Raw genomic sequence first — 56,174 nt, forward strand, 5'->3', positions numbered from 1 at the left:
GCCCCTCGGGGTCGTAGGCCGTGAGGTCGCGCCCCCACACCTGCTCGAGGAAGGCGATCGCCGTCTGGGGGCTGACCTGCTGATGCTGGATGAACCGGCTGCGCTCCTCCGCCTCCTCCGCCGTGTCGCCGAGGACGAAGGTGACCGCCGGCAGGATCTTGAGGTCGTCCCGGTCGCGGCCGTTCGCCTCGACCCGGCTCTTGACGTCGGCGTAGAACGCGCGGCCGTCCTCGAACTCCGAGTGCCGCGAGAAGATGACCTCGGCATCCCGCGCTGCGAAGTCGCGGCCGTCGCTCGAGTCGCCCGCCTGCACGATCACGGGGTGGCCCTGCGGCGAGCGCGGCAGCGTGCCGTAGCCCGTCACGTCGAACTGCGGCCCGTGGTGGTCGACGAGGCGCAGCGCGTCGCCGGCGAGGAAGCGGCCGCCCGCCTTGTCCGCGACGATCGCGTCGTCGGCCCACGAGTCCCACACCTCGCGCGCGGTGGCGATGAACTCGCTCGAGCGCAGGTAGCGATCGGCGTAGTCGAGGAAGCCGCCGCGGCGGAAGTTGGCGCCGGTGAAGGCATCCGACGTCGTCACGACGTTCCAGCCGGCCCGGCCGCCGGAGAGCACGTCGAGAGTCTGCAGCTGGCGCGCCAGCTCGTAGGGCTCGTTGAAGGTCGAGCTGAGCGTGCCCACGAGGCCGATGTGCTGCGTGATCGCCGCGATCGCCGCGAGGATCGCGAGCGTGTTGGGCCGGCCGACGACGTCGAGGTCGTGGATGTGCCCGCGGTGCTCGCGCAGGCGCAGCCCCTCGGCGAGGAAGAGGTAGTCGAACTTCCCTCGCTCGGCGGTCGCTGCGAAGTGCTCGAACGAGTCGAAGTCGATCTGGCTGCCTGAGGCCGGGTCGCTCCACACGGTCGTGTTGTTCACGCCAGGGAAGTGCGCGGCGAGGTGGACCTGCTTGATCGGCTTGCCGGTGGTGGGGTTCGTTGCGGTCATCAGGCGACTTCCTTCTCGTAGCGGTTCACAGCAACCGGCAGCCCGAGGCGGGCGCGCAGCGTCGCGGCGGGGTCGTCGGTGCGCGGCGTGCGCACGCCGGCCGCCTCGAGCAGCGGCACGACGTCGCGCGCGATGCGGTCCAGGTCGTAGGGCAGGCGCGCGGGGCGCAGACGGATGCCGTCCACCCCGGCCGCGTGCCAGGCGAGCAGCCGCCCGGCGACATCCTCCGCGGTGTCGGCGACGATGAGCGCGTCGCTCGTGAAGGTCTCGCCGGCGAGCTCGTCGAGGTGCGCGAGGGCTGCCTGTGCGGCATCCGTCGTCTCCTCGATCAGCACCACGACGTCGGCCCAGACGCGCAGGGGCTCGCCCACGCGCTCGACCCGCGTCTCGGCGTCGCGCACCTCGGCGCTTATCGACGCGAGCTGCGCGTCGTCGTGCGGCGTGATGAACACGACGTCGCCCTGGCGGGCGGCGAGCTCGTAGGGAATGCGCTGATGCGCGAGCAGCGCGACGACCGGCTGGCCCTGCGGCGGGCGGGGCACGATCGACGGGCCCTTGACGCTGAAGTGCGCGCCCTCGAAGTCGATGTAGTGCAGCCGCTCACGGTCGATGAAGCGGCCGGTCGCGGTGTCGCGGACGATCGCGTCGTCCTGCCACGAGTCCCACAGCCGGCGCGCGACCTCGATGACGTCGGCCGCCTCGCCGAACCACTCGCTGATGAGCGCCTGCGCCTCGGGCCCCGTGAAGTCCGCCCGGTCGATCTCGGGGAAGGTGCGGCGCCCGACGTGCGCGGCCTCGTGCGGCTTCGCCGCGGCGATCGGGCGGATGCCGGCACGCCCGCGGCTCGCGTAGTCGAGGGTCGCGATCGCGGTGGAGACGTGGAACGGCTCGGTGTGCGTCGTGCTCACGGTCGGGATGAGCCCGATGCGCGTCGTCACCGGCGCGAGCCAGTTGGCGAGCAGCACGGCGTCGAGGCGGCCGCGCACGTCGCGGGTCTCGGCGGGGTCGACGGTGTCGAAAGGGTGGCGGGTCTGCAGGCCGAAGGCGTCCTCGATGGTGAGCAGCTCGAGACCGGCGTCGTCGGCGGTGCGGGCGAGGTCGGCCCAGTAGCGGCCAGTCAGCAGCTCGGCGGGGCGGGCGGGTTCCTCGCGCCAGGCGGCCGGGTGCCAGCCGGCGTCGTTCAGCGCGACGCCGAGGTCGAGGCGAGGCGACGTCGTGGTGGGGGTGAGGCTCATGCGGCGAACGTAGAGCCGCGGGGCCGCCCGGCCCACTTTCTGTTACGACGGGCGACGCGGAACTACACGCGACGTAACACTGGAGCGCTCGGCCGCCTCGTCTCGCGCAGCAGGCCGCCCAGGTAGCGCGCGATCGCGCGTGGCCCCGAGGCCGGCGCGACCGCCTCCACGGCCGCGTTGTAGTTCGTGTTGGTGTTCACGTCGTAGGTCACCACACGACCGTCGGCCGTCTCGATGAACTCGATTCCCGCGATCTCGATGCCGTTCTGGCGCGTGAAGGCGAGGTACTGCTCGATGATCGGATGCCGGAACCCGTCGCGCAGCGAGAAGAGCTGGTCGCCCGGCGCCGGCGCGATCGTCGCCCCGGGCGGCGTGACGAGCTTCCCGGTGAGCGGGTCGACGGCGCAGGCATCCGCCGGGCAGAGCTGGAATCCGCCACGCGCCGTGTCCGCCCGGATCGCGTAGACGAACTCTCCGCCCACGATCTCAACGCGGGTGATGTACGGCTCGGCGGGCTGCACGTACTCCTGCACGAGCGTGATGCCGTCTTGCGGCTCGTCGACCTCGCCCGCGTTCAGCGCGGCCTCGAGTTCGTCAGGCGACTCGAAGCGCGCGACCGAGAGGCCCTTGCCGCCCTGGTTGTGCTTGATCACGAAGGGGGCGGCGAGCTCGTCATGCAGGCTGCGCGCGGCATTGAGAAGGTGTGAGGTCCCCACGACGGCGCGCGTGCGCGGCACGTCGATACCGGCGCGCTTCAGCGCCGAGAGCTGGGCCGCTTTGCTGACCTCGAGCTCGAGCACGGCACGCCCGTTGACCGTGCGCCGGCCGCTCGCCTCGAGCCACGAGAGCACGGCACGGGCATATTCCTTCGAGAGAATATGGCCGCGGGTGTGGCTCGACGCGCTGATGCGCGACCAGAAGACGCCCTCGGGCGGAGTGGACAGCGGGTCGAGCTCGCCCTCCACGAGCAGCCACTCGACGAGGGGAACCCCCTCGGCCGCGAACGCGTCGCGGAAGACCCCGAACCACTCGGGGTTCTCGTGGATCGCGTAGACAGCGGGGCCGTCTGCCACCGGCAGGGGTGCGCTCATGCGAAGTACTCCTCTACGTTCAGAACCCCGCCGGCCGCCTCGAAGTCTGCGCGAGCGGCGTCACGCAGAGAGGCATCGGCGAGGAAGTCGAGTGCCGTCAAAGCGAGCCCGAACGCGGCATCCGTCGCCGCTGCGTCGCCCGCCTCTGATCGTGCCCACTCGGCGAACTCAGCCGTGTGCAGTGCGACCTCGGGCGGGCTCGCCCTGATCACGGGGTGGATGCCGGGCACGCGCACGCTCACATTGCCGAAATCGGTCGACGCGGCCAGCTCGCTCGGCACCTCGGCGGTCGTGAGCGCCTTGCGGCCGCGTGCGGCCTGGTGAACCGCCCACCGCTCGGACAGCGGCCGGTTGAACCGCGTCGGCAGCGTGGCGGGCAGCGGGTCCCACACGAGTCTCACCCCGGTACCCGTCGCGAGTGCAGCGCCGTGGGCGATGTCGGCAAGTCGTCGGCTCAGCTCCTTCAGGGTGTCGGCCGCGTGCGAGCGCAGGTAGAACTCGAGCACAGCCCTGCGGGGAATGACGCTCGGCCGCTCGCCGCCCTCTTTCACGATGCCGTGCACGCGGTCGGTCGGCGGCAAATGCTGCCTCAGCAGACCGACGGCCTGATACGCGAGCGTCACGGCGTCGAGTGCGTTGCGGCCGAGGAACGGCGACGCCGACGCGTGCGCCGGGACGCCCTCGAACTCCATGCGCAGAATCCGCCGCCCGATGAAGGGGTGGTCGATCGCGTCGTAGCCGAAGGGGTGCGCCATGAGCGCCGCGTCGACGCCCTCGAAGGCGCCGTTGCGCGCCATCAGCTCTTTGCCGCTGCTGCCCTCTTCGGCGGGAGTGCCGAGCAGCACGACTCGGCCGGGAAGCCGGTCGCCGAGCCGTGCCAGCGCGGCGAAGGCTCCGACCGCGCTCGCGGCGATGAGGTTGTGACCGCAACCGTGCCCGATGCCGGGCAGAGCGTCGTACTCGGCAAGGATCGCGACGGTGGGCGCGCCCTCTTTTTCGGGGCCGACGGATGCCTCGACCGCGGTGTCGAGCCCGTAGACGCCCACCGACGGGTGCGCCGCGGTGAGCCGCTCGACGGCGGCGGCGATCGCCGCGGCACCGAGCACCTCGTGGAACGCCTCTTCCGGCGTCTCGAAGATGCGGTGCGAGAGTGCCGCGATCTCGGGCGCAAGCTCGTCGACGGCCGAGCCGACGACCGTGGTGAGCTCGGCCGGGGCGCCGGCGAACGGCGAGGTGACATAGTCCGCGGCATCCGCTCGCCGCCGGGCTCGCGCCTGCAAAGCGTCGGCATACGCGCGACCGGGCGTTTCGGGGTGCCCGAGATCGCGATCAGCCGTCATGCTCACCACGCTAGGCGGAGCGGCCGACATCGGTCACGGTGTTGCCGCGTATGAAGCTCGATCGCGACCGGCCTCGCGGTGTCGGCGGCTGCTGGAAGAATCGGTGCATGAACCGCCCCGCGCACGCTGAACAGACCGTCCGTGTCGAGAAGGTCGAGTGGGGTGACGAGCGCGCTGCCCGGTTGCGCGCCCTGATGGATGCCGAGATCACCCCGCGCTACGCCGCACTGCAGGCCGCGCTCACGGCCGACGAGCAGGAACTGCGGGCGTCCGCCTTCGTGCTCGACCCGGCGACGCTTTCGGGCGTGTACCTCGCCCTCGACTCTGACGGCACCGCGCTCGGTCACGCGGCGCTGCGTCGGCTCGAGACCGACGGCGGCATCGAGTGGGAGCTCAAGCGACTCGTCACGGTCGAGGCTGCGCGCGGGCGCGGTGTCGGCACACTGCTGATCAGGGCCGTCGAAGCGGATGCCGCGGCGAACGGCGCCTCGCGCGTCGTGCTGCAGACGGGCACCCAGCAGCCCGAGGCGATCGCGCTGTACGAGAAGCTCGGCTATCAGCGCATCGACGAGTACGGGCCGTATGTCGGAAAGGTGCCGGAGGGGCTGTATTTCGCGCGCGAGCTGAGGTGAGGCGCGAGAGCTTTCGCAGTCTATTCGTTCTTAGTTTCGACTCTCGTGTGGATATCTGTTCTGCTTATTCGAACTGATGATATACTCGTGGCATCGGGTTCATCGGCGACGGAGTTGATGCAGGGGGTGCACCATGGGGGCGTTCGGGGAAGGCATCGCGGCCGCGTCGGCGTGCCTCGACCCGGTGCTGCCCGACTCGTTCGCGATCCTGAGCGACGACCAGCTGGTCGGTGCCGCGCAGGCGGTGGAGGAGCTGTCTCGGAAGGTCGAGGCGCTGCAGCTCGCCGTCGCCCGCGAGTTCGACCACCGCACCGACGAGACCCTGGGTGAGGACTCGCTCGCCCGGCGGCTGGGGGCGCGGAAAGCCTGGGGTGCGCTGGAGACTGTGACGCGCACGTGCGCGAAGGACGCCCGAGAACGGGTGCTGGAATCGCGGCGGCTGGCGAAGCTGCCCGTCATCGAGACCGCCGTGCACGAGGGCGTCCTCGGCCGGGCGCAGGCGGTCGCGATCATCGGCCCGCTCATCCCCGCCGCCGACGGCAAAGACCCCCAGCTCGTCGAAGCGGCCTGCACGAACCTCATCGAACTCTCCAAGACCCTGCCGGCTACCGCGGTCGTCGAGGCCGCTGAAGCATGGAAGCTCGTACTCGACCCCGAGGCACCGAACCGGTGGAGAAAGCCGCCATCGAGAAGCGGTTCTTCCGCCTCGGACACGCTCGAGACGGCCTCGTGAGACTCACCGGGCTGCTACCCGTCGAGCAGGCCGCCGCCATCCGCGCCGTCCTCGACGCCTACGTCAACCCACGCGCCGGATCATCCGTCGCCTTCACCCCCGGTGCGGGCACAGCTGCCGATGCTGCCGAGAACGACGATGCTGCCGAGAACGACAGTGCCGACGGGTCGGCGAAGCCGCTCCTGGTCGCCTCCGAGACTCAGCCGCCGACCGACACCCGCACGAGGGATCAGAAGCGCGCCGACGTGCTCCACGCCGTCTTCACCGCCGCCGCCCGCGCCCCCGAAACCCCCACCATGGGCGGGGCACACCCCACCATCCTCGTCGTGGTCAACAGAGACGACTTCGAATCCGGGCACGGGACCGCCCGCATCGACGGCGAAGACCACCCCATCACCGCCCAGACCGCACGCCGCATCGCCGAAACCGGCGGATACCAAGAAGTCCTCGTCGGGCCTTCAGGGAAGATCCTGAACCTCGGCGACACCCACAGATGCGCCACACCCCAACAACGCCGAGCACTCGCCGTCAGAGACAAAGGGTGCGTCATCCCCGGCTGCACCACCCCCGCCAGATGGTGCGAAGTGCATCACATCGACCCGCACCGCGACGGCGGACCCACCGACATCCACAACCTCACCCTGCTGTGCTGGTGGCACCACACCACCATCGACACCGGGCCCTACCAGCTCCGCATGGGCGAAGACGGCACCCCCGAGATCCGGTGGGTGTTCGGATCCCACGCCACCGCCTGGACCACAGCCACCCACACCCCCAAACGCAACCTCACCCCCGCCGCCTAGCAACACAACCGGCCGCAAGGCAGAACTCTGCCCATCGCGCAGGTCAGGGCAGAAGTCCTCCCGCGGCGGGAATTCACGGGTGCCGCGGTGCGCAATCAGGCGTAGACCGGAACCCATGAACCAGATCGCACACCAGCACCACACGCTGGACCCAGCCGAAGGGCCCGATCTCGACGTCGAAGACGTTCCCAGCGTCGTCGATGACGAAGACGACGGCCCCGTGGTCGGCAGCGACGCCGTCGCCTCATCAGACGGCGAGGAGTCGTTCGACTGACCTGCCCCACTCGCCGGAATCCGCAAGAAGGCCCCACGGGGCCTTCTTCTCATCTCAGGGGGCCGGCCTCATTCCGGGGCGTCGGTCGGCGCGGCGTACTCGATCGACGGGACCGTGCTGACACCCGTGCGGAAGCCGGTCACACCGGAAAGCGCCGCGCCCTCGCCCCCGACGCGTACGGTCAGAGAGCGCACCCGCCGCATGGGGAACACGCAGAGGCGCTGTGCGCCGATGCTGCCGCCGCGGGCGACCGGCTCGCCGGCATCCGTCACCACCTCGAATCCCCTGACGCGCTGCCCATCGGCCAGCTCTTCCTGCAGCAGCAGGTGGTCGAGCTCGATCTCTGCGGCGAAGTCGGCGCGCCAGCCGTCGGCGGTCGCGCTGAGCTCGGCAGCCAACCGGTCGCCGAAGCGCCGATCGAGCTCGGCGCGCAGCTCGCGAACCCGCGCCACGTCAGAGTCGGGAATGAGCCCACGCGTATCGGGCGGCAGATTGAGCAGCAGGTTCGCGCCCAGACCCACCGAGCCGTAGTAGATCGCGAGCAGGTGATCGAGGGACTTCGGCTCGTCATGTTCGGCCCAGAACCAGCCATGCCTGATCGACACGTCGCACTCAGGCGGCAGATAGAAGGCGCCGCCGTAGTCGACCCGGTCGTCGGTGTAGTTCGAGAGCTCGCCGCGATCGACGGCGTAGCGCACCGGGTCGGCCGCCAGGCCGTCCTCGTTCCCGACCCAGCGGATCGTCGGAGCGCCCATGTTGAACACCATGGCGCGCGGCTGCAGCTCGCGGACCACCTCGAGATAGCGCCCCCAGTCGTAGACGCGACCCTCAGAGCCGGCGCCGTCGAACCAGATCTCGGCGATGTCGCCGTAATTCCCGCACAGCTCCCGCAGCTGGGCGGCGTAGAAGTCGTCGTATGCCGCGGGGTCGGCGTACTGCGGCGCGTTCCGATCCCACGGCGAGAGGTAGAGACCGAGGCTGAGCCCGTGCCGCGCACAGGCATCCGCCACCTCGCGTACGACGTCGCCTGCGCCGCCCCGCCACGGCGAGGCCGCCACCGAATACGCGGTGGTCGCAGTCGGCCACAGGCAGAAGCCGTCGTGGTGCTTCGCGGTGAGCACGACATAGCGCGCGCCGAGCTCGCGCGCGGTGCGCACCCACTGATCGGCGTCCAGCTCGCCCGGCACGAAGCCGGCCGCCGGCAGCGTGCCGTCGCTCCACTCGACCCCGTGGAAGGTGTTCAGCCCGAAATGGAAGAAGGCGCCGAGCCGCATCCGCTGCCAAGCGAGCTGCTCGGCGGTCGGGCGCGGCACGGCGCCGGGGCGTGAGCCGGGCGCGGCGCTGGGCAGCGGTGAGCTCAGGGCGTCGCGCCTCAGGCCGCGAGGTGCGACTGCAGCAGCCAGCGGTCCTTCACGAGCCCGCGCTCGATGCCGATGACGATGTCCTGGCTGTTGAGGTCGATGTCGTCGAGGCCCTCGACGGCGGCGCGCACCGTCACCAGGGCTGCGTCGATCAGCGCGACGACCTGCGAGACGGTGTCGGTCCAGTCCTGGAAGCCGTCCTTCAGGGCGGGAAGCGTGGTCTTCGCCGCGACGGTCGCAAGGCGCGAGTCCACGGGCAGCCCGAGGGCGACGATGCGCTCCGCCGAGTCGTCGGCGAACGACTGCGCGTGCTCGACGAGCTGGTCGAGCAGCTCGTGGATCGCGATGAAGTCGGCGCCGCGCACGTTCCAGTGCGCCTGCTTGCCGTTGACGACGAGAGCTTCCATGTCGACGACGACCGGCGCGAGGAACTGGGCCACGCCGGCCGCAAGCTCGGCCGATTCGGCGGCGCCGGCGGAGGTGGAAGCGGAAGTGGGGGTCTCAGTGGACATCGGTACTCCTTCGTTCAACTCAGGTGATGCGACATATCGGGCAGTGCGTTCAGCCCGGCGAGCCGGGCCTGCAGCACCTCGTACAGAGCCGTGATTCGGGCGCTGCCGGCGCAGCCGATCCACATGATCACGTTGTCCTGCGCGGCATCGGAGCCCGCAGCGGACGAGCGCGAGGCGGGGTGATCGGATGCCTCGAGCACGTCGTCTTCGGAGCGCGCGGCTGCGGGCATCCACTCGCCCACCCAGCCCGCGATGGCCGTGGCGAGCGCCTCGCCATGCGTCGCGAACGCGAGAGGGCGGACGGCGCTGGCACGCACCACGCGCGGCAACCACGTCACCGCCACGCGGCGCGGAGCGTCGAGCGCGATCACGTCGCGCTCGTCGAGCACCTCGATGTAGACCTGCCCGTAGGCGTCGTCGGGCAGCACGGAGAGGATGTGCTGGATCGCCGTCACGTCGGCAAGGTCGCCCGCGATGAAGACGCGGTCGGCGACGTGCTTGCGATGACGGGAACCCATGAACACCACACTAGGTTAGGTGTGCCTTACTTGGAAAGAGTCCCGGCCGGACTGGGAAGAAGCGGGGCATCACCTTCGTCAGTGCACGAAGATGCTCAGCACCAGCACGACGATGATGCCGACCACAGACAGCACGGTCTCGAGCACCGACCACGACTTGATGGTCTGACCGATCGAGAGGCCGAAGTACTCCTTGAAGAGCCAGAAGCCCGCGTCGTTCACGTGAGAGAAGAACAGCGAGCCGGCACCGATCGCGAGCACGAGCAGCGAGACGCCCGGCGTGCTGAGGTGGTGCGTGACGGGCTCGAGGATGCCGGCCGTGGTGATCGTCGCCACGGTGGCGGACCCCGTCGCGACGCGGATGAACACCGCGACGAGCCAGGCGAGCACGAAGACGCTGATCGAGCTGTGCGAGGCCCAGTTCGAGATCACGTCGCTGATCTTCGTGTCGACCAGAACCTGCTTGAAGCCGCCGCCCGCGCCGACGATCAGGATGATGCCGGCGATCGGCGGAAGCGCGTCGGTGACGACGCTCGAGGTGCGCTTCAGGCTGAACCCGGCGCCGCGCCCGAGAACGATCATCGCGACGATCACCGCGATGCCGAGGGCGATGAGCGGGGTGCCGACGAAGTCCACGACGGTCTTCCACGCGGCGGGGTCGTTCGCGTCGGCGATGTCGATGATCGCGGCGATGAGCATGAGGGCCGCGGGCAGCAGGATCGTGACGAGCGTCGGCCAGAAGCCCGGGCGGCGCACGGCGGCGGGGTGCGCCGCCTGGTCGGCCTGCCGCAGCTGGTCACCGCGGCCGCCGAGGTTGATCGCCGCGGTGCGCGGGGTGTCGATGGCACCCTTTCCGGTGTCGCCGCGCGAGGCATCCCCCGTGTCGAACAGGGCGGGCACCTCGGCGGGAACCCAGCGCGCCGCGAATCCCGCGAACAGCGGCCCCGCGACGATCACGCCGACGAGGGCGACGATGACACCGAGGCCGAGCGTCACGCCGAGGTTGGCGTGCACCGCCGAGATCGCGGCGAGCGGGCCGGGGTGCGGGGGAACGAAGCCGTGCATGGCCGAGAGCCCGGCGATGGTCGGCACCGCGACGCGCATCAGCGGCAGGCCGGAGCGGCGCGCGACGAGCATGATGACCGGAACCAGCAGCACGAGGCCGACCTCGAAGAACATCGGCAGGCCGATGATCGCGCCGACGAGACCCATGATCCACGGCAGCGCCTGCACGCTCGCGCGGCTCACGAGGGTGTCGACGATGCGGTCGGCGCCGCCCGAGTCGGCGAGCAGCTTCCCGAAGATCGCGCCGAGGGCGATCAGCGTGCCGACCGAGGCGCTCGTCGAGCCGAAGCCGGTCGAGAAGCTCGTGACGGCGGCGGTCGGCGCGAGTCCGGCGGTCATGCCGGCCACGAGGGCGCCGATCAGCAGCGAGATGAAGGGGTGCAGCTTGAGCCAGGTGATCAGCGCGATGATCACGGCCATGCCGAGCAGTGCGGCGAAGATCAGGCGGCCGTCGCTTGCGTGGTGCGTGGCTGCGGCTGTGGCCGCGGTCACGAGCGCGGGCGAAACAGTTGTCAGTGCCATGAGCGTCCTTGATCTGGCGGGAAGCGCCGGAGTTCGACAGGAATAACTCCGTCATATTACGCCCGGTCGGTCAAGTTGTATGTTTTTCGCATGACGGATGCCGCACGCCTCGCTCCCGTGCACGGGGGACTCTCCGAGCGCCTCGGCGCTGCGATCGTGCATGGTGAGTACCCGGCGGGCACGCGGCTGCTCAGCGGCGACATCGCCTCCGCCGAGGGCGTCTCGCGCTCCGCCGTGCGCGAGGTGGTGCGCGTGCTCGAGACGCTCGGGCTCGTGCGGTCGCGGCGCAAGGCCGGCATCGAGGTGCAGCCGGCGAGCGAGTGGGACCTCTTCTCGCCCGAGGTGATCCGCTGGCGGCTCGCCGGGCCCGACCGACTGCGGCAGCTGCACGAGCTGAGCCAGCTGCGTTCAGCGGTCGAGCCGCTGGCCGCGCGCCTGGCCGCGGGCGCGGCCGACGACGGCCAGCGCGCCGGCCTCACGCAGGCGGCGCACGACATGGCGCTGCACTCGCATGCGGCCGACGGCGCGGCGTACCTCGAGGCCGATCTGCGCTTCCATCGCGTGCTGCTTCAGGCATCCGGCAACCCCATGCTCGCCCGCCTCGCGGACGCCGTGGAGTCCGTGCTCGTCGGGCGCACGCAGCACGCGCTCATGCCGAAGGACGCGAACCCCGAGGCGCTGCGGCTGCATCGGGATGTGGCGTTCGCAGTCGCGGGGCGCGACGCGACGACGGCGGGCGAGGCTGCGGCGCGCATCGTGATCGAGGCCGACGAGGCGGTCCAGGGGCTGTAGCCACATCGAGCGACGGGCACGACGGCCCTGTCAACCCCGTGGCGCCAGCACAGCGGGAGGAAAACGATGACCGCATGAGTGACGAAGAGAACCTCGAGCACGAGAACGCCGAGCACAAGAACGTCGAGCACGAGAGCAAGCTGAGCGACCTGGCCGACGCGGGGCACATCTTCGACCAGACCAACGGGGTGGTCGAAGGCCTGGAGGGCGACGCAGACACGCCCGAGCAGGTCGAGAAGAGAACGGGCAACGGCTCGGCGACCGGCGTTGCGGCCGCACCGGTGCCCGGCACCCAGATGCCCGGCGCGGCGATCCCCGTGAGAACCGATCGCGACGCCGAGAACGGCTGACCGCTTTCAGGCTCGTTTCAGGCTCGCGCAGTCCGGCCGCCGACGGCCGAGGCGAACAGCATGCCGACCGCACAGAGCAGCAGCGGAAGGGTGAGCGCGAGGTTGATGCCGACGGCCCCCGCTATCCAGCCGATGAGCGCGGGGCCGGCGAGCATGCCCGCATAGCCGACGGTCACGACCCGCGAGAGCATGATCGCGGCGCGCGGGCCGGTGACGAGATTGCCTGCCGCCGTGAATATCTGCGGAACGATGCCCGACAGACCGATGCCGAAGAGCACCCAGCCGACGAGCGTGACGGGGTAGATCGGCGAGACGACGACGAGCAGAAGTCCGGCCGCCGCGACGCCCGCGCCCCACCGCACGACCCGCCGCGGCCCCAGCCGCTGCGAGACGCGGTCGGCCGCCAGCCGGCCGATCGTCATGGCGATCGCGAACGCCACGTAGGCGAGGGATGCCGCAGCCGGGCTCTGCCGCAGGTGCTGCACCGCATGCACCGAGCTCCAGTCATTGACCGTCCCTTCGGCGAGCATGAAGGCGAAGGCGAGGACGGCGAGTAGGGCGGCACGGCGTGCGAGCTGCCGCCGCGGCATCCCGGTGCCGTCGGGCTCGCGCGGGTTGCGATCGTCGTGCGACGGTGCGGCCAGAGGCCGGAGGAAGGGCGCGCATGCCGCCGCGCCCAGCAGCACGACCGCGGCGGCAGGAAGGAGCGCCGCAGGAACAGAACCTCCGAGGAGGTTCACGACCCCACCGAAACCGCTGCCGACAGCGCCGCCGATCGAGAAGGTCGCGTGGAAAGCGGACATGATCGGCCGGCGGTATGCCCGCTCGACCTCGACCGCCTGATCGTTCATCGCCACATCGATGCAGCCGTTTCCGAGCCCCAGCACTACTAGGCCGACGCCCAGCGCAAGGGGCGTCGCGGCGGCGCTCAGCACGACGGCCCCGGCTGCGAGCAGCAGCGCGCCCAGCACCACAGCCGCGCGGCTGCCGACGCGCGCGGCGAGGTAGCCGGTCGACTGCATTCCGGCCACCGAACCGGCGCCCATGAGCAGCAGCAGGCTGCCGAGCGCGGCGTTGCCGATGCCCGTCTCTCTCGCGACGGTCGGGATCTGCACCACCCAGACCGCGAGCACGAAGCCGTTGATGAAGAACGCCCCGAAAACGGCGGCGCGAGCGCGCCGAAGACGAGCAGTCGAGTGGGCGGGGCCAGCGGGCGCAGCGGCGCCAGTGTCAAGCGTCATGATCGTTTGATCATAGTGAATGATCATTTGAAGTTGCACTAGAGTGGATTCGTGCAGGCATCCGAGCGTCGTGCGCGCATTCTCGCGGCCCTGACAGAGCGCGGCCGCGTCGACGTCGAGCAGCTCGCGGTCGACTTCGAGACCTCCGAGATCACGGTCCGCCGCGATCTCGAGCGGCTCGCGGAGGAGGGCGCCCTGCGGCGCGTTCGCGGCGGGGCAGTCTCGTCGAACCTGCGGGGCGAGGGCATCCCGTTCTCCGCGCGGCTCGAGCAGGGCGACCGCACCCTCAAGCAGCGCTTGGCGACCGCCGTGGCAACGCTGATCAGCGATGGCGAAGCCGTCATCGTCGACAGCGGCACGACGGGGACCGCCACGGCGCACGCACTGGCATCGCGGCGCGTCACGGTGCTGCCCATGTCTGTGCAGGGCATCGCGGCCTTAGCCGGCAGCACCACGGTGTCGCTTCTCACACCCGCCGGGTCCGTGCGCCCCTCGGAAGGATCGATCGTCGGCCCGCTGATCGACCAGACGCTGCGCGAGCTGCGCTTCGACACCGCCGTGCTGACCTGCTGCGGCGCCGACCCGCGCACCGGCGTCAGCGCATACGACATCACCGACGCCGCAGCGAAGAAGGCCATCGTCGGCGCGGCCAGGCGGACGATCCTGTTCGCAGAGAGCTCCAAGTTCGCGCGATCCGCGATGGCGACCGTCTGCACGTTCGACGCCGTCGACATCGTGGTCACCGACGCTGGCCTCCCCGACGAGGTACGCGCCGCCCTGACCGAAGCCGACGTGACAGTCGTCATCGCCTGACGACTGCAGCCTGACGCCCGCCCCGTCGCCCTCGCAAAGACGCGAAAACCCCCGGAACCACGAGGTTCCGGGGGTGTTGGTAGCTGAGGCGGGACTCGAACCCGCGACCTCACGATTATGAGTCGTGCGCTCTCACCAACTGAGCTACTCAGCCAAGAAATGAGAAGAGCCTTCGGCGGGGCGCAGCCCTACAAAAAGCAGAGCCCCGAGTCAGGATTGAACTGACGACCCCTTCCTTACCATGGAAGTGCTCTACCACTGAGCTATCGGGGCGTTCGCCGGTCGCTGTCGAAGGAACAGACGCTCTGGCAACCTGCAAGAGCATAACAGAGCGACCTTGTCGCGATGAAATCGTGCTGGCCTGGGCGGGGCAGGTTTCACGAGGCCGGCGCGCCCCTTGCACGCGCGATCGAGAGCCAACGAGCGCGAGCGAGCCGGATGCCCGCGCGAGACGCGCGCGGCAACCCCTCGGCAAGCCGCACTTCGCTCGATAGCGTGGCGCTATGGCTTCAGAGTGGTGGCGCAGCGCAGTGATCTACCAGGTGTACCCGCGGTCGTTCGCGGACTCGAACGGCGACGGGATCGGAGACCTGCCCGGCATCACGAGCCGCCTCGAGAAGATCGCCGAGCTCGGTGCCGACGCCGTCTGGCTGTCGCCCTTCCAGCCCTCCCCGCAGAACGACGCCGGCTACGACGTCGCCGACTACGTCGGCGTCGCGCCGCTGTTCGGCACCCTCGAGGACTTCGACGCCCTGCTCGCGCGCGCTCACCAGCTCACCCTCAAGGTCATCATCGACCTCGTGCCGAACCACACCTCGAGCGAGCACGAGTGGTTCAAGGCCGCCCTCGCCGCCGGCCCCGGCTCACCCGAGCGCGAGCGCTACCTGTTCCGCGACGGCAGGGGGCACGGCGGCAACGAGCCGCCCAACAACTGGCAGTCGGTCTTCGGCGGCGGCGCCTGGACCCGCGTGACCGAGGCCGACGGGACCCCCGGCCAGTGGTACCTGCACCTCTTCGACGTCACTCAGCCCGACCTCAACTGGCGCTCCCCCGTCGTGCGCGAGTCCTTCCGCGACATCCTGCGATTCTGGCTCGATCGCGGCGTCGACGGCTTCCGCGTCGACGTGGCGCACGGGCTCATCAAGGCCGAGGGCCTGCCCGACTACACGCCGCCGAAGCCGCGCTCGATGGGCGGCGGCCACACGGGTGCCGAGGACGTCGAGGACAAGCCGGAGACCGCGCCCTACTGGGGCCAGGACGGCGTGCACGAGATCTTCCGCGAATGGCACCAGGTGCTCGCCGAGTACGACGGCGACCGCGCGCTCTGCGGCGAGGCATGGGTCGAGCCGCTCTCGAAGCTTGCGCAGTGGGTGCGCCCCGATGAGATGCAGCAGACCTTCAACTTCAGCTACCTGCTCACCGAGTGGCAGGCCGAGGCGCAGCGCGAGGTCATCACCGAGTCGCTCGAGGCGTTCGAGTCCGTCGGCGCGCCGGCGACCTGGGTGCTCTCCAACCACGACGTGCTGCGGCACACGACACGCCTCGCGCTCTCGTTCGAGAGCCCGCAGGGTGCCGGCGTCGGCCCGCGGGACATCCCGAATCTGCCCGAGCGCCATTTCGCCCTGCGCCGGGGCCGCGCCGCGACCGCGCTCATGCTCGCGCTGCCCGGCTCCGCCTATCTCTATCAGGGTGAGGAGCTCGGCCTGCCCGAGGTCGCCGACCTGCCCGACGACGCACGCCAGGACCCCACGTGGTTCCGCACGGGCGGCGAGCGCTATGGGCGTGACGGATGCCGCGTGCCGATCCCGTGGGAGGCCGAGGCACCCGCGTACGGGTTCTCGCCGTCGGGCGCCTCGTGGCTGCCGCAGCCGCCCGAGTGGGCCGAGCTGGCGCGCGACGAGCAGGAATCCGACCCCGGCTCGACGCTCGCGATGTATCACGAGCTGCTCAACCTGCGCCGCGAGCACGCCCTCGGCGAGGGCTCGCTCGAGTTCCTCGAGGGCTACGGCGAAGACGTCGTGGCGTTCCGGAACCAGGACGTCACGGTGATCTCGAACCTCGGCGGGTGGGACTTCTATCTGCCCGACGGCCGCGTCATCGGGGCGAGCGCCCCGGTCGGGCGGAACCTGCCGCCGGACACGACGGTGTGGATGGTCACCGAGTGACCGGGGTGCCGTCGAGCGTGTAGCGCACGCCGTACTCCGCGATCACGCGGCGCGTGCCCGACGGCACCTGCAGGCGGCGCGGGCTGAAGCTGTGGATCGGGAAGACCACCGGCGGCGCGACGCGCTCGACCATGGCGTGCAGATCGTCGGCGGTCGCGTGGCCGCTCGAGCCCGCGAACCGCAGCTCGACGCCGAGCCGGGCGAGCCACGCGGTGAACGGCCGCCACCAGGTGTCGAAGTCGCCGAGGGGCTGCCCGTTCGAGTGCAGCAGCACGTCGCCTGGGTGCAGCGGCAGATCGAGCAGGCTCGGCAGGTCGTGCGGGTCGGGCATCACGACGAATCTGCCGGGCGCGGTGCGCACCGCCTCGAGCGACACCGGCTCGAGCGGGAAGCCGTCGGCCCGCGCGGCGGCGACGGCCTCGAGGTGCCCCGCCGCCTGCGGCCGCGACGCGTCCCACGTCACGATGCCGGGCAGCCCGAGCCGCGCGAACAGCGCGGCGACCCGGCCCGGCCACACCACGATGCGGCCCGCGCCGCGCGCGGCATCCGCGATGCGCCGCGCGCGCTGCACGTTGCGCGGGTAGAGGGCGATGAGCACGAGGCCGGATGCCTCGGCGAGGGTCGCCTGGAACCGGGTGACGACGTCGGCTTCGGTCGCGGCGGAATCGGAACGCGGCTCCCACGAGAGGGCGGTGCCCTCGGTCACGAGGACGTCGACGCCCGAGATCGCGGCCGCGAAGTCGCGGCTGAGCTCGGGCTGCTCGCCGTGGAACCGCAGGTCGCCGGTGAAGGCCACCCGCCCGTCGGGAGTCGTGACCAGGAATCCGGCCGCCCCGGGAACGTCGTGGTCGACGGGCAGCGCCTCGACCGTGATCTCGCCCACCGTGACGGGCGCGCCGAACTCGATCGGGCGCCAGTCCGGCTCGGCGCCGAGCACGCCTTCGCCCGACGCGGCGAGCGCGCGCAGCAGCTCGACGGTCTGCGGGGTCGCGTAGACCGGCACGGCGGGGCGCACGAACCCCGCGAGGCCCATGTGGTCGAGGTGCGCGTGGCTGACGAACAGCGCGTGGCTGCCGGGGGCGTCGGCGAGCAGCTCGGCGCTCGAGACGTCGGCCGGCAGCCAGCGCGGGTCGTACAGGCCGGGCACGCGCGGTGCGGCGCCCAGGCGCAGCAGGTCGGCGAGCTCGCGCCCGGGCCGCGTGCCGAGACCCACCGGCGCGGCCATCAGATCCTCGCCGTTCGGAATGTCGAGGCCCATGTCGAGCTGCACGCGCGACTCGCCCGCGCCGCTGCCGTGGCGGATCACGACCTTCGACGAGCCGATGACCCCCAGGCCGCCGTAGAACTCGATCGTGGTCGCGTCGTCGCCGGGGCGGCCGGGCGCGGCATCCGTCATCTCACTGCTCCTGAAGTCGAATAGAGGCCGGTCACGAAGTACTTCTGCAAGAAGAGGAAGAGCACGACGATCGGGATCGTCGTGAAGACGACGGCGGCCGACAGCGTCGTCCAGTCGGTGCCGTTCACGCCGTAGAAGGCGTTCAGCCCGACCTCGATGGGGCGGATCGAGTCCTTGGTCGTCATGATGTACGGCCACACGAACGAGTTCCATGCCCCCATGAAGGTGTTGAGCCCGACGAGGATCAGTGACGGCCGGGCGAGCGGCCCGGCGACCTGGAACGCCATGCGCACCGGGCCCGCGCCGTCGAGCTGCGCGGCGTCGAAGATCTCGCTGGGGATCGAGAGGAAGAACTGCCGCAGCAGGAAGATGCCGAAGACGGATGCCCCGAACGGCAGGATCTGGATCCAGTAGGTGTCGAGCAGGTGCAGCCGCGACGCGATCACGTAGTTCGGGATGATGAGCACCGTCTGGGGCACCATCATCACGGCGAGCACGAGCAGGAAGAGCGGCGTGCGCCCCACGAAGCGCATGCGGGCGAAGGCGAACCCGGCGAGTACCGAGGTCACGAGCACCAGGGCCACGGTGCAGGCCCCGATGAACACGGTGTTGACGAAGTACCGCACCCACGGCGCGGCCGACCAGGCGCGGGCGTAGTTCGCCCACTGCCAGTCGGGCCACAGCGCCGGCGGGAAGCGGTAGACGTCGCCGCGGCTGGACAGGCTGGTGATCAGCACCCACAGCAGGGGCGCGAGGAACGCCAGCCCGACGATCACGGCGACCGTGGCCGCGATCCCGCGACCCCGCCGGGTTCTCCTTCGTGTCATGAGATTCCTGGTGATCGAGGATGCCCGGGCCGGACCTACTTGTCTGCCGCCATGGCCTTCTCGGCCTTGTCTTGCGCATCCTTCAGCGCGGCCGCGGGGGTCGCGTTCCCGGCGAGGGCCGACTGCAGCGCGGCACCGAGGTCGCCGAGGCCGTCCTGCACCCAGGCGTACGGCGGCAGCGCCGACGAGTCGGCGAGGTCTTCGCTGGCGAAGGTGACGTAGGGGTTCTTGGCGATGTAGCTCTTCATGTCGTCCAGCTCGAGCGTCTTCGGGTTCACGGGCAGGTAGCCGGTGGCCTGCGCCCACTCGCTCTGCGTCTCGGCCTCGGTGAGGAACTGCATGTACTTCCAGGCGGCGGCCTTCTGGTCGTCGGTCGCTGAAGAGAACATGGCGACGTTGGTGCCGTTGATCTGGTTGACGCGCGTGCCGTCGGCCGCGGCCGGAACGGGGGCGATGCCCATCTCGAACTTGTCGCCGACCGCCTGCTGGTCGTAGTAGACGCTCGTAGTCGTCGAGATGTCGAAGGTGCCCTTCTCGGCGCCGAGCGCCGTCTCGCCCGGGTAGTTCGTGCCGGTCTGCAGCGCGCCCGCCTTCTTCAGGTCGACGAGGGTCTGCAGCGCCTTCACGGCGTCGTCCGAGTCGAACTTGGGGGTGCCGTCGGCCGTGAAGACCGGAGTGCCGTTCGCCTGCGCCATCAGCTCAAAGATCGTGGTGCCGCCCGCGGGGCCCGACGATGAGCCGGGGTCCATGGGCAGGGCGACGACGCCGTCCTTCGAGACGGCCTTGGCGACGGTCACGAAGTCGTCCCACGTCTTCGGCACGTCCTGCCCGGCCGCCTTCAGCATCTCGGGGTTGTAGAACATGGCGACGGCGCTCGCGTTGAACGGCCACATGTACAGCTTCTTGTCGATGTAGAGGCTGTTCCTGATGCCCTTGTAGAGGCCGTCGGTCGCCGACGGGTCGGCCTTGGCGTAGGCGGTGAGCGGTTCGAGCACGTCGGAGCTCGCGTACTCCGCCGCCCACTCGCCGTAGACCTGGGCGATCGTCGGCGCGTTGCCGGCGGTAAGCGCTGCGTCGATCTTGGTCTTCAGCGTGTTGTAGTCCGGCTGGGCCTGCAGCGTGACGGTGATGTTCGGGTTCTTCGCCTCGAACTCCTTCGTCACCTTCTCGAGCTCGGTCTTGAGCGCGCCTGAGGCCATGGCCTCGGCGAAGGTGATGGTGACCTTCTTGCCGGGGTCGAGGGTGGGGGCGCCGCCCGAGGAGGACGGGGTGGAGGAGCTGCCCGACGAGCAGCCCGTGAGGGCGAGTGCAGCGATCGCCGCGCCCGCGACGACCGCGGTGAGGGTGGTGCGCTTCATGGCTTGGCCTTTCTCAGGGGTAGAGAGCGAGGTCTGGAGTGTGATCGGGAGGTGCCGTCGCCCTGGAGCCGCAGCTGCAGGATGCTGAGCGCGGCGGTGACGACGAAGAGCACGACCGCGAGCGCGGCCGCGTAGCCCGTGTTCGAAAACACGAACGCCTGTTGGTAGAGCTGGAAGCCCAGCGTGGCGGTGGCGTAGCCGGGGCCGCCGCGCGTCAGCACGAAGAACTGCGTGAACGCCTGCAGACTGCCGACCGACTCGATCAGCAGCACGAGGGTCACGACGGGTCGCAGCTGCGGGAACGTGACGTGCCAGAACTCCTGCCAGCCGTTCGCGCCGTCGATCTTGGCCGCTTCAGCGAGCTCGGTCGAGATCGTGGTGAGACCGCCGAGGAACACGACCGTCACGAATCCGAGCTCGTGCCACAGCGAATAGATCAGCACGGCCGGCATCGCCCAGTTCGAGTCGCCCAGCCAGTCGATGTTCTTGTGGCCGGTCGCATGCACCACGAGGTTGGCGAGGCCGAACTGCGGGTTGAAGATCCACACCCACACGAGCGAGGTCGCGACGATGGGCGTCACGTGAGGCAGGAAGACCATGGTGCGAGCGGATGCCAGCGCGCGGCCGCCCCGCGCAAGCAGAAGCGCGAGCGCCAGGCCGATCGCGGTGCCGCCGATCACCATTCCTGCGACGAAGTAGAACGAGACGCCGAGCGTCGCCCAGAAGCTCGGGTCGCCGGCGCCCGTGAACACGGTCCTGTAGTTCTCGAGCCCGATGAACCTCGACAGTGCCGGGTTGAACTTGTTCCACTTGAACAGCGAGAGCGCGAAGGTGTACGCCGTCGGGCCGATCGAGAAGACCAGGAAGATCAGCAGCGCAGGCAGCACGAACAGATAGGCGATCGGGGAACGCAGGGTTCCCCACCTGGTAGATCGCACTGTGGTTCCTCGAAGCTGCCGCGGCGGCGCTCGAAGTCGGGTTCGGCGCCCCTGGCCCGCGGCCAAGATTCGACCGTACCGCGGCACCCGTTACGGGGATAAGGCCCGCCCGTAACTCGGAGGTGAACTCTGCCGGGCCGCGCGAGCGGTTCCGCAGGCCGCGTATGGTTCCGCGCGCCGCGTATGGTTCCGCAGGACGCGTAAGCGGTAGCGCGGGCCGCGTCAGCCGGCGTGCGCGCGCAGCCAGGCGAGCGGGTCGACCGCCTCGCCGTCCTGGTGCAGCTCGAAGTGCAGGTGCGCGCCCGTGGAGATTCCCGAGACGCCGACGTTGCCGACGATGGTGCCCATCGCGATCTTCTGCCCGACCGCGACCTTGATCGAGCCCGGAGCCATCTCGCAGTACAGGCTCTCGATGTGGTGGCCGTCGATCGTGCCGTGGTCGACGACGACCTCGATGCCGAGCGCGCTGTGCGGGTTGGTGACCACCTTCGTGACGGTGCCCGCGGTGATGTTCTGGATCGCCACTCCGGCGCCCGGGTCGAAGTCGACGCCCTTGTGGAACGTCGAGGCGCCTTCCATGGGGGCCACCCGTGGGCCGTAGCCGTAGGAGATCGGCGAGTTGAACGGGAACGGCCACTCGATCTTGCCGTTGCCGGTGAGCGGGTCGCCGGGCTTCACGAGATTGGTCGAGTACTGGTCGTGCGGTGCGGCGGGGCGCGTGCTGGTCATCGCGGCCTGCCACGCCTGGAGCTGCTCGTGACCCTGCACCCCCGTAGCCGAGGCGGCGGCCGCGGTCGCGCTCTGGCCGAGCGCGAGCATCGGCACCACGCTCGTCACCGCGAGGCCGACGGCGAAGAGGAACGCGGCGACGGTCAGCGGGCGCGAGGTGCGGCGCTTCCGGCCGACGCCGCCGCGCGACGGGTTCTGCGCCACCGCCGCGGCCGGAACGGGAGCCGCGATCGGGGCCGCGCCTGCGCCGGGGAGCGACGCGACCACGGGCGCGATCGGGTCGACCGGGGCCGGGCGACGCGAGCCGGCGCTCTCGGCTGCAGCGCTCGCGTGCCCGCGCACCCGCCTGCGCCGCGGCACCTGCGCACGCTCGAGCTCACGCAGAGCTCGCCGCGTCTGCGGCTGGGCGGGGGTCTCGTGCACGGGAATTGTCGGTTTCTTGGTGCGAGGTCGTAGCGCCGGGGTGAGCGCGGGGTCTGGCGCGGCATCCGCCCACTGGGATGAACGGAGACCGACTTCGTTACCCTACCGTGACCAAGCTGGGAGCCAGGAACCCCCGCTTGGGGGGCAGGGCGCGCAAACCGGGCCGGTCAGAACGCCGCTCCGAACTCGTCGAGCAGCGGCTCGAGCTGCGCGAAGAGCCCCGGCTCGGCGGCGATCGTCATGAGCGAGCCTGCGGGCGCGCCGCCCAGGCCGGCGACCTCCGCACCCGCCTCGGCGGCGATGAGGGCACCGGCCGCGTGATCCCACGGGTGCAGGCCGCGCTCGTAGTATGCGTCGACCCGGCCCGCCGCGACCGCGCACAGGTCGAGCGCGGCCGAGCCGAAGCGACGGATGTCGCGGATCAACGGGATGAGCCGCGTGAGGGCGGATGCCTGCCGCTCCCGTCGCTCGGCGGTGTAGCTGAACCCCGTCGCGACGAGGGCACTCGCGAGCTGCGTGCCCGTGGCGACCTGCAGCCGCCGCTCGCCGCGCGCGTCGCGGAGGAACGCCCCGCCGCCGCGCGTCGCCGTGTAGACCTCGCCGAGCACGGGGTTCACGACGACGCCGGCGAGCGCCGTCCAGGCCTCCGGGTCGGCGCCGCCCTCGACGGCCGCGATGGACACGGCGTAGTCGGGGATGTCGTAGAGATAGTTGACCGTGCCGTCGATCGGGTCGACGACCCAGGTCACGCCGGAGGTGGGGGCGTCGCCCGCGCCGGACTCCTCGCCGAGGAATCCGTCGCCGGGCCGCGCGTCGGCGAGCAGCGAGCGGATCAGGTCTTCGGACTCGCGGTCGGCCTCGGTGACGACGTCGACCGGCGAGGACTTGAGCGCGGCGACCGCGACCCCGCCCGCGCGCTTGCGGTGGATCAGCTCTGCGGCGGCGAGGGCCGTGGAGCGGGCGATCTCGAGAAGCTCGTCATTCGCGTGCGTCACGGCACGAGCCTACGGGGCGAGCGCGCGGCCGGCGCGGGCATCCCCTGCCGTTCTCTTAACACCTGATTCATAGCCGCGGGCAACGTCACTGCCAGTGTGGCGCGCCAACGTAGTCATCGATGTCGGTGTGCGTGACTGACATTCCTCCATAGCGGGCGGGCCCGGTGAGATGTGCGACTCACCCGGGCCCGCCGTTCTTAATCCGGGCGCGGCTCTGTCGCCCGAGGGGGCTGTGCCCCTAATCTGGCGCCGAACACCCGTCTTATCGGGGGAAACAGTATGGAGGTTCCGCATGTCCGACGTCCCACCGCCGCCGCCCGCGCCGCCGACCCCGCCGGGGCCACCGACGCCGCCTCCGCCCCCGCCGCCCGGCTACGGGTATGGGCCCTCGGGTGCCGCAGGAGCTGCCGGCGGTGAGCCGACGCTCGATCAGCCCTACTACGGCGCGCCCCTGCCGGTCGCGATTCGCCGCTTCTTCACGAAGTACGCGACGTTCAGCGGCCGTGCGAGCCGGGCCGAGTTCTGGTGGTGGGCGCTCGTGTCGTGGGTGATCAACGCGGTGCTCAGCACCTTCCAGAACCACCGCACCGCCGACGGCAGCCTCACCGGGCTCTCGATCACCTTCTCGACGATCGCCGCGCTGTGGGGTCTCGCCATCCTGATCCCGTGGCTGGCACTCTGGTTCCGCCGGCTGCACGACGCGAACCACAGCGGGTGGAACCTGTTCTGGTGGTTCCTGCCGATCATCGGCTGGATCATCCTGCTGGTCTTCGCGATCCAGGGGCCGCGGCCCGAGGGCGCGCGCTTCGACAAGTAGCTCGCGCAACGCGTGAAGCCCCGGTCAGAAAGAGCTTCTGACCGGGGCTTCATAGCGCATTCGGCGGGTGGCGAGTGAGGGATTCGAACCCCCGAAGGCTAAGCCGGCTGATTTACAGTCAGATCCCTTTGGCCGCTTGGGTAACTCGCCGTTGACGCTTCCGACCGCGTGTATTCACCCGATCGAAGGCGCTGGTCAATCGTACCCGCGTGGCGCGCTCCCACGAAATCGGAAGCCACTCCCTCGGCATCCGCTCGGACCGCCGCACCGACCCGCCAGACCGCGGCGCGCTTAAGCTGGTGCGCATGGCAGATTCTTCTTTCGACATCGTCTCCAAGGTCGACAAGATGGAGGCCGACAACGCGGTCAACCAGGCCAAGAAGGAGCTCGACCAGCGCTACGACTTCAAGGGTGTCGGCGCCTCGGTCGAGTGGTCGGGCGACGACCTGCTGCTCAAGGCCAGCTCGGAAGAGCGCGTGACCGCCGTGCTCGACGTGCTGCAGTCCAAGCTCATCAAGCGCGGCATCTCGCTGAAGTCGCTGGATGCCGGCAAGCCGTTCCCCAGCGGCAAGGAGTTCCGCATCGAGGCGAAGCTCAAGAACGGCATCGAGCAGGACGTCGCGAAGAAGATCTCGAAGATCATCCGTGACGAGGCGCCCAAGTCGATCAAGAGCCAGATCCAGGGCGACGAGCTGCGCGTCTCGTCGAAGTCGCGCGACGACCTGCAGTCGACCATCGCGCTGCTCAAGGGCAAGGACCTCGACGTCGACCTGCAGTTCGTGAACTTCCGGTAGCTCGGCAGGGTCAGACGAGCGGATGCCCCGGGCTTCGGCCCGGGGCATCCGTGTCGGCTCGTGCTACCTCAGCGCGTCGCACGCGCTCCCGTCGTGGTCGGCGTCGAGCTTCGCAACGTCACCGAAGTACGGGTAGTACTTCTTGTACCACGCCTGCGCCTGCGCCCAGGTCGAGAAGTTCGAGCAGTTGACGCTGTCGCCCGGGCTCACTCGCCGGGTGGGCGCACTGGTCTTCGCAACGGAGACATAGCCGCTCTTGGCGCCCGTCACCCTCACTGTGATCGGGTACGGAGCATCGGCTGACACGAGCCGGTAGCTCGCGCCGGTCGCCCCACGGATCGCCGCACCGTTGCGGTACCACTGGTACGTGAAGCTCGTCCCTGCGGTCCACCCGCCGCGGTTCGCGACGAGCGTGCTTCCGACCACATCTGTGCCGCTGATGGTCGGCGTGGCGGCCGTCAGCGTGCCCGCCGCCACCTTGGCGGTGGGTGCGGAGGCCACCGTCGAACTCGTCCAGCCGGGAATCGCCCCCGTGACGCGGACGGTGATCACCTTCTGGTACAAGCCGGCGGTGAGGGCGAGGCGCGCTGACGTCGCGCCCGAGATCGCGACACCGTTCTGGTACCACCGGTAGGAAAGGGCGCTCCCCGACGTCCACGTGCCCGGTGCCGCAGTCAGCGTCGCGCCGACCTTGACGGTGCCCGAGATCTTGGGCGCCGGTCCGCTGACGAGACCGAGCGTGACCTTGCCCGATGCGGCCGAGGTCTTGGTGACGGTCGTGTAGCCGGCCTTCGTTCCCGTGACTTTGACCGTGATGGGAAGACCTTCCTGCTCTGCGCCGAGCTTCAGCGCGGCGGCGGTCGCCCCCGCGATCGGAGCACCGCCGGCGAACCACTGGTAGCTCAGAGCGGTGCCGCTCGTCCAGGCGCCTGCCTTCGCGGTGAGCGTCTGCCCCTTCGCGGCGATGCCCGCGATGGTGGGCACCGCAGACGCGAGCGAGCCGGATGCCACAGCGGCGGTCGCCGCCGACGACTTGCTGTTCGACGACCAGCCGGACTTCGTCGCTGTGACCGTCACGGTCACCTTCGCGCCCAGCTGCGCCGCAGCCGGGACGAATGTCGACTTGGTCGCGCCGCTGATCGCCGCACCGTTCGCGTACCACCGATACGAGATCGTCGAGCCCGAGGTCCACGTACCGGCCTTGGCGGTCAGAGTCACCCCCACCTTCGCCGTGCCGGAGATCGTCGGGGCGGGTCCGCTCACGACACCGGCCGTGACCGGGCCACGGGCCGGGGACGTCTTGGCAACCGAGGCATAGCCCGATTTGGAGCCGGTCACCTTGACCGTGATCTTCTTGCCCTTCTGGGCACTGCTCAGCTTGAACGTGGACGCGGTCGCCTTCGAAATGGCGGCGCCAGAGGCGTACCACTGGTAGCGGAGCGTCGTGCCCGAGGTCCACGTTCCCGGCTTCGCGGTGAGGGTCTGGTTCACGGCCGCCGTGCCGGTGATGGTGGGGGTCGGCGCCGTGAGACTTCCGGTCGCCACCGCTGCGGTCTGCGCACTGGTCGCGACATACTCCGTATATCCGTCGAGTCTCGCCGTCACGGCGACGCTGAGCTTCTTCCCCACCAGGCTCGCGGAAGTCGGCGTGTACGTCTGCGCGACGGCGCCGGAGATGGGTGCTCCGCTCGCCAGCCACTGGTAGCTGACCTTCGCAGTGCTCGGCGAGAACGTTCCCGTGGTCGCGGTGAGCGTCTTTCCGATCTGCGCGGTGCCGCTCACCTTCGGCGCGGCCGATGACGTGACGGCTGCGACGCCGCCGTCCGCGCCCGGCGCGAGCGCGACAGCGAACTCGACGGAGCCGTCGGGGCCGAGCGTGCCGCCGGCCGGTACATCGAGGGGGTACACCGCGCGGCCGCTGTCGGGGGTGAAGGCGACGGTGTGACTTCCGTCGGGGAGAGCCTGCGCCACGCCCGGCGTCGCGGCGGTGCCGTCGATCGCCCAGCTGCCGCCGTCCACGGCCGGCACCGTCACGGTGCCCTGCGCGGTCTCGTGCCAGACGAACCTGCCGGAACTCGCGACCAGCTCTCCCGCAGGCTGCGTGACGCTCGGAGCGGCGAGGCCGCCGACCGCAGCGGGGTCTTTGGCGGAGCTCGTGACCGCGTACTGGATCGGCCCGAACGCCGATGGCGCCGTCCAGGCATCCGTCTTCGTGCCGATGCCGGACTGCGGGTCGATGCCGCTCAGCTCGCCCGGTGTCACCTCGGTGCCATCCGCGGGCGCGGTGCTGCTCGCGATGGGGTTCGACGCCGTTCCGAGCGTGAAGTCGGTCGTCATGCCGTCGAACGACGTTCCGGAGACGACGGCCGCCGAGCTCGATTCCGTCGAGTCGAGGCGCAGCCCGTGGGCGACGACCTCCGCCTCGGGGTACTGGTCCTCGAACCAGCTGAGCGGCTCGGGGCTCGACTTGCCGCCGTCGGCCGACTCGGCGAGATCCGAACTCCAGAACTTCCAGCGCGTCACGTCGAAATCGCCGACCGCGTTCAGGGCCAGCCCGTTCTGGTACGGCTCCGCGCTCAGCGTCATGCGGCTCGCACTCGTGCCATCGGTGTCCACCTCGAGCACATAGGCCGGGTCCGCACCGCCATCGGCCGGGGCCACCGCCACGGTGAAGCCGAGCTCCGTCACGTCGGCGAGCGCGACGCCCTCCTCGTGGAACGCGTCAGCCGGCTGCCCGCCGGCGGCGGCGAACTGCAGCCCGCCGTCGACCAGGGTCGGGGCGACGCCCTCGACGTGGTAGTCGAACAGGCTCTCGGTGCCGGTGCTGGTGCCGGTGCTGTCCGCGGCGTTCGCCGGGACCGTGCCGACGGCGACAGCGAGAGTGGTCAGCGCAGCGAGAGCGGCGCAGGCCGAGATGGTGCGTTTCATCGAGGCACTCCGTGCGAGAGAAAAGCGGCCGGTGCGGCCGCCCGTCTCACGATAGGGATTCCTAGACGCACGAACTAGCTTCAGCGGACCCCCAGAGCAGGGGCGACCGCACCGCCGCGCCCGATCAGCAGCGCCGCCCCGTCACCCGAGCGTCGCCGGCAGCTCCCGTTCCTCACCGAGCACGTGCTTCGCGAGGAACGCGAGCACGACCTGGTACCAGACCTTCGCGTGCTGCGGCGACAGCACCCAGTGGTTCTCGTCGGGGAAGTACAGGAAGCGGTGGTCGGTCGAGCCGTCGTCGGCCGCGGGCGACCCCGACTTCGAGAGCAGCTCGTACCAGAGCCGCAGGCCCTCGCCGATCGGCACGCGGTAGTCGCGGTCGCCGTGCACGACGAGCATCGGCGTCACGATCTTCTCGACCGACAGGTGCGGGCTGTTCGCGAGCGCCGCCTCAGGCGACAGCTCACGCTGCCAGTACCAGGCGGCATCTGTCGTCGGCCCGAACTGATCGAGCGCCCACAGGCTCGCGTGCGTCACAATGGCCCGGAAGCGGTCGGTGTGGCCCGCGACCCAGTTCGCCATGTAGCCGCCGAACGAGCCGCCCATCGCCGCCGTGCGCGTCTCGTCGATGTCGCTGCGGGCGACCGCCGTGTCGGTGATCGACATCAGGTCGGTGAACGGCGCCTGGCCCCATGCGCCCCAGCCGCGCTGGATGAACTCCTGCCCGTACCCGGTCGAGAGCGCAGGGTCGGGCAGCAGCACCGCGTAGCCCTCTGCGACCATCAGCCACGGGTTCCACCGCCACGACCACGTGTTCCATGACCCCAGCGGGCCGCCGTGGATCCACAGCAGCAGCGGCGCCGGCTTCTCGGCCGAGGCGCCTTCCGGCAGCGCGAGCCAGGCGCGCACCCGGCTGCCGTCTGCGGCGACCGTCTCGATCTCGGTGAGGGTGCCGGGCAGTTCAGGGGCGGCGACCGGGCTGCGCAGTTCCTGCGCGGCGATCGGATGCCTCGAGCCGGCCTCCCCCGCCAGGAACGCCGCGAGATCGAGGCGCACAGGGGCGTCGGGTGCCGCGTAGCTCGTGCGCAGCGCGTACAACGCGGAGCCGTCACGCGTGAGCTGCAGGTTGTGGAACGCCGCGGCGTCGGCGGTCACCCGTTCCACGCGCGCCTCGGCCGGGGCCTCCGTCACGCCGGAGATCAGGAAGACGGGCGCGCGGCCGTCCTCGTCGGCTGTGACGAGCAGCGCGCTCGAGTCCGGCAGCCAGACGATCTCGCCGGGCCAGCGATCCCAGTCGGCGGCGATGACGCGGGGCTCGCCGCCCGCCAGGGGAACAAGCTGCAGGTGCACCACGGGCGCCGACTGCGGCGTCGAGTGCGTCTCGCTCGTGTACGCCACCCAGAGGCCGTCGGGTGAGATCGCCGAGTCGTACACGTCGTAGCCCGGGTCGTCGACGAGCACGCGGCGCTCGCCCGTGGCGGTGTCGATCGCGATCAGGGTCGAGCGCTGGGCGGCGCCCGGGGCAGGCACATCGAGCACCGCGACGAGGGTCGCGCCGTCGGGCGTGAGCTCACCGCCGTCGTTCAGGCCGCGCCCGGCGCCGGTGAGCTGGCGCAGGGTGAGCCGGCCGGCAGGCTCGGGCGCGTCGTCGCCCTCGGCGGCGGGAAGCGGCGTCGCCGGGGCGTCGGAGAGCTCGGCGAGCGAGGCGGCGAAGCGTCGGGTCTCGGCCGGGCCCAGGTCCTCGTCCCAGTAGCGCACGGGGTAGCCCGTGTGCAGGATCGCGCTGACCTTGCCCTCGTCGCGCGCCTTCCGTAGCTCGCCGTCGTGCTTCAAGTCGACGGCGCTCGGCAGCAGCTCGGCGGCCACCGAGACGATGTCGGCGTCACGGGCGACCAGTGGCGAGCCGATGCCGCCGGGCGCCGTGGCGATCACCCGCGCCTCGCCGCCGCCCGCGGGCAGCAGCCATAGTGCGGGCTTCGGGTCGTCGTCGCCCTTCGTGTCAGGGTCGGGGCGCGCGGACGTGAAGAGCAGGTCGCCACCGGGCGTGAAGACCGCGGATGCCTCACCCTTCGCGCTGCGCGTGAGGCGGCGCGCGGGGGCCTCGCCGCTCGGGTCGACCTGCCACAGGGCGGTCGAATAGCCGGTGCGGTCGGGGTTCAAGGTCTGCACCCCCGTGACCAGCCGCGTGCCGTCGGGGCTGAGGGCCAGACCGCTCACGCGCGGCTGCGCGACATAGCGGTCGAGGTCGGCGAAGATGTTCCGGTCTGCGCTGTCGGTCACACCGTCACGCTATCGGTGGTGTGTGACGCGGCGGTTACTCGCGGCGCGAGACGCGCACCATCTCGTCGCGGTCGACGACCTTGATGCGCGCGCGGCCCTCGGGCGCGCCGAGGGCGATCTCGTGCTCGTCGAGCGCGTGCCAGCCGTCGAGGTTCGTGTAGCGGATGCCCCGCGACTCGAGCAGCTCGACGATCGCCTCCTCCGCCGGAGCGGCCGGGGTCCACCAGTTGCCGACGTCGTTGATGAGGTGCTCGACGGTCTCCATGGCATCCGACTTGGTGTGGCCGATGAGGCCGACGGGCCCGCGCTTGATCCAGCCGGTGGCGTAGACGCCGTAGACCTGCTCGTTGTTGTCAGGGTTGATGACCTGGCCCTCGTGGTTCGGGATCACACCGTGCTTCTCGTCGAACGGCACGCCCGGCAGCGGCGACCCGAAGTAGCCGACCGCGCGGTACAGCGCCTGCACCGGCGTCTCGCGGATCTCCCCGGTTCCGACGACACCGCCCTGACCGTCGGGCCGGGTGCGCTCGTACCTGAGGGCGGAGACCCGGCCTGAGGCATCCGTCACCACTTCAGTCGGCTTCGCATAGAAGTGCAGGTGCAGGCGGCGGGATGCCGCACCCGTCTCGCGCGCCCGCCACGACTGCAGCACGCGGTCGATCACCATGATCTGCTTGTTGCCGGCGACGGACGCCTGGGCGTGCTCGTCGTAGTCGAAGTCCTCGTCGTAGACGATCATGTCGACGTCGCGCAGCTCGCCGAGCTCGCGCAGCTCGAGCGGCGTGAACTTGACCGAGGTCGGGCCGCGGCGCCCGAAGACATGCACGTCGGTGACCGGGGATGCCTTGAGCCCGGCATAGACGTTCGCGGGGATCTCGGTCGGCAGCAGGTCGTCGGCGTGCTTGGCGAGAATGCGCGCCACGTCGAGCGCCACGTTGCCGTTGCCGATGACCGCGACCTCGCGGGCGTCGAGCGGCCACTCGCGCGGGTAGTCGGGGTGACCGTCGTACCAGCTGACGAAGTCGGCCGCGCCGTAGGAGCCCTCGGCGTCGATGCCCGGAATGCGCAGCTCGGCGTCGTGCACGGCGCCCGTGGCGAAGATCACCGCGTTGTAGTGCTGCTTGAGGTCGTCGAGGGTGAGATCGGTGCCGAAGCGCACGTTGCCGAAGATGCGGATGTCGCCGCGGTCGAGCACGTCGCGCAGAGCCGTGATGATGCCCTTGATGCGGGGGTGGTCGGGCGCGACGCCGTAGCGCACCAGCCCGTACGGCGCCGGCAGGTGGTCGAACAGGTCGATCGACACGTCGAAGCTCCGCTCGGCCTTGAGCAGGATGTCGGCCGCGTAGATGCCGGCGGGGCCGGCACCGACGATGGCGAGTCTCAGCTTGGTCATGCAGATGCTCCTAGGTTCTGGATGGTCAGGTTTGCGCCCCGCGCCGACGTTTGCGTGCCGGATGCCGGGCGCGAACGTCGGCCCTGGACGCAAAAGTGCGCGCGCGGGTCAACTCGAGCGGTCGACGACCGAGTCGGCGAACCGGGTCAGCGCCTTCTTGACCGCGCCGGCGGGCAAGGGGGCGAGCGCGGCGACGGCCTGCCGCGCCCACTCGCGCGCGTCGTCGAGGGTCTCGGCCGTGACCGCGTGGGCCCGCAGCCGCTCGATGCCCGCACTCACGTCGACGCCCTCGGGGGCGCCGATGACGTCGGACTCGAGGTAGGCGAGAAGCGCCGCTGCCGAGGCATCCGCCCCGGCGCTCGCGCGCAGCTTGAGCAGCGGCATCGTCACGACACCCGCGCGCAGGTCGGTGCCCGCCTGCTTGCCGGTGTCGGTGTCGGTGGCCGAGAGGTCGATGACGTCGTCGACGAGCTGGAAGGCGACACCGATCTTCTCGCCGAACTCGAGCACGGCCGGCTCGTACTCGGCGGGCGCGCCCGAGAACGCCACGCCGAACTGCGCGGCCGCGGCGATCAGCGAACCCGTCTTGTCGGCGAGCACCTTGAGGTAGTGGGCCACGGGATCCTCGCCGGGCTGCGGGCCGAGCGTCTCGTGCAGCTGGCCCATGCACAGGCGCTCGAAGGTGTCGGCCTGCAGGCGGATCGCCCGCTCGCCGAGGTCGGCGATCAGCTGGCTCGCGCGGGCGAACAGCAGGTCGCCGGTGAGCACCGCCACCGAGTTGCCCCAGACGAGCTGAGCGGTGGGAACGCCGCGGCGCAGGGGTGCGTCGTCCATGACGTCGTCGTGGTAGAGCGAGGCCAGGTGAGTGATCTCGACGACCTGGGCCGCCGTGATCACCTCGTCGTTCGCGCCGCCGCCGAGCTCGGCGGCCAGCAGCGTCAGCACCGGGCGCACGCGCTTGCCGCCGGCGCCGAGCAGGTAGGTCGCCGTCACGTCGGCGACCTGGTCGGCGAAGCGCAGCTCGTGCTTGAGCCCGGCCTCGACCCGCTCGAGCCCCGCGTCGAGCTTCTTGACGAGCGCTCGCTCGGCGGGAGAGGCGGTCAGCTTCTCGGTGAGCCCGAACTGGCTCGTGAGAACGGATGACGTCACGAAGTCTTCCCTGCGTCGGCGGCGGTCGCGAGCGGGCCCTGCTTGCCGAGGGGCACGAACCCACGGTGCAGTGCGACGATCCCGGCGGTGAGGTTGCGATAGGCCACGCGCTCGTAGCCGGCCTCGCGCAACCACCCGGCGAGGGTGGGCTGGCTGGGCCACGCGCGGATGGAGTCCATCAGGTACTCGTAGGCGGGGGCGTTCGACGACGCGAGGCGCGCGACGAGCGGCATGCCGAGCCGCAGATAGCCGTAGTAGGCCGCGCGCACGGCAGCGGCCGGCGGCGTCGAGAACTCGCAGATGACGAGCCGGCCACCGGGCTTCGTCACGCGGAAGAACTCGGCGAGCGCCTTCTTCGGCTGCACGATGTTGCGCAGGCCGAACGAGATCGTGACGGCGTCGAACTCGTCGTCGCCGAACGGCAGCTCGGTGGCATCCGCCTGCACGAACTCGACGCGCGGATTGCTCGCCTGCCGCGCCCGCCCGACCTCGATCATGCCCGCGGAGAAGTCGGCGGCGACGACGTGCGCGCCGCGCGCGGCGATCGCGGCGCTGCTCGTGCCGGTGCCGGCGGCGACGTCGAGCACGAGCTCGCCGGGCCTCGGGTCGATCGCACGGGTCGTCGCGATGCGCCAGAGGTGGTCGCTGCCGGCGGAGAGGACCGTGTTCATGCGGTCGTAGTGCGTTGAGACCTCGTCGAACATGGAGGCGACCTCGTGAGGTCGCTTCGTGAGGTCGGCCTTGTTCACGCCCCCAGCTTATCGGCGGCTTACATGTGGAGCCCGAGCGTAAAGTCTGAGTTCGTGACACCAACCGCCGCCTCCCCGGCCGTGCAGGCGTTGACGGTCGAGACCACCCCGCTCGACGACGTCCGCCAGCTCATCCCGTTCCTCGACCCGCGCCACCCGCTGCTGTGGCTGCGTCGCGGCGACGGCATCGCGGGGGTCGGCGAGGCGGTGCGGCTCGAGTTCACGGGGCCGACGCGGGTGACGGATGCCGCCGACGCCTGGCGCACCCTCGCCGCGGCCGCGACCGTGACCGACCCGGTGCGACTGCCGGGCAGCGGGCTCGTGGCGTTCGGGTCGTTCGCCTTCGCGGACGAGTCCGAGCAGGCATCCGTTCTCATCGTGCCTCGCGTCGTCATCGGGCGGCGCGCGGGCCGCTCATGGCTCACGAGAGTCAGCGTGGCGGATGCCTCGGCCGAGGCGCCGCGCGACGGTGGGGCGGCACCCGCCGCAGCGCTGCCGAAGCCGACGGCGTTCGGCCCCGAGTTCCGCCTGACCATGGCGCCGGGGCAGCTGTCCGCCGCGGGGTACGGCGAGGCGGTGGCATCCGTCGTCGCGCGCATCGCCGCGGGCGAGGTCGGCAAGGTCGTGCTCTCACGCGAGCTGCGCGCTCACCTGCCGGCCGGCGCCGATGTGCGCCGCGCGCTCGTCGAGCTCGCGCTCGGCTATTCGGACTGCTGGACCTTCGCCGTCGACGGCTTCGTCGGGGCCTCGCCCGAGACGCTCGTGCGCGTCACCGCGGGCCGCGTCGACGCCCAGGTGCTCGCGGGCACCGCCGCTCGCGGCGCCAACGCCGAGACCGACGCGCGCGCGGCCACCACGCTCAGCGCGAGCAGCAAGGACCGCGCCGAGCACGCCTTCGCGGTCGACAGCGTGCTCGAGTCGCTGCGCCCGCACACCCGCGCCCTCGAGTCGAGCGCGCCGTTCACCCTCAAGCTGCCGAACCTGTGGCACCTCGCGACCGATGTGGTCGGCACACTGGCCGACGGCAGCTCGGCGCTCGACCTGGTCGCGGCGCTGCACCCCACCGCCGCCGTCGCGGGCACGCCGCGGGCGGCCGCGCTTGCGGTGATCCGCGAGCTCGAGCCGTTCGATCGCGGGCGCTACGCCGGGCCGACGGGCTGGATCGGCGCCGACGGCTCGGGCGAATGGGCGGTCGCGCTGCGCAGCGCCCAGATCGCCCCAGACGGCGACCTCACCGCGTACGCCGGCGGCGGCATCGTCGCCGACAGCGACCCCGTGCTCGAGGTCGCCGAGACGACGATGAAGTTCCGCCCGATCGTCGAGGCGTTCGGGTAGCCCCGCCCCCGCCGGTCGAGTAGCGAGCGTCAGCGAGCGTATCGAGACCCCCTCCCCAGGAAAAGGTCTCGATACGGTCGCAGAGCGACCTACTCGACCACCGGAGGGAGCGGCACCTCGATCAGGGTGGGCTCGGGGCCGACGGCCGAGAGCGCCTGATCGAGCTCGCCGCGGGTCGCCGCCCGGCGGTACTGCCAGCCGTAGGCGCGGGCCAGCGCCTCGAGATCGACATCGCGCGGCGTGAGCTGCACCCGCTCGAACGCGGCCGGGGCGGCGGATGCCGCGACCTCGAGCCCCGCGAAGATGGTGCCGCCCCGGTCGTTGCCGACGACGACCTGGAGCGGCGGCAGCGCCTCCCCCGGCGCGCGCAGCAGGGCACCCGCGTCGTGCAGCAGGGTGAGGTCGCCGAGAAGCACGCGGGTCACACCACGCGGCGGGGCCGCCAGTGCGACCCCGATGCCCGTCGCCACCGTGCCGTCGATGCCACCGAGCCCGCGGTTCGCGTGCACGGCGATCTTCTTCCCCGGAACGCTGCCGTCGAGCTCGCGGATCAGCCGCGATGCCCCGACGACCAGCCGGTCGTGCGGCCAGGTGAAGCGCCAGAGCGCGTCGGCGAGCATGCGGCGGGTGACGGGCGCGCGCACGGCGGCGAGCTCGGAGCGGGCGAACGCCGCGCGCGCGGCCGGGTCGTCGGACGACGCGCCGTCGAGGTCGGGCGCGTCCTGGTCTGCGCCGGCGGCGTGCCGCGCGGCGTCGTCGACGATCCGACGACTGCTGAAGACCCAGCTGCCGGCCCAGCTGCGCGTCTCGGGGTCTCGGGGGTCGACGGATTCCGCGAGCTCGACCGCTGCGACGCGGCGCGCCGCGTGCCCGGGGTCGTAGAAGTCGGCGGCGTCACTGTCGTCGACGACGATGACCTCGACGTCGGGGCGCATCAGCAGAGCCGGGATCTCGCGGCTGAGCGTCGGGTGGCCGAAGACGATCGCGCGTTCGACGGCGCCGCCGAAATCGGGGTGGCGCAGCAGCTCGCGGTAGGCGACGACGAGGTTCGGCCCGAACCGGGACCCGCTGGACACCTCGGCGATGAGCGGCCAGCCGGCGGTGCGGGCGAGCTCCTCGGCGGCCGGGCCGGACTTGTCGCCCGCGATGACCACGGTGCGCGGGCCTGACGTGAGCAGCTCGCGGCCCGGTCTCCGTGCGGCCGCGCCCGGTCGACCCGGCGCGTTCGGCTCGGCCGGGTCGGTCACCGGCGGCGACCCCGGTTCGCCACCCGACTCGCGCGCGGCGCGCAGCGAGAGCGCGACGGCGCTGAGGTCGGGCACCGCCGCCGACAGCGGGTCGCGCAGCGCTAGGTTGAGATGAGCCGGGCCGTGCACGGATGCCGCCCACAGCGCGGCCGCGACCTCGCCGGCATCCGCCCCGGAGCCCGCGTCGACATCGCGAGAGAACCTCGCGGCGGCGGCGAAGACCCCGCTCTGCGTCGTCGTCTGATTCGAGCGGATGCCCCGCAGCTCGCTCGGCCGGTCGGCGGTCACGACGATCATCGGCACGCGCGCCTCGTGGGCTTCCATCACCGCGGGGTGCAGGTTCGCGACGGCGGTGCCGCTGGTCGTCACGACGACGGCCGGGGTGCCCGATTCGAGCGCGAGGCCCAGGGCCAGGAATCCCCCGACCCGCTCATCGATGCGCACGTGCAGGCGCGCCGCGCCCACGCGCTCGAGTTCGGCGGCGACGAGCGCGAGCGCCTGCGAGCGCGAGCCGGGCGCGACCACGATGTCGCGCACGCCGTGGCGCAGGAGCGCAGTGAGAAGGTCGAGGGAGAAGTCGGTGGCGGGGTTGTTCGTTCGGGGCACGGGTTCCTTGGGGCCGGGGCGGGGTTTCGATACGGTCGCAGAGCGAGCTACTCAACCGTCGGAACCGGATCCGCGGTCGCCGGGCTTCTTCGGCTCGCCGAGGCTCGACAGGAACTCGGCGTCGTCGTCAGGGGCGATCGTGCGCGGCTCGCGCGCGGCGGCGCGGCCGACGCCGAACCACAGGGCCGCCCCGACGATCGGGAAGATCACCACGACGGCGACCCAGGCGGCCTTCGGCACCCCGCGCACGTCGAGGCGGTCGGCCAGGCACACGCTCACGATCGAGTAGATGTAGAACACCGCGGCGAGGAACCCGATGACGAGCCACAGGCGGAACATGTGCTCATGGTAAGCCCGCCGCGCGGCCGGGGCGCCCGGGCATCGGGCGCACACACAGAACCGTGACTTTAGGCTTGCTCACGTGAGTGCCGAGAAGCGACGCATGCCGGCCTGGCTGCGCTACACGATCCTGCGACTGCTGCTGATCGTGGTGCCGCTCGCGATCCTGCTGATCGCGTTCGGGGCGCGGTACTGGCTGTGGTGGACCGTCGCCTCGGTGATCATCGGCTTCTCGCTGTCGTACATCTTCCTGCGCGGCCCGCGCGAGGCGATGGCGCTCGAGCTGGCCGAGCGGCGTGGGGCGAAGCCCGTCGCGACGGGCGACGACGCCGCAGAGGATGCCGAGATCGAGGCATCCGCTCATCGGGAAACGCCCGGCGCCGGCGCGAACTAGTTCCCGTTCCGGACGCTCGCGCCCGCGGCCCCGGCCGCGCACGTCCGGAACGGGAACGAGTTGCGGGCGGGAGCGAAGCTCAGAACGCCAGCGCGACGAAGAGCACCGCGGCGTACGCGAGCGCCGTGAAGCTCGTGAGCTGCAGCGACAGCACCAGCTCGCGGCCGGTGCGCCCGGTGAACGCGATGAGCGCAGCGGGCAGCGCGAGCAGCAGCACCAGCATGCCGAGCCACGCGATCGGGTAGACGAGAGCGAACAGGGCGAGCACCACGAACGGCAGGAAGAGGAAGACGCCGTAGAGCACCTTCGCCCAGCGGCGGCCGACCAGCACGGCGAGCGTGCGCTTGCGCGCCAGCCTGTCGGACTCGATGTCGCGCAGGTTGTTCACCATCAGCACGGCGCATGCGAGCAGGCCCGCGACGACCGAGCCGAGCCAGCCCTCCTCGCTCACGGTCTTGACCTGCACGTATTGCGTGCCCGCGGTCGCGGCGACGCCGAAGAAGAGGAAGACGAACACCTCGCCGAGGCCGTAGTAGCCGTAGGGTCGCTTGCCGCCCGTGTAGAACCACGCGGCGACCACGGCCGCCGCCCCGACGATCAGCAGCCACCACAGCTGCGTGTCGATGACCGTGACGACGCCGACGATCGCGGCGGCGGCGAAGAAGCTGAGCGCGACGATGAGCACGGTGCGCGGCTTGGCCTTGCCCGCCCCGGTCAGCCGCGCCGGGCCGACCCGGTACTCGTCGGTGCCGCGCACCCCGTCGGAGTAGTCGTTCGAGTAGTTGACGCCGATCTGCAGCAGCAGCGCCACGGCGAGGGCGGCGAGCGCGCGCACCCAGTGCCACTCCCCCGGGTCGCTGACGGTGCGGGCGGCTCCGGTTCCGATCAGGACCGGGGCGATCGCGAGGGGCAGCGTGCGCAGCCGGGCGCCGCCGATCCAGTCGCCGATCGTCGCCGGCGTCGCCTTGGCCGGGTTGCCGCCGGGGCGGCGCGTGTTCTTCTTGGCCTTCTTTGACATCTCGGGCGAAGTTTATCGGTGGCGGTCAGGCGCCCTTCGCGACAAGCTGTGCGAGTGCTAAACGATCGGGCTTGCCCGACGGCAGGTGCGGAATCTCCGCCACCGCCACGACCCGCGCGGGCGCAGCGGCGCGCCCCAGCGCGGTCGCCGTCGAGGCGCGGATGCCGGCGAGCTCCACGCCGGCGCCGTGGGCGGTGACGACGACCGGCACCTGGCCCCACTGGGCATCGTCTGCGGCCACGACAACGGCGTCCGCAAGCCCGGGAAGCGACTTCACATGTCGTTCGACCGCATCGAGCAGCACCTTCTCGCCGCCCGAGATGATGACGTTGTCGGCGCGGCCGAGCACGGTGACCGTGCCGTCGTCTGCGACCTCGCCGAGGTCGCCGGTGCGGTACCAGCGCGTGCCGTCGGCGTCGGCCGCGAACGTCGAGGCGGTGCGCTCGGGGTCGCCGAGATACCCCTCGGCGAGCGTCGGGCCGGCGAGCTCGAGCACGCCGCCCGCGCCCACGCGCGCGCGGGTGGCGCCGATGGGCGTGCCGTCGTAGACGCAGCCGCCGCTCGTCTCGCTGGAGCCGTACGTGCGCACGACGCGGATGCCGAGCGCCTCGGCGCGCCGCCGGAGTTCCGGCCGCAGCGCCTGCCCGCCGACCAGCAGGGCGTCGAATCGGCGCAGCGCCTCGGCCGCAGCGGCGTCTGCTTCCGTGGCGTCGACGAGGCGCGCAAGCTGCACCGGGACGATCGAGGCGTAGCGCTGGGGCGCGCTGAGCCGGGCGGATGCCGCAACGAAGGCGGCCGCGTCGAAGTGCCCGCCGGGCATCACGATCGGCTCGGTGCCCGCGTGGATCGAGCGCACGAGGACGTTCGTGCCCGCGACGTAGTGCGCCGGCAGGCAGAGCAGCCACTGCCCCTTGCCGCCGACGGCATCGGCACTCGCGGCCGCACTCGCGAGCAGCGCGGATGCCGAGAGGCCGACGCGCTTCGGGGTGCCGGTCGAGCCGGAGGTCTCGATGACGAGGGCCACGTCGTCGGGGACGGCCTCGTCAGGAGAGGGTCTCGATACGGTCGCAGAGCGACCTACTCGACCATCGGGTGAAGCGGTCGAGGGGCGGGTCGCGTCGAAGGGGAGGATCGCGGGGCCCGTGCCGTCGAGCGCCGCGCGCAGAGCCGCCACCAGCGCCGGAACGTCGGAGTCCGGCATCCGTTTCAGTTCGCGCGTCATCGCTGCTCGCTCGCGCGGTCAGCGAGACGTGCGAAAACGGGGAAATGCGGCGCCGAAAGCCCGTCTCGGCACCCCTCGATCGCGCGTGCCATCAGAACTGCCACGGGAAGGGCGACCAGTCGGGCGCGCGCTTCTCGAGGAAGGCGTCGCGGCCCTCGACGGCCTCGTCGGTGCCGTACGCGAGGCGGGTCGCCTCGCCGGCGAAGAGCTGCTGGCCGACGAGCCCGTCGTCGACCGCGTTGAAGGCGTACTTCAGCATGCGGATCGCCGTCGGCGACTTGCCGAGGATGGTGCGCGCCCACTCGAGTGCCGTCGCCTCGAGCTCGGCGTGCGGCACCACGGCATTGACCGCGCCCATCTCGTAGGCGCGCTGAGCGGAGTACTCCTGCGCGAGGAAGAACACCTCGCGGGCGAGCTTCTGCCCGATCTGGCGCGCGTAGTAGGCCGAGCCGTAGCCGGCGTCGAAGCTGCCGACATCGGCATCCGTCTGCTTGAATCGCCCGTGCTCGGCGCTCGCGATCGTGAGATCCGCGACGGCGTGCAGCGAGTGGCCGCCGCCGGCCGCCCACCCGGGGACGACGGCGATGACGACCTTCGGCATGAAGCGGATGAGGCGCTGCACCTCGAGGATGTGCAGGCGGCCCGCGCGCGCGGCGCCCGCCGGCGAGACGGATGCCTCGTCGTCGCTGTACTTGTAGCCGTCGCGGCCGCGGATGCGCTGGTCGCCGCCCGAGCAGAACGCCCAGCCGCCGTCCTTCGGGCTCGGGCCGTTGCCCGTGAGCAGCACCACGCCGACGCGCGGATCGGTGCGCGCGTCTTCGAGCGCCTCGTAGAGCTCGTCGACCGTGTGCGGCCGAAACGCGTTGCGCACCTCCGGCCGGTTGAAGGCGATGCGGGCGACCCGGCCCGCGATGCCGTCGCCCGTCGAGAGGTGATAGGTGACGTCGGTCAGCTCGTCGAAGCCGGGCGCGACCGCCCACTGCGTCTCGTCGAAGATCTCGGAAACCCTGCGCGCGTCGGCCATGTCCTCCACCTTAAGGCTGACTTTCACGCCGTTCGGGGCGTGTGCAGACCGCGCGCACAGGGGGTGTCTGTACGTTGTCTGCTGGTGACCCGATACGACGATCTGCCTCTGTACGAGCCGGAGCACAAGCCCCGGCAGTGGTCCGACGCGCGCAGAAAGCGCTTCCGCCGCACCATGGCGTTCATCGCCGGGGGTCTCGCCCTGCTGCTGGTCGCCGGCTTCGGCTACGTGGGCTTCACCTATTGGCACTTCTCGAGCGGCATCCACCGCATCGGCGGCGTCGTGGGCGACGACAAGCCGGGCACCGCGCAGAACATCCTGCTGATCGGGAACGACCAGCGCCCCGCCAACATGACGCCCGAGCAGTACGCCGAGCTGTCGACGACCGATGACGGCGGCAGCGCGAACACCGACACGATGATCCTGCTGCACGTGCCTGCGAACGGGTCGTCGGCGACCCTGATCTCGTTCCCGCGCGACTCGTACGTGTCGATTCCGGGCCACGGCAAGGGCAAGCTGAACGCGGCCTACGTCTACGGCATGAACGACGCGTCGGGCACCGCCGACCAGAAGGACGCGGCGGGCGTCAAGCTGCTGATCAAGACGATCCAGAACCTCACCGGGCTCACGGTGAACCACTACGTCAAGGTGAGCCTGCTCAGCTTCTACAACATCGCGAACTCGCTCGGGCCGGTCACGGTATGCCTCAACAACGCGGTGAACGACCCGTACTCCGGGGCGGACTTCCCCGCGGGCGTCCAGAAACTGGACGCGCGGCAGGCCCTGCAGTTCGTGCGACAGCGCCACGGCCTGCCCAACGGCGACCTCGATCGCGCCGCTCGCCAGCAGTACTTCCTGTCGATGGAGGCGCAGCAGATGCTCTCGGCCGGCACGCTGCTGAACCCCGTCAAGCTCAACAAGGTCGTCGGCGCGGTCAGTTCGTCGCTCGAGATGGACGATCAGCTCAACCTGCTGTCGCTCGCCACCCAGCTCAAGGGCCTGAAGAGCGGGGGCATCCGCTCGGCCACGATCCCCCTGCTGCCCGACCCCTATGCGACCATCAACGGCCAGTCGGTCGTCATGATCGACTACGACGCGCTGCCCGACTTCATGGCGAGCGTCACGGGCGGCAAGACCGCAGCCCAGCGCGTGTCAGAGGCGAAGGCGGCCGACCCCTCATCCGTCACGGTCGACGTGCTGAACGGCGCAGGCACCGCGGGCGGCTCGAGCACGGCGCTCGCGACCTACAAGTCGCTCGGCTTCCAGACCGGCCAGCCGACCGACGCGCCCGCCTCGCAGCAGACCACGACCGTCTACTTCCCGAAGGGCGACGAGTCGCAGGCCAAGGCGGTGCTCGCCCATCTGCCCGGCGCTGCGGTCGCGCAGTCCTCCGACTACGAGCACGTCACCGTGATCCTCGGCACCGACGGCAAGATGCCGGTGGGCGCGTCGGATGCCTCGAGCGGCGGCACCTCGTCGGGTTCGGGCTCGTCGAGCTCGCCGTCGAAGTCGCAGGCGCCCGCGCCGTCGCCGAGCGCGTCGACGAAGAACTACAACAAGACCACCTGCATCAACTGATGGGTGCAGCGTCGGCCGCCGTTCCGCCCGTTCTTCCTGAGCTCGGCGAGGTGCTGGCCGGTGTGCGCGTGGTCGCCCTGCCGATGGTGACGCGGTTCCGCGGCATCACCGTGCGAGAGGCCGCCGTGTTCGAGGGCCCGAACGGCTGGACCGAGTTCAGCCCCTTCGTGGAGTACGGCGACGACGAGGCATCCGCCTGGCTCGCCGCCGCCTACGACTACGGCTGGGGGCCGCAGCCCGCGCTGCTGCGCTCGTCGATCCCCGTGAACGCCACGGTCCCCGCCGTCGCGGCCGACGCGGTGCCGGGTGTGCTCGCGCGCTTCCCCGGCGCCCGCACCGCGAAGGTGAAGGTCGCCGACCCCGGCCAGACGCTCGCCGACGACGTCGCTCGCGTGGCTGCGGTGCGCGAGGCGCTGGGCCCCGAGGGGCGCATCCGCGTGGACGCCAACGCGCTGTGGAACGTCGACGAGGCCGAGCATGCGATCCGCGCCCTCGAGCGGTTCGACCTCGAGTACGTCGAGCAGCCGGTCGCGACCGTCGACGAGCTCGCCGAGCTGCGCCGGCGCGTCTCTCGACTCGGCATCCTGATCGCCGCCGACGAGAGCGTGCGCAAGGCGAGCGACCCGCTTGCCGTCGCCCGGGCGGGCGCGGCCGACGTGCTCGTGATCAAGGCGCAGCCGCTCGGCGGGGTGCGCGCGGCGCTGGCCATCGTCGCGGAGGCCGGGCTGCCGTGCGTCGTCTCGAGCGCGCTCGACACGTCGATCGGGCTCGCGATGGGCGCGTCGCTCGCCGCCGCGCTGCCCGCGCTCGAGTTCGACTGCGGGCTCGGCACCGCCGCGCTGTTCGAGAGCGACGTGACGGATGCCCCGCTGCTGCCCGCTCGCGGCCAGATCAGCACCGGTCGGGTGGCGCCCACCGAGGCTCTGCTCGAGGCGAACGCCGCCTCGCCCGAGCGCCGCGCGTGGTGGCTCGCTCGCATCGAGCGCTGCCACGCGCTGCTCACGCTGCCCTCGCGGCGACAGTAGATGCCGTTTCCGCGCGCCGGGCTCTGATCGGGCGACAATAGGTGCCGCTGCGCTCGCGGTGTTTCGGCGTCTAGTGTCGCCGCACGGCCGCCGCGCGGGGCTGAAGGCCATCTCATGTCGCCGGGGCCGCCGCGCACCGCCGCCGCACACGGCGGCCCGCCGGCCGCCGTCTCGACCGGCACCGCGTCGTCGGTGGCGGCCGGGCCCGAGGACGGCCAGGGCGACCGCCCCGCGCAGGCTCAGTGCATGACGACGATCTTCCTGCCGCCGTGCGCGCCCGCTTCGAAGCGGCGATGAGCCGCCACGATGTCGTCGAGGGGAACGACGGTGTCGATGGCGGGCCGCAGCTTCCCGCGGCTCACGCCGGCGTTGAGGGATGCCGCCATCCGCGCCACCACCGCGGGGTCGCTCAAGCGCCCGAAGCCGTAGTAGTCCACGACCTCGACCGAGCCGTCGGCGGAATCCGGCGCGGGGCGCGGGTCGAGGAAGCCGGCCGCGACCACCTTCCCGCCCGGCCGCGTCGCCGCGACGAGCTCACCCTGACCAGGACCCCTGACCAGATCGAGCACGAGGTCGACGCCGGCGCCGTCGGTGAGGCGGCGCACCGCGTCGGCGACCTCGTCGCGGTCGGTGGCGATGACCTCCGCCGCGCCGGCCGCGCGCAACTCGCCAGCCTTGGCGGACCGGCGCGTGATCGCGATCGGCACCGCACCGAGCTCGCCCGCGATCTGGATCGCCGCGCGCCCCACGGCGCCCGAGGCCCCCGAGATCAGAACGCGCTGCCCCCGCCTCAGCCGACCCTCCTCGACGAGCGCGCCGTACGCCGTCGAGAACCCGACCCAGCTGGCCGCCGCCTCGGCGACGTCGAGCCCGGCCGGCCGCGGAACAACCGTGCTGGCCGGGACCGTCGTGTAGTCCGCGTGGCTGCCTCTCACCCAAGAATCCGGGATCGCGGTGATGATGACCGGGTCGCCCGCGCGCACCGCGGTGACTCCGTCGCCGACCGCGTCGATCACTCCGGTCGCCTCGACGCCGAGACGCGCGTGCGGCAGCGGCACGGGCGCCGGCGACGTGCCCGCGCGAATCATCGAGTCGAGCGGGTTCACCGCCGACGCCTCGACGCGCACCCGCACCTCGCCGGCGGCGGGCTCGACGACAGGTTCGTCGACGATGTGCAGGACCTCGGGTCCGCCGAACTCGTCGAAGACGACAACTCGTGGCATGGCTACTACTCCTCAGGCATCCGTTCGCTTCTGGCCGCTATTCACGCTAGGAAGCCGCGTGTTACCTGCGGGTACCGTGGAACCATGCAGAATCTGGCGGGGCCCGGGGTCCTCTCCGACTGCCCGACCCGCCTCACGGTCGAGATCCTCTCTGAGAAGTGGGCGGCGCTCGTGATCTTCGCGCTCAGGCAGGGGCCGCGACGCCACGGCGAACTCGTGGATGTCGTCGGCGGCATCTCGAGGAAGATGCTCGCGCACACGCTGCGCCGGTTGGCCGACTACGGCCTCGTCGAGCGCCGCGCCGGCGCTTCGCGCCGCATCGAGTACCGCCTCACCGAGCTCGGCGAGACGCTCATCGGGCCCATCGAGGTCCTCAACGACTGGGCGCGCGACAACGGCGGGGCCGTGACCGCCTTTCAGGAGCGCGCCGAGGGCGAGGGGCCGCTCGCCTGACGGCGCAGTTCGGCTACTCGACAGCGACGACCGTGTCGTAGAGGCCGTAGCGGCGCAGCCCCCGGTGCGACTCGATGCCCGTGTACGAGAGCGAGGCATCCTCGTAGCGCCGGAACGCGAACACCGCCTGGTTCATGTGCGCCGCGTTGAAGACACCGAGGCCGACCAGCAGGTTGAAGTCCTCGACGGTGAGGCCGGTGACGGCTTTGAAGAGCTCGGGCTCGAGCTTCGTGATGACGTCCTGCAGGGTGTTCTCGCGGAAGTCGGTCAGGTACATGAACGCGGGAATCCGGGTCGCGAACTTGATCAGCTTCTCCTGGATCTGCTTCCGCTTGGACGTGTACTCCTTCTCCTCCGCGGTCAGCTCGGCCTTCGTCGCCCTGTCGACGTCCTTGCCCTCGAGCTTCTTCTTCGTCTCCTTGAGCTTCTCGGACTTGTTGACGACCGTCTCGAACACCGACGAGCCCAGGGCGCGGAATCCCTCGATGTTCATGACGGCGTTCATCGCGGCCTCGCTCGCCATGATCTTCTTCAGCGTCACGTTGTCGACGTTGACGAGGATCGCGGATTCCCATTTGCGTGCGAGCAGGGTGGCGGAGGTGCCGGCCATGGCGATGTCGAGGATGCCACCCGCGTCGACCTGCGACATGTGCGCGCCGTCGTAGGCGAGCACCGGCAGGAAGTTCACGAGCTCGGCGACGGCCTTCTCGGGGTTCGACTCACCGGGCGCGAGGCCGATGCCGTACTCGCTGATCTGGCGTAGCGCCCTGGTCGGGGCGAAGTCGAAGACGAAGCAGACCGGCTTGAGGATGGCCTCTTCGTTCGGGTCGTCGCCGTTCGGATTCGTGATCGACCACGGCGACTGCACGCGGAAGGCGGCCTGGAAGTAGGTCTCGGGCGCTTTGAGGTTGCGCAGCATGAGGATCGACGACCACTGTGCGACCGTCACACCCGTCGTGAGCTTGCCGACCGTGAGCGTGATCGTCTTGGTGTCGAAGCCGTTGCCGATCGCCTTCCGCACCGGCGGCAGGGCATCGAGGCCGATGCCGACACCGGGCGCCGAGACGTTGACGACGTCATAGTCGTGCCAGAACACGTTCTGCGGCTCGGCGAGCAGCTTCGCCATCGCCGTGCACGAGTTCACGCGGGGAAGCATCCAGATCGAGTGCTGCAGGTACGGCAAGAGGCGCGTGTCGGAGTACGGCAGCGGCGGCCGCTCGCCGGTCTTGAGCGCATCGAGCTGGGTCGGCCGGTGCTCGCCGCGGATGAGGTTCAGCCACTTCTGCACCTCGTCCTTGTGCACGAACTCGGCGTCGTCGCCCTCGCCCCTCGCCTCGAAGAAGGCGTTCAGGTCGAACTCGTCGTGCTCGCCGCCGCTCGCGACGGAGAGGATGTCGTCGGGCATCCGGTACGTCATCAGCCGCATCTCGGGCAGAGAGGCATACGGATTCCGCGCGCCGGGGTATTTCTGCGCGTATTCGAGCTTGGCGCGCTGCTCGTCGGTGTAGGTCCAGTTGAAGATCTGCTCTTCGATGAATCGGCCGGTGGCGAGCGCCTTGAACGGCGTGCCCGAGAGGTAGAGGTACGCGCCGGCGTAGATCGGCACGAAGGCGTCTTCGTCGTTGTGCAGCTCTTCGATCTCTTCGGCGAAGGTATCGAGAGCCGGATTGAACTCGGCGTCTGTCTCGCGCTTGCGCGCGGTGTCGTCCTCGCCCTCGAAGAGCTCCTTGGCGGTGTCGCGCCAGGCGCCGAAGTGGTACTCGTCGAAGACGACGAGATCCCACTTCTCGTCGCTGAGCCACTTGTGCTTCGGCTTGAAGTTGCCGGCGGCGTCCTTCCCCATCAGGTCCTGGAAGGAGCCGAAGTAGACGAGGGGTCGCTCGGGGTCGGCATCCCCCGGGTCCCCCTCGCTCTGGCGCGACAGGTACTGCCAGCCGTCGAAGTCGGCATGCGACTCGAGGTCGGTGCGCCACGCGTCTTCGACGGCGGGCTTGAAGGTGACGACCAGCACGCGGCGGGCGTTCATGCGCTTCGCGAGCTGGTAGGTGGTGAAGGTCTTGCCGAAGCGCATCTTGGCGTTCCAGAGGAACTCGGGGACGGCGTTGTCGTCTTCGGCCTTGACCGATGCGAAGTAGCGCAGGGTCGCCTCGACGGCGCGCTCCTGCTCGGCGCGCATCGGGAACGTCTCGTGGTGGGTGCCGCTGAGCGTCAGGCCTTTTCGCAGTTCGGTGATCGCGGTCTGCACATCGGCGACGCTGCAGCGCATCCACTCGAGCATGGGGTTCTCGAAACCCTTCTGCTTGAGCCGGGCACGCACCTCGTGGTCGCGGAAGAAGCTGCCGTCGTCGCGCACGGCCGGCTCGTCGAGCACGATCGTGTAGTTCTCGATCGCCGCGGTCTTGAGCTGCTGGGCAACGCGCACCTTGACGTCCTGCGTGGTCTGCCCGACTTTGAGCAGCCCGGCGTGCGCGTCGTCGTGGATCTCGTATGCGTAGATGCGCAGCTTCGACTCGGGCTTCTCGGGAAGCAGCGCCCCGATGGGCTTAGACATCGAAGTCCCCGGCCCACGAGACTTCGGTCACCTGCGATTCGATGAACGCGACCTCTGCGGCGGTGAGGCCGTACTTGGCATACAGCTCAGCGTCGGTCCACGTGCGGTCCCAGCTCTGAAGGGGGACCCACCGGTAGGTCGCCTTCGTCGCGTCCTGGGTGATCTTGCGCAGCGAGACGAGGAACCGGAAGAACCGCGTCGCGTAGTACGACGCGACGCTCACCGCCTCGCTCTCGGTGCCGACGTGGAAGAACAAGAACGACTGCGTGCACACCGACGGCGACGGCGCGATCTGCGGGCGGCCCAGAACATAGTCGGGGACGGCCCCGCCGCCGGACCCCGCCTTCGGCACCAGCACCTTCCACGTGTCGATGAGCGCGGCGCTCTTCGACACCTCCGCGCGCGCGATGAACCCGATATCGCGCTTGGCTTTCCGCACGTAGTACAGGGGCACGTCCCCTGGCTGCTGCCGAGCGTGAAAGCCGTCGAAGTTCGAGGTCCAGCCGAACTCCTTGTCCGCCGAGAGGATCGTGTTGACCGACACCTCGTTCGCCGAGAGCACCTTCCGCAGGATGTCGACGGCCCGCGCATCTCGGACGAAAACGTCGTACTCGCCGAGGTCGCGGGCCACCGGGCCCGTCACTTCCTTCCCGCGAACGGTCGTCACCTCGCAGAGGCCGTCGTAGTCGGCATCCCACAGGAATGTGCACACACCGCCCTTGACCTCGACCCCGGTGAACACGTCCTTTGCGACGGGGTAGTCGGTCAGCGCTCGCAGCCGCCTGTCGTGCAGCATCGATTCTCTGAAGTCGCGCAGGCCAAGGCCGGCGGCCATCCATCGCGAGGGAATCACCATCGTCAGCAAGCGGGGCTCGAGAGCCATCGCCTGCTCGACGAAGTGCTGATAGATCGGAACGTCGCGGGTGCCGCCGTTCGAACCCAGCTGGTACGGCGGGTTCCCGATGATGACGTCGAACTGCATGTCGGCTCCGAACAGCTCGCCGATTCGAGCCTTGATGTCGTCGGTGTGGATGAACGCGTACGCATGGGTCTCGAGATCGTCCTCGCGGCCGTACTCGGCTTCGCTCGCATCGCAGAACGCGCACCTGCCGGTTCCCACGATCTGCACAAGCGCTTCCTCGCCGGTCAGAGGGTCGACACGGCGCTCCCTCTTCCGCTCGATCCACGTGTGCTCGGTGCGCTCGAACCAGATGTTGCCGTCTGCGGTGTCGAACGACCTCGCGATCGAGTGCGGCCCGTTGGCGAACTTCGAGCAGTAGACCGAGCGCCGCGCGAGTAGCGCGGTCAGCTGCGTGATCGCGATTCCGAAGACCTGCTTGGTGAGGATGTGGTCGACGCGCTCCTGCAGATCAGGCATCCGCTCGGCGAGCCCGACCGTGAGCCGCGACACGATCTCGCGCAGGAACACGCCCGACTTGGTGAAGGGGTCGAGGAAGGTCACGGTCGGGTCGGCCCAGATGCTGGCGCCCTCGTTCGCCTCGGCCCACGCGAGCTCGAGGGTGTCGAGCATGCGGTTCGCGAGCTCGGGCGGCGTGAACACCTCGTCGTTCGACAGGTTCGCGATGCAGGTGAGAACGTCGGGGTTGTAGCCCGCGAGCGCGAGCGGCGCCTGGCCGGTCACTGCGTGCCCGCCCGGGTTTCGACAGGCTCAACCGGCGACGATGCGAGTTCTTGCACGGTCATGCGCGGGTAGCTGCGCACCGGCGTGAACACCTCATGCTCTTCAAGAGCGTCGAAGAGCGTGCCCTGGAAGGAGGCGCGCTGCGTCAGGTTGTCGAAGCGGAAGTCGCGCCGCTGGTACTTGCCGCCGCCGAGGTAGCCCCACTCGGGGAAGATGATGTGCTCGCCCGAGCCATCCGTCATCTTCAGCGCGTCGCCCTGCACGACGTTGACGGCGAGCACGACGGATGCCGCACGTGCCCACACGTCGTCGGAGCCGGCTCTGAGGAAGCTCGTGAAGACCTCGAGCAGGTTCGCGCGGCACTCGGCCACGTTGTCGGGCAGCAGCTCGATGCCGTAGACGCACATCAGCGCGAACAGCGCGTAGTGCCTCTTCTCGAAGTCGCTGCGCCCGTGCCGCGCCTTGACGGCCGCGAGCTTGCGCGCGAGCACCGGCACGAGGAAGTTGCCCGAGCCGCACGCCGGCTCGAGGAAGCGCGCGTCGATGCGCTCGGTCTCGGACTTGACCTGGTCGAGCATGTCGTCGACGAGCCAGCCGGGCGTGAAGACCTCGCCGTGGTCTGCCACCCGCTGGCGCGACTTCACCAGGCGGGCGGTGGAGTCTCGTTCGGGCACGCCTTAACGGTACAAGTACCCGGTGACATTCGCCCTGGCACCAGTGTTGGGGCATCGTGAGGCTAAAGAGGTGCCCCGAGTCGCCTCAGATGCCGCTGCCTACATCGGCAAGCGCATCGCCGAGCAGAGGGCGCTCGCGGGGTTCACGCAGGATCAGCTCGCCGTTGCAGCGAGCATCGACTCGTCGAACGTGCGCGCATACGAGAGCGGGCGGTCATTGCCCAACATCCGGCTGCTCGTGCGTATTGCGACGGCACTGAGCGTCGAGCCGGGTGTGTTCCTCAACGGCCTCACGCCCGAGATCTTCGGCGACTCCGTCGAGCCGGCGCAGCGCAAGGCCGGCTGAAAGAGCCGGCTGGCAGGCGCGTCGAGAAGCGCCCCGAGAAGCGCCCCTAGTTCGTGAGCCCCGAGTACGAGTGCAGCCCGTGGAAGAACACGTTCACGATGCCGAAGTTGAACATCACCGCGACGAAGCCCGCGATGGCGAGCCACGCCGAGGGCTGACCGCGCCAGCCGCGGGTCGCGCGCGCGTGGATGTACCCGGCGTAGATCACCCAGATGATGAAGGTCCACACCTCTTTGGTGTCCCAGCCCCAGTACCGGCCCCAGGCCTTCTCGGCCCAGATGGCGCCGGCGATGAGCGTGAACGTCCAGCAGATGAAGCCGACGATGTTCACCCGGTAGCTCAGGTTCTCGAGCGTCAGCGCGTTCGGCAGCGTCTTGAGGAACGGCAGCACGGGCGGCAGCGACAGCGCCTCGCGGCGCTCACGCCAGGTCTGCAGCAGCTGCGCGGCGGCGAGCGCGAAGCCGAGAGCGAAGAACCCGGTGCCGAAGATCGCCACCATGATGTGGATCACGAGCCAGTACGACTGCAGGGCGGGCGGCAGCGGCACGACCGGCACGTAGTAGCGCACCTGCGCCACCATCAGCAGCACGCACACGAGACCGAGGATGAACGTGCCGATCCAGCGGATGTCCCACCGCAGGTTCGCGAACAGGAACAGCCCCACGATCACGAGCGTGCCGGTGAGCGAGAACTCCCACATGTTGGCCCACGGCACGCGACCGGCGGCGATGCCGCGCGTGACGTCGGAGAGCAGGTGGATGATCCACGCGCCCCACGTGACCGCCATGGCCGCGCGCAGCATCTTCGAGCTGCTGGGGACGCCTGTGGAGCCGGGCTTCGCCGACGCGGTCGGCCGCACGAGCGTCGCCGTGGCAGAGCCGCCCGAGCCGCTCGTCCCCACCGAGCCCGCGGCCGCCGCAGAGCCGCCCGCCGCCGCGGCCTGGCGCTCCGCGGCCCGGCGCTCCACGGCGCTGCGCACCGCGGTGGGGGCCGCGCCCTGCGAGCTGCGCTTGGCGAGGTCAAGCGCGAACAGGGCGGTCGCGACGACATACAGCCCCATGACCACGTAGATCGCGATCTCGGAGATGGTGGAGAGGGTCTCGGTCACGTCGTTACGCTACGCCTTCGAGTTGTTGAGTTCGCCTACAGAACGAGCATCGGGAAGTGAGGCTGCGTGGGCGGATGCCAGCGCCTCGACCGCCTCGTCGAGGCGCGGGTCCTCACCGCGGGCGAGGCCGGCGTATTCGAGGGTCACCTGCCCTGCGGCATCCGGCTTCGCCTTCACCCACATGCGGCGCCGCGGCACGAACAGCGACGTGAGCAGCCCGCCCAGAATCAGGATCGCGAACACCAGCACCCAGCCCTGCGTGGGGTCGTGGTGGATGTCGAGCGACGCATACCGCTCGACCCGGTCGAAGGTCACCGTGCCGAGGCCGCCGGGAAGCTTCGCCGTCTCGCCGACGCCGAGGTCGAGCGCCGGCGACGACTTCACCCCGGGCCCCGCGATCTGCGTGAGGTGGTCGGTGTTGAGCTCGTAGACGGACTGGGGAACACCCTTGTCGAGGCCGAGGTTCCCCGAGTACACCGTGAGCGAGACGCGCGGATTCTTGAGCCCGGGGTAGCTCGACACGAGCTGGCCGTTCGCGGCGCGGCCCGCCGTCGGCATGAAGACGCCGGCGATGCCGAGCTGCTTCTTCAGCCCGTCGGTCACCTTGATCACGCCCTGCGAGGTCATGTTCGCGTCTTCGGCGAGGAACGGCGTCGGCCCGCTCGCGACGACCTCGCCCTTCGCGTTGCGGAAGGTCAGCACCGGCGAGTAGCCGTTGCCGAGCAGGTAGACACTCGTGCCGTCGATGCGCAGCGGGTGGTTGACCTTGATGTGCGCGTCGTAGCTGGTTCCGTCGCTCTTCGTGGCGGTGACGCTCGCGTCGTAGTCGAGCGGCTGGCCGAGCGCGTTCTTGTTCGCCGACTCGTATTCGACGGCCAGCTTCTTCACCGTGACCGAGTACGGCGGCAGGTTCTCGCCCGTCACCCAGCGCCCGGGATTGAACGAGTCGAGGTTCACGCTCGTGTCGACGAAGGTCTGCCCCACCGTCACGATGCGCTGCGCTGTCCAGCCGAAGCTGCTGCCGATGCCGACGACGATGAGGATGCCGAGCAGGGCGATGTGGAAGACGAGGTTGCCCGTCTCGCGCAGGTAGCCGCGCTCGGCCGAGACGGACTTCTCGCCGCGCGGCCCCTCGAAGAGGGCGGTGCGATACCCCTGTGCCGCGAGGATCTTCCGCGCCTCGGCGACCGCGGCCGCGGCATCCGTGCCCTCCGGCGCCGTCGTGCTGCGGAAGCCCGCCATGCGGTTCAGCCGCACCGGCGTCTTCGGCGGCTTGGCCATCATCGCGTCGACGTGGTGCTTGACGCGCGGGATGATGCAGCCGACGAGCGAGACGAACAGCAGCAGGTAGATGGCCGAGAACCACACCGAGGAATAGGTGTCGAACAGCTGCAGCTTGTCGAGGATCGGGTACAGCGTCGGGTGGTCGAGCTGGTACTGCGTGACGCCGTTCGGGTCGCTCAGGTGCTGCGGCACGAGTGAGCCGGGCACCGCGGCGAGGGCGAGCAGCAGCAGCAGGAACAGCGCGGTGCGCATGCTCGTCAGCTGGCGCCAGAACCAGCGCGCCCAGCCGATGGGGCCAAGCTTCAGGTTGCCGACGGATGCCCCGCCCGCACCCCCTGCGCCGCCGTCGTCCCCCGCGGGGTCGACGGTGTCGATGTGGTCGCTCGGCAGCAGGTCGCCGCCCGCGCTGCGATCGAACTGCGAGGTGCGCGCGGTCGCCGGGGTGCCGGCCTCGTCGAGATCAGACTGCGGTCTGGAAATAGGGAAGCACCTCCTGCAGCTTGAGGACCATCTCGTTCCACAGCCCGCTGACCATGAGCACCCCGATGGCGACGAGCAGCGCGCCACCGATCAGGTTCACGAGGCGGATATGCCGCTTGAGGAATGCGACCGCGGACGACGCCCAGCCGAGCCCGAGGGCGATCAGCAGGAACGGAATGCCGAGGCCGAGCGCGTAGCAGAGCGCGAGCAGGGCGCCCTGCCACGGCGAGCCGCTGTTGAAGCTCAGGCTCGAGATCGCGGCGAGCGTCGGGCCGTAGCAGGGGCTCCAGCCGAGCGCGAAGACGATGCCGAGCAGCGGAGCGCCTGCGAGGCCCGAGCGAACCCGCCAGCCCGGCTTCACGATGCTCTGCAGGAACGAGAACTGCCCGATGAACACGAGGCCGAGCAGAATCACGATGGCGCCGGCGACGCGGGTGATCACGTCGCGGTAGACGCCGATCCACAGCCCGAGGCTCCCGAAGACGTAGCCCGTGATGACGAACACGACCGCGAAGCCGAGCACGAACAGCCCGACGCCGAGCCCGAGGCGGGCCTGACCGCGCCGGTCGCCCTTCGCGGCGGTCGAGCGGCCGTCGGTGAATCCGCCGATGTACGCGAGGTAGCCGGGCACGAGCGGCAGCACGCACGGCGACGCGAACGAGACGAGCCCGGCGAGCAGCGCGATCGGCACCGCGACGACGAGCTGCCCGCTCGAGACCAGCTCGGCGAACGGGTTGTTCACGAGCGGCCTTCGGCGAGTGCGCTGTCGATCAGCGTCGACACCGTCGAGGGCTGGTCGTTGATCGGGCCCTCGATGCGCGCCGCGACGCGGCCCTGCTTGTCGAGGATGATCGTGGTCGGCGTCGCGTTCGGGCGATAGGTGCCGCTGAACGCGAGCTGCACGGCGCCCTTCTGCGCATCGAGGATCGACGGGTAGGTCACCCCGAACGTCGTGTCGAACGACTTCGCGCTGGCCGCATCGTCGCGCGTGTTGACGCCGACGAAGTCGACGCCCTTGCCCGCGTACTGCGTGCTCAGCTTCTGCAGCGTCTTCGCCTCGACCCGGCACGGCGGGCACCCCGCGTACCAGAAGTTCACGACGATGACGTCGCCCGCGTGGGCCGCGGTCGAGAAGGTCGAGCCCTCTTCGGTCTTCCCCGAGAACGGCACGGCCTCCTTGCGGTCGGCCGGCTTGATCTCGGTCACGCCGGTGCCCGAGATGTAGCCCTTGTTGTCGCCGTTCTCGTACTGCGACTGCAGGGCGGTCGCGGTGCAGCCCGAGAGCACCGTCGCGGCGATCACGGCAGAGGCGACGGATGCCAGAACTCGACGCCCCCGCATCACACCGCCCCCACGTCGACGGCCACGCCCTGCAGCTCGCCCGCCGGGTCGGTGTAGCCGACCTCGCGGATCGTGCCGTCGGCGCCGCGCTCGAAGCTCGTGATGCTCGACAGGTTGCAGCGGCGCTGGCGCGGATCGTGCATCAGCCGCTCGCCCGCCAACGAGAGGTGCGTGACCCAGATCGGCAGCTGGTGGCTCACCATGATCACGTCGCCGGGGTCGTCGCCCGACAGGGGCGGCAGCTCGAAGGCATCCGCCATCGCTGCGGTCATGCGGGCGACGATCGAGCTGTAGGCCTCGCCCCACGAGGGGCGCAGCGGGTTGACGAGCCAGGGCCAGTTGACGGGGTTCTTGACCGCCTTCTCCATCACCTTGCCCTCGAAGTGGTTGCTCGGCTCGATGATGCGGGGGTCGGTGCGGATGTCGAGGCGCAGCGCCGACGAGATGGGGGCGGCGGATTCCTGAGCCCGCACGAGCGGGGAGGCGATCAGCGCCGCGACCGGCCGCTCGCGGGCGACCAGCTCGTCCGCTGCGGCCTGCGCCATGCGCCGACCGAGCTGCGAGAGGTGGAACTCGGGGAGTCGGCCGTAGAGCACATGGTCGGGGTTGTACACCTCGCCATGGCGCACGAGATGCACCTGCCGACTAGCCACGGCGCAAGTCTACGGAGGCCGTTCCCCTGAAATCCCTGCGAGCCGGGCGTTGTGCCGCCGGGGTGCGGTTCGCCTCGCGGCCCACAGGATCGGGGAGCAGGGTGCACGACGGTCTGCCGGTTTCGCGGGGCACGCCCCGGTACGATTGCCCCGTGACTCACCGCACCCTCATCAAGGACCTTTCCGCTCTTCCCGACGGCCCCGTGACCGTCGCCGGCTGGGTCGAGACGGTCCGCGATCAGAAGAAGGTGCAGTTCGTGGTGCTGCGCGACGAGTCCGGTGCGCTGCAGCTCGTGAACCCGGCGACGCGCGAGATCTCGCCGGAGGCGGCCTCTGACACCGAGGGCGCCGCGGCGGCGGCATCCGCCCTCGCACTCACCGAGTCGATCTCGGGGCTGTCCCTCGGCACCTTCATCACGGTGACCGGCGGGCTCAAGCACGACGAGCGCGTGAAGCTCGGCGGCCTCGAGGTCAAGGTCGGCACCCTCGACGTCGCGGGGGCGTCGCTGCCCGAGGCGCCGATCGCCGCCGACTCGAGCCTCGACAAGCGCCTCGACTACCGCTGGCTCGACCTGCGCCAGCCGAAGAACGCGCTCATCTTCCGCATTCAGACGACGCTCGAGCACGCGTGGCGCACCTGGTGGGTCGACAACGGATTCGTCGAGATCCACACCCCGAAGCTGATGGAGTCCCCGTCAGAGTCGCGCGCCGAGCTGTTCCAGCTCGACTACTTCGACCTCGGCACCGCGTACCTCGCGCAGAGCCCCCAGCACTTCAAGCAGATGGCGCAGGCGGCCGGCTTCGGCAAGGTCTTCGAGATCTCCCCCGTCTTCCGTGCCGACCCGTCGTTCACCTCGCGGCACGCGACCGAGTTCATGTCGGTCGACGCCGAGATCTCGTGGATCGACTCGTACACCGATGTCATCGACATGCAGGAGCAGCTGCTCGCCGCTGGCCTCGCCGCCGTCAAGGCGAAGCACGGCGACGAGATCCGCGAGCTGTTCGGCATCGAGGTCGAGGTTCCGGCGATTCCGTTCCCGCGCATCCCGCTCGCCGAGGTGCACGAGATCTTGAAGAACGAGCGCGGCTACACGGTGCCGCGCGAGGACGGCGACCTCGACCCCGAGGGCGAACGCCAGATCAGCGCGTATGTGAAGGAGAAGTACGGCCACGACTTCGTGTTCGTGACGGACTACCCCGCGAGCATCCGCCCGTACTACCACATGCGCGATGCAGAGACCGGGCTGACCAAGTCGTACGACCTGATCTACAACGGCACCGAGATCACGACCGGCGCGCAGCGCGAGCACCGCATCGACGAGCTGCTCGCGAACGCGAAGGACAAGGGCCTCGACCCCGCCGGCATCGGCGAGTACCTGGAGTTCTTCAAGTACGGCATCCCGCCGCACGGCGGCTTCGGCATGGG

51 protein-coding genes and 3 tRNA genes (2 of these 54 cut by a window edge) are annotated in these 56,174 nt (G+C 70.4%); 17 read left to right on the forward strand and 37 right to left on the reverse strand.

The window, feature by feature from the left end; genetic code table 11:
- The 4 genes from ABD716_RS00305 to ABD716_RS00320 form a co-directional block, all read right to left on the reverse strand.
- Positions 1 to 982: the 5' portion of an NtaA/DmoA family FMN-dependent monooxygenase gene (locus tag ABD716_RS00305; protein WP_344772599.1), read on the reverse strand. 416 nt of this gene lie to the left of the window's left edge; 982 of the gene's 1,398 nt are visible here — the first part of the coding sequence; it begins with the start codon at positions 980 to 982; the stop codon falls past the left edge of the window.
- Positions 982 to 2,217 carry an LLM class flavin-dependent oxidoreductase gene (locus ABD716_RS00310; RefSeq protein ID WP_344772601.1) on the reverse strand — a complete coding sequence of 412 codons (1,236 nt, stop codon included), beginning with the start codon at positions 2,215 to 2,217 and terminating at the stop codon, positions 982 to 984. Before ABD716_RS00310 ends, ABD716_RS00305 begins: the two co-directional genes overlap by 1 nt.
- A 62-nt stretch (positions 2,218 to 2,279) precedes the next feature.
- A complete protein-coding gene (locus tag ABD716_RS00315; protein WP_344772603.1) occupies positions 2,280 to 3,308 on the reverse strand; it encodes an ATP-grasp domain-containing protein in 1,029 nt (342 codons plus the stop codon).
- Complete coding sequence (locus ABD716_RS00320; RefSeq protein ID WP_344772605.1) at positions 3,305 to 4,648, reverse strand: M20 family metallopeptidase; 1,344 nt, start codon at positions 4,646 to 4,648, stop codon at positions 3,305 to 3,307. The genes ABD716_RS00315 and ABD716_RS00320 overlap by 4 nt, the downstream gene beginning before the upstream one ends.
- Before the next feature lie 107 nt (positions 4,649 to 4,755).
- Between ABD716_RS00320 and ABD716_RS00325 the strand changes: the two genes are divergently transcribed.
- The 4 genes from ABD716_RS00325 (at position 4,756) to ABD716_RS00340 (ending at position 7,090) form a co-directional block, all read left to right on the forward strand.
- Complete coding sequence (locus ABD716_RS00325; protein ID WP_344772607.1) at positions 4,756 to 5,280, forward strand: GNAT family N-acetyltransferase; 525 nt, start codon at positions 4,756 to 4,758, stop codon at positions 5,278 to 5,280.
- Between the two features lie 133 nt (positions 5,281 to 5,413).
- The gene (locus tag ABD716_RS00330) at positions 5,414 to 6,013 is read left to right on the forward strand and encodes a hypothetical protein (protein ID WP_344772609.1); all 600 of its coding nucleotides are present in this window, start codon (positions 5,414 to 5,416) and stop codon (positions 6,011 to 6,013) included.
- Positions 6,010 to 6,816 (forward strand): HNH endonuclease signature motif containing protein, encoded by an 807-nt coding sequence (locus ABD716_RS00335; protein ID WP_344772611.1) that lies wholly within the window; start codon positions 6,010 to 6,012, stop codon positions 6,814 to 6,816. The genes ABD716_RS00330 and ABD716_RS00335 overlap by 4 nt, the downstream gene beginning before the upstream one ends.
- Positions 6,817 to 6,931: 115 nt before the next feature.
- The gene (locus ABD716_RS00340; protein ID WP_344772613.1) at positions 6,932 to 7,090 is read left to right on the forward strand and encodes a hypothetical protein; all 159 of its coding nucleotides are present in this window, start codon (positions 6,932 to 6,934) and stop codon (positions 7,088 to 7,090) included.
- A gap of 68 nt (positions 7,091 to 7,158) precedes the next feature.
- Here the strand turns inward: ABD716_RS00340 and ABD716_RS00345 are convergent, their stop codons facing one another.
- The 4 genes from ABD716_RS00345 to ABD716_RS00360 all read right to left on the reverse strand — a co-directional run bounded on the left by ABD716_RS00345 (position 7,159) and on the right by ABD716_RS00360 (position 11,068).
- Positions 7,159 to 8,403, reverse strand: coding sequence for an alpha-L-fucosidase (locus ABD716_RS00345; RefSeq protein ID WP_344772615.1), 1,245 nt, complete (start codon positions 8,401 to 8,403; stop codon positions 7,159 to 7,161).
- Between the two features lie 59 nt (positions 8,404 to 8,462).
- Positions 8,463 to 8,963, reverse strand: a complete 501-nt coding sequence (locus tag ABD716_RS00350) for a Dps family protein (protein WP_344772617.1) — start codon at positions 8,961 to 8,963, stop codon at positions 8,463 to 8,465.
- A gap of 14 nt (positions 8,964 to 8,977) precedes the next feature.
- Complete coding sequence (locus ABD716_RS00355) at positions 8,978 to 9,481, reverse strand: SIP domain-containing protein (protein WP_344772619.1); 504 nt, start codon at positions 9,479 to 9,481, stop codon at positions 8,978 to 8,980.
- 78 nt (positions 9,482 to 9,559) lie between these two features.
- A complete protein-coding gene (locus ABD716_RS00360) occupies positions 9,560 to 11,068 on the reverse strand; it encodes a GntP family permease (RefSeq protein ID WP_344772621.1) in 1,509 nt (502 codons plus the stop codon).
- A 90-nt stretch (positions 11,069 to 11,158) separates the two neighbouring features.
- On the opposite strand from ABD716_RS00360, the gene ABD716_RS00365 reads away from it, so the two are divergent.
- Together ABD716_RS00365 and ABD716_RS00370 are read left to right on the forward strand one after the other, a co-directional pair.
- Positions 11,159 to 11,860 carry a FadR/GntR family transcriptional regulator gene (locus ABD716_RS00365; RefSeq protein WP_344772623.1) on the forward strand — a complete coding sequence of 234 codons (702 nt, stop codon included), beginning with the start codon at positions 11,159 to 11,161 and terminating at the stop codon, positions 11,858 to 11,860.
- A gap of 74 nt (positions 11,861 to 11,934) precedes the next feature.
- Positions 11,935 to 12,210 (forward strand): hypothetical protein, encoded by a 276-nt coding sequence (locus tag ABD716_RS00370; protein WP_344772625.1) that lies wholly within the window; start codon positions 11,935 to 11,937, stop codon positions 12,208 to 12,210.
- Between the two features lie 17 nt (positions 12,211 to 12,227).
- Here ABD716_RS00370 and ABD716_RS00375 read toward each other — a convergent pair whose 3' ends face one another.
- A complete protein-coding gene (locus ABD716_RS00375; protein ID WP_344772627.1) occupies positions 12,228 to 13,451 on the reverse strand; it encodes an MFS transporter in 1,224 nt (407 codons plus the stop codon).
- Between the two features lie 51 nt (positions 13,452 to 13,502).
- Between ABD716_RS00375 and ABD716_RS00380 the strand changes: the two genes are divergently transcribed.
- Entirely contained in the window at positions 13,503 to 14,264 is a 762-nt protein-coding gene (locus ABD716_RS00380) for a DeoR/GlpR family DNA-binding transcription regulator (protein ID WP_344772629.1), read from the forward strand.
- Positions 14,265 to 14,341: 77 nt separating this feature from the next.
- Here ABD716_RS00380 and ABD716_RS00385 read toward each other — a convergent pair.
- A tRNA-Met gene (locus ABD716_RS00385) sits at positions 14,342 to 14,418 on the reverse strand.
- A 47-nt stretch (positions 14,419 to 14,465) separates the two neighbouring features.
- Positions 14,466 to 14,537 (reverse strand) — tRNA-Thr (locus tag ABD716_RS00390).
- A 230-nt stretch (positions 14,538 to 14,767) separates the two neighbouring features.
- Here ABD716_RS00390 and ABD716_RS00395 point away from each other — a divergent pair.
- Positions 14,768 to 16,429, forward strand: coding sequence for a glycoside hydrolase family 13 protein (locus tag ABD716_RS00395; RefSeq protein ID WP_344772631.1), 1,662 nt, complete (start codon positions 14,768 to 14,770; stop codon positions 16,427 to 16,429).
- Here ABD716_RS00395 and ABD716_RS00400 read toward each other — a convergent pair.
- The 6 genes from ABD716_RS00400 to ABD716_RS00425 all read right to left on the reverse strand — a co-directional run bounded on the left by ABD716_RS00400 (position 16,419) and on the right by ABD716_RS00425 (position 23,095).
- On the reverse strand, positions 16,419 to 17,825 hold the full coding sequence (locus tag ABD716_RS00400; protein ID WP_344772633.1) for an MBL fold metallo-hydrolase: 1,407 nt from the start codon (positions 17,823 to 17,825) through the stop codon (positions 16,419 to 16,421). The genes ABD716_RS00395 and ABD716_RS00400 overlap by 11 nt on opposite strands.
- On the reverse strand, positions 17,822 to 18,652 hold the full coding sequence (locus tag ABD716_RS00405; protein ID WP_344772635.1) for a carbohydrate ABC transporter permease: 831 nt from the start codon (positions 18,650 to 18,652) through the stop codon (positions 17,822 to 17,824). The genes ABD716_RS00400 and ABD716_RS00405 overlap by 4 nt, the downstream gene beginning before the upstream one ends.
- 35 nt (positions 18,653 to 18,687) lie before the next feature.
- Positions 18,688 to 20,010: an ABC transporter substrate-binding protein gene (locus ABD716_RS00410; RefSeq protein ID WP_344772637.1), complete on the reverse strand. Its 1,323-nt coding sequence runs from the start codon at positions 20,008 to 20,010 to the stop codon at positions 18,688 to 18,690.
- On the reverse strand, positions 20,007 to 20,948 hold the full coding sequence (locus tag ABD716_RS00415; protein ID WP_344772639.1) for a carbohydrate ABC transporter permease: 942 nt from the start codon (positions 20,946 to 20,948) through the stop codon (positions 20,007 to 20,009). The genes ABD716_RS00410 and ABD716_RS00415 overlap by 4 nt, the downstream gene beginning before the upstream one ends.
- Before the next feature lie 222 nt (positions 20,949 to 21,170).
- On the reverse strand, positions 21,171 to 22,100 hold the full coding sequence (locus tag ABD716_RS00420; RefSeq protein ID WP_344772641.1) for a M23 family metallopeptidase: 930 nt from the start codon (positions 22,098 to 22,100) through the stop codon (positions 21,171 to 21,173).
- Between the two features lie 167 nt (positions 22,101 to 22,267).
- Positions 22,268 to 23,095 (reverse strand): inositol monophosphatase family protein, encoded by an 828-nt coding sequence (locus ABD716_RS00425; RefSeq protein WP_344772643.1) that lies wholly within the window; start codon positions 23,093 to 23,095, stop codon positions 22,268 to 22,270.
- A gap of 292 nt (positions 23,096 to 23,387) precedes the next feature.
- Between ABD716_RS00425 and ABD716_RS00430 the strand changes: the two genes are divergently transcribed.
- Positions 23,388 to 23,912, forward strand: coding sequence for a DUF805 domain-containing protein (locus ABD716_RS00430; RefSeq protein WP_344772645.1), 525 nt, complete (start codon positions 23,388 to 23,390; stop codon positions 23,910 to 23,912).
- Between the two features lie 68 nt (positions 23,913 to 23,980).
- On the opposite strand, the gene ABD716_RS00435 is transcribed toward ABD716_RS00430, so the two are convergent.
- Positions 23,981 to 24,062, reverse strand: a tRNA-Tyr gene (locus ABD716_RS00435).
- A gap of 155 nt (positions 24,063 to 24,217) precedes the next feature.
- On the opposite strand from ABD716_RS00435, the gene ABD716_RS00440 reads away from it, so the two are divergent.
- Entirely contained in the window at positions 24,218 to 24,706 is a 489-nt protein-coding gene (locus ABD716_RS00440; RefSeq protein WP_344772647.1) for a YajQ family cyclic di-GMP-binding protein, read from the forward strand.
- Between the two features lie 63 nt (positions 24,707 to 24,769).
- Here ABD716_RS00440 and ABD716_RS00445 read toward each other — a convergent pair whose 3' ends face one another.
- The 5 genes from ABD716_RS00445 to ABD716_RS00465 form a co-directional block, all read right to left on the reverse strand.
- Positions 24,770 to 27,634 carry a hypothetical protein gene (locus tag ABD716_RS00445; RefSeq protein WP_344772649.1) on the reverse strand — a complete coding sequence of 955 codons (2,865 nt, stop codon included), beginning with the start codon at positions 27,632 to 27,634 and terminating at the stop codon, positions 24,770 to 24,772.
- Between the two features lie 141 nt (positions 27,635 to 27,775).
- Entirely contained in the window at positions 27,776 to 29,914 is a 2,139-nt protein-coding gene (locus ABD716_RS00450; RefSeq protein ID WP_344772651.1) for a S9 family peptidase, read from the reverse strand.
- A 34-nt stretch (positions 29,915 to 29,948) separates the two neighbouring features.
- A complete protein-coding gene (locus ABD716_RS00455) occupies positions 29,949 to 31,307 on the reverse strand; it encodes an FAD-dependent oxidoreductase (protein WP_344772653.1) in 1,359 nt (452 codons plus the stop codon).
- 108 nt (positions 31,308 to 31,415) lie between these two features.
- Entirely contained in the window at positions 31,416 to 32,456 is a 1,041-nt protein-coding gene (locus ABD716_RS00460; RefSeq protein WP_344772655.1) for a polyprenyl synthetase family protein, read from the reverse strand.
- Positions 32,453 to 33,205: a class I SAM-dependent methyltransferase gene (locus ABD716_RS00465; RefSeq protein WP_344772657.1), complete on the reverse strand. Its 753-nt coding sequence runs from the start codon at positions 33,203 to 33,205 to the stop codon at positions 32,453 to 32,455. Before ABD716_RS00465 ends, ABD716_RS00460 begins: the two co-directional genes overlap by 4 nt.
- Before the next feature lie 54 nt (positions 33,206 to 33,259).
- On the opposite strand from ABD716_RS00465, the gene ABD716_RS00470 reads away from it, so the two are divergent.
- The gene (locus ABD716_RS00470; RefSeq protein ID WP_344772659.1) at positions 33,260 to 34,540 is read left to right on the forward strand and encodes an isochorismate synthase; all 1,281 of its coding nucleotides are present in this window, start codon (positions 33,260 to 33,262) and stop codon (positions 34,538 to 34,540) included.
- 89 nt (positions 34,541 to 34,629) lie between these two features.
- Here ABD716_RS00470 and menD read toward each other — a convergent pair whose 3' ends face one another.
- Together menD and ABD716_RS00480 are read right to left on the reverse strand one after the other, a co-directional pair.
- On the reverse strand, positions 34,630 to 36,393 hold the full coding sequence (menD, locus tag ABD716_RS00475; RefSeq protein WP_344772661.1) for a 2-succinyl-5-enolpyruvyl-6-hydroxy-3-cyclohexene-1-carboxylic-acid synthase: 1,764 nt from the start codon (positions 36,391 to 36,393) through the stop codon (positions 34,630 to 34,632).
- A gap of 51 nt (positions 36,394 to 36,444) precedes the next feature.
- A complete protein-coding gene (locus ABD716_RS00480) occupies positions 36,445 to 36,732 on the reverse strand; it encodes a PLD nuclease N-terminal domain-containing protein (protein WP_344772663.1) in 288 nt (95 codons plus the stop codon).
- Between the two features lie 82 nt (positions 36,733 to 36,814).
- Between ABD716_RS00480 and ABD716_RS00485 the strand changes: the two genes are divergently transcribed.
- On the forward strand, positions 36,815 to 37,126 hold the full coding sequence (locus tag ABD716_RS00485; protein WP_344772665.1) for a DUF4229 domain-containing protein: 312 nt from the start codon (positions 36,815 to 36,817) through the stop codon (positions 37,124 to 37,126).
- A 79-nt stretch (positions 37,127 to 37,205) separates the two neighbouring features.
- Here ABD716_RS00485 and ABD716_RS00490 read toward each other — a convergent pair whose 3' ends face one another.
- From ABD716_RS00490 to ABD716_RS00500, 3 genes are all read right to left on the reverse strand, one after another.
- Complete coding sequence (locus ABD716_RS00490) at positions 37,206 to 38,144, reverse strand: 1,4-dihydroxy-2-naphthoate polyprenyltransferase (RefSeq protein ID WP_344772667.1); 939 nt, start codon at positions 38,142 to 38,144, stop codon at positions 37,206 to 37,208.
- 25 nt (positions 38,145 to 38,169) lie between these two features.
- On the reverse strand, positions 38,170 to 39,366 hold the full coding sequence (locus tag ABD716_RS00495; RefSeq protein WP_344772669.1) for an AMP-binding protein: 1,197 nt from the start codon (positions 39,364 to 39,366) through the stop codon (positions 38,170 to 38,172).
- A gap of 91 nt (positions 39,367 to 39,457) precedes the next feature.
- Positions 39,458 to 40,390 (reverse strand): 1,4-dihydroxy-2-naphthoyl-CoA synthase, encoded by a 933-nt coding sequence (locus tag ABD716_RS00500; protein WP_344772671.1) that lies wholly within the window; start codon positions 40,388 to 40,390, stop codon positions 39,458 to 39,460.
- 84 nt (positions 40,391 to 40,474) lie between these two features.
- Here ABD716_RS00500 and ABD716_RS00505 point away from each other — a divergent pair, with 84 nt between their 5' ends.
- Positions 40,475 to 41,968: an LCP family protein gene (locus ABD716_RS00505; RefSeq protein ID WP_344772673.1), complete on the forward strand. Its 1,494-nt coding sequence runs from the start codon at positions 40,475 to 40,477 to the stop codon at positions 41,966 to 41,968.
- Positions 41,968 to 42,993 (forward strand): o-succinylbenzoate synthase, encoded by a 1,026-nt coding sequence (locus tag ABD716_RS00510; protein ID WP_344772675.1) that lies wholly within the window; start codon positions 41,968 to 41,970, stop codon positions 42,991 to 42,993. The genes ABD716_RS00505 and ABD716_RS00510 overlap by 1 nt, the downstream gene beginning before the upstream one ends.
- A 239-nt stretch (positions 42,994 to 43,232) precedes the next feature.
- Here ABD716_RS00510 and ABD716_RS00515 read toward each other — a convergent pair whose 3' ends face one another.
- Positions 43,233 to 44,216 carry a zinc-dependent alcohol dehydrogenase family protein gene (locus tag ABD716_RS00515; RefSeq protein WP_344772677.1) on the reverse strand — a complete coding sequence of 328 codons (984 nt, stop codon included), beginning with the start codon at positions 44,214 to 44,216 and terminating at the stop codon, positions 43,233 to 43,235.
- Positions 44,217 to 44,300: 84 nt separating this feature from the next.
- On the opposite strand from ABD716_RS00515, the gene ABD716_RS00520 reads away from it, so the two are divergent.
- Complete coding sequence (locus tag ABD716_RS00520; protein ID WP_344772679.1) at positions 44,301 to 44,669, forward strand: winged helix-turn-helix transcriptional regulator; 369 nt, start codon at positions 44,301 to 44,303, stop codon at positions 44,667 to 44,669.
- 13 nt (positions 44,670 to 44,682) lie between these two features.
- Here the strand turns inward: ABD716_RS00520 and ABD716_RS00525 are convergent, their stop codons facing one another.
- Genes ABD716_RS00525 through ABD716_RS00535 form a run of 3 tightly spaced genes read right to left on the reverse strand, consistent with a single transcriptional unit; the run spans position 44,683 to position 49,536 of the window.
- Positions 44,683 to 47,220: a DEAD/DEAH box helicase family protein gene (locus ABD716_RS00525; RefSeq protein WP_344772681.1), complete on the reverse strand. Its 2,538-nt coding sequence runs from the start codon at positions 47,218 to 47,220 to the stop codon at positions 44,683 to 44,685.
- Complete coding sequence (locus ABD716_RS00530; RefSeq protein ID WP_344772683.1) at positions 47,213 to 48,862, reverse strand: Eco57I restriction-modification methylase domain-containing protein; 1,650 nt, start codon at positions 48,860 to 48,862, stop codon at positions 47,213 to 47,215. The genes ABD716_RS00525 and ABD716_RS00530 overlap by 8 nt, the downstream gene beginning before the upstream one ends.
- Positions 48,859 to 49,536, reverse strand: a complete 678-nt coding sequence (locus ABD716_RS00535) for a DNA methyltransferase family protein (RefSeq protein ID WP_344772685.1) — start codon at positions 49,534 to 49,536, stop codon at positions 48,859 to 48,861. The genes ABD716_RS00530 and ABD716_RS00535 overlap by 4 nt, the downstream gene beginning before the upstream one ends.
- 70 nt (positions 49,537 to 49,606) lie before the next feature.
- Here ABD716_RS00535 and ABD716_RS00540 point away from each other — a divergent pair, with 70 nt between their 5' ends.
- On the forward strand, positions 49,607 to 49,882 hold the full coding sequence (locus ABD716_RS00540) for a helix-turn-helix domain-containing protein (protein WP_344772687.1): 276 nt from the start codon (positions 49,607 to 49,609) through the stop codon (positions 49,880 to 49,882).
- 46 nt (positions 49,883 to 49,928) lie between these two features.
- Here the strand turns inward: ABD716_RS00540 and ccsB are convergent, their stop codons facing one another.
- The 5 genes from ccsB to ABD716_RS00565 form a co-directional block, all read right to left on the reverse strand.
- Entirely contained in the window at positions 49,929 to 50,990 is a 1,062-nt protein-coding gene (gene ccsB, locus ABD716_RS00545) for a c-type cytochrome biogenesis protein CcsB (RefSeq protein WP_344772689.1), read from the reverse strand.
- A gap of 9 nt (positions 50,991 to 50,999) precedes the next feature.
- Positions 51,000 to 52,526, reverse strand: coding sequence for a cytochrome c biogenesis protein ResB (resB, locus tag ABD716_RS00550; RefSeq protein WP_344772691.1), 1,527 nt, complete (start codon positions 52,524 to 52,526; stop codon positions 51,000 to 51,002).
- Positions 52,527 to 52,734: 208 nt separating this feature from the next.
- Positions 52,735 to 53,496: a cytochrome c biogenesis CcdA family protein gene (locus ABD716_RS00555; protein WP_344772693.1), complete on the reverse strand. Its 762-nt coding sequence runs from the start codon at positions 53,494 to 53,496 to the stop codon at positions 52,735 to 52,737.
- Positions 53,493 to 54,095: a TlpA family protein disulfide reductase gene (locus ABD716_RS00560; protein ID WP_344772695.1), complete on the reverse strand. Its 603-nt coding sequence runs from the start codon at positions 54,093 to 54,095 to the stop codon at positions 53,493 to 53,495. Before ABD716_RS00560 ends, ABD716_RS00555 begins: the two co-directional genes overlap by 4 nt.
- Complete coding sequence (locus ABD716_RS00565; RefSeq protein ID WP_344772697.1) at positions 54,095 to 54,748, reverse strand: histidine phosphatase family protein; 654 nt, start codon at positions 54,746 to 54,748, stop codon at positions 54,095 to 54,097. Before ABD716_RS00565 ends, ABD716_RS00560 begins: the two co-directional genes overlap by 1 nt.
- A 152-nt stretch (positions 54,749 to 54,900) precedes the next feature.
- On the opposite strand from ABD716_RS00565, the gene aspS reads away from it, so the two are divergent.
- On the forward strand, positions 54,901 to 56,174 hold the 5' portion of the coding sequence (gene aspS, locus ABD716_RS00570; RefSeq protein ID WP_344772699.1) for an aspartate--tRNA(Asn) ligase. 91 nt of this gene lie beyond the right edge of the window; only the first 1,274 of its 1,365 coding nucleotides appear in the window; it begins with the start codon at positions 54,901 to 54,903; its stop codon lies off the right edge, out of view.

It is taken from the genome of Gryllotalpicola kribbensis, assembly GCF_039538245.1.
GTDB lineage: Bacteria > Actinomycetota > Actinomycetes > Actinomycetales > Microbacteriaceae > Gryllotalpicola > Gryllotalpicola kribbensis.

Bases quoted from the DNA above. Each gene is read 5' to 3' on its own strand.
- ABD716_RS00310 (WP_344772601.1), bottom strand. From the start codon at position 2,217: ATGAGCCTCACCCCCACCACGACGTCGCCTCGCCTCGACCTCGGCGTC.
- ABD716_RS00315 (WP_344772603.1), bottom strand. From the start codon at position 3,308: ATGAGCGCACCCCTGCCGGTGGCAGACGGCCCCGCTGTCTACGCGATC.
- ABD716_RS00320 (WP_344772605.1), bottom strand. From the start codon at position 4,648: ATGACGGCTGATCGCGATCTCGGGCACCCCGAAACGCCCGGTCGCGCG.
- ABD716_RS00325 (WP_344772607.1), top strand. From the start codon at position 4,756: ATGAACCGCCCCGCGCACGCTGAACAGACCGTCCGTGTCGAGAAGGTC.
- ABD716_RS00330 (WP_344772609.1), top strand. From the start codon at position 5,414: ATGGGGGCGTTCGGGGAAGGCATCGCGGCCGCGTCGGCGTGCCTCGAC.
- ABD716_RS00340 (WP_344772613.1), top strand. From the start codon at position 6,932: ATGAACCAGATCGCACACCAGCACCACACGCTGGACCCAGCCGAAGGG.
- ABD716_RS00350 (WP_344772617.1), bottom strand. From the start codon at position 8,963: ATGTCCACTGAGACCCCCACTTCCGCTTCCACCTCCGCCGGCGCCGCC.
- ABD716_RS00355 (WP_344772619.1), bottom strand. From the start codon at position 9,481: ATGGGTTCCCGTCATCGCAAGCACGTCGCCGACCGCGTCTTCATCGCG.
- ABD716_RS00360 (WP_344772621.1), bottom strand. From the start codon at position 11,068: ATGGCACTGACAACTGTTTCGCCCGCGCTCGTGACCGCGGCCACAGCC.
- ABD716_RS00365 (WP_344772623.1), top strand. From the start codon at position 11,159: ATGACGGATGCCGCACGCCTCGCTCCCGTGCACGGGGGACTCTCCGAG.
- ABD716_RS00370 (WP_344772625.1), top strand. From the start codon at position 11,935: ATGAGTGACGAAGAGAACCTCGAGCACGAGAACGCCGAGCACAAGAAC.
- ABD716_RS00375 (WP_344772627.1), bottom strand. From the start codon at position 13,451: ATGACGCTTGACACTGGCGCCGCTGCGCCCGCTGGCCCCGCCCACTCG.
- ABD716_RS00395 (WP_344772631.1), top strand. From the start codon at position 14,768: ATGGCTTCAGAGTGGTGGCGCAGCGCAGTGATCTACCAGGTGTACCCG.
- ABD716_RS00400 (WP_344772633.1), bottom strand. From the start codon at position 17,825: ATGACGGATGCCGCGCCCGGCCGCCCCGGCGACGACGCGACCACGATC.
- ABD716_RS00405 (WP_344772635.1), bottom strand. From the start codon at position 18,652: ATGACACGAAGGAGAACCCGGCGGGGTCGCGGGATCGCGGCCACGGTC.
- ABD716_RS00410 (WP_344772637.1), bottom strand. From the start codon at position 20,010: ATGAAGCGCACCACCCTCACCGCGGTCGTCGCGGGCGCGGCGATCGCT.
- ABD716_RS00430 (WP_344772645.1), top strand. From the start codon at position 23,388: ATGTCCGACGTCCCACCGCCGCCGCCCGCGCCGCCGACCCCGCCGGGG.
- ABD716_RS00440 (WP_344772647.1), top strand. From the start codon at position 24,218: ATGGCAGATTCTTCTTTCGACATCGTCTCCAAGGTCGACAAGATGGAG.
- ABD716_RS00445 (WP_344772649.1), bottom strand. From the start codon at position 27,634: ATGAAACGCACCATCTCGGCCTGCGCCGCTCTCGCTGCGCTGACCACT.
- ABD716_RS00455 (WP_344772653.1), bottom strand. From the start codon at position 31,307: ATGACCAAGCTGAGACTCGCCATCGTCGGTGCCGGCCCCGCCGGCATC.
- ABD716_RS00480 (WP_344772663.1), bottom strand. From the start codon at position 36,732: ATGTTCCGCCTGTGGCTCGTCATCGGGTTCCTCGCCGCGGTGTTCTAC.
- ABD716_RS00490 (WP_344772667.1), bottom strand. From the start codon at position 38,144: ATGTCAAAGAAGGCCAAGAAGAACACGCGCCGCCCCGGCGGCAACCCG.
- ABD716_RS00495 (WP_344772669.1), bottom strand. From the start codon at position 39,366: ATGACGCGCGAACTGAAACGGATGCCGGACTCCGACGTTCCGGCGCTG.
- ABD716_RS00500 (WP_344772671.1), bottom strand. From the start codon at position 40,390: ATGGCCGACGCGCGCAGGGTTTCCGAGATCTTCGACGAGACGCAGTGG.
- ABD716_RS00510 (WP_344772675.1), top strand. From the start codon at position 41,968: ATGGGTGCAGCGTCGGCCGCCGTTCCGCCCGTTCTTCCTGAGCTCGGC.
- ABD716_RS00515 (WP_344772677.1), bottom strand. From the start codon at position 44,216: ATGCCACGAGTTGTCGTCTTCGACGAGTTCGGCGGACCCGAGGTCCTG.
- ABD716_RS00520 (WP_344772679.1), top strand. From the start codon at position 44,301: ATGCAGAATCTGGCGGGGCCCGGGGTCCTCTCCGACTGCCCGACCCGC.
- ABD716_RS00525 (WP_344772681.1), bottom strand. From the start codon at position 47,220: ATGTCTAAGCCCATCGGGGCGCTGCTTCCCGAGAAGCCCGAGTCGAAG.
- resB (WP_344772691.1), bottom strand. From the start codon at position 52,526: ATGCGCACCGCGCTGTTCCTGCTGCTGCTGCTCGCCCTCGCCGCGGTG.
- ABD716_RS00560 (WP_344772695.1), bottom strand. From the start codon at position 54,095: ATGCGGGGGCGTCGAGTTCTGGCATCCGTCGCCTCTGCCGTGATCGCC.